This window comes from Pseudomonas sp. Irchel s3f10 (assembly GCF_900187515.1).
Lineage (GTDB): Bacteria > Pseudomonadota > Gammaproteobacteria > Pseudomonadales > Pseudomonadaceae > Aquipseudomonas > Aquipseudomonas tensinigenes.
Genome location: NZ_FYDZ01000013.1, coordinates 115,344 through 171,370 on the forward strand (window position 1 = coordinate 115,344; position 56,027 = coordinate 171,370).

At 60.6% G+C, this 56,027-nt stretch carries 52 protein-coding genes and 1 pseudogene (1 of these 53 only partly in view); 20 read left to right on the forward strand and 33 right to left on the reverse strand.

The features are described 5' to 3' along the window. The first annotated feature begins 102 nt into the window (after nt 1–102). The 5 genes from CKW17_RS23375 to CKW17_RS23395 all read left to right on the forward strand — a co-directional run bounded on the left by CKW17_RS23375 (nt 103) and on the right by CKW17_RS23395 (nt 4,596). Nucleotides 103–405, forward strand: coding sequence for a MazG-like family protein (locus tag CKW17_RS23375; RefSeq protein WP_007914625.1), 303 nt, complete (start codon nt 103–105; stop codon nt 403–405). Further along, nucleotides 405–1,154 carry a methyltransferase gene (locus CKW17_RS23380; RefSeq protein ID WP_095121966.1) on the forward strand — a complete coding sequence of 250 codons (750 nt, stop codon included), beginning with the start codon at nt 405–407 and terminating at the stop codon, nt 1,152–1,154. Before CKW17_RS23375 ends, CKW17_RS23380 begins: the two co-directional genes overlap by 1 nt. A 12-nt stretch (nt 1,155–1,166) precedes the next feature. After that, nucleotides 1,167–1,781: a DUF4136 domain-containing protein gene (locus CKW17_RS23385; protein ID WP_095121968.1), complete on the forward strand. Its 615-nt coding sequence runs from the start codon at nt 1,167–1,169 to the stop codon at nt 1,779–1,781. A gap of 54 nt (nt 1,782–1,835) precedes the next feature. Next, on the forward strand, nt 1,836–2,393 hold the full coding sequence (locus CKW17_RS23390) for a DUF4136 domain-containing protein (protein ID WP_095121970.1): 558 nt from the start codon (nt 1,836–1,838) through the stop codon (nt 2,391–2,393). A 205-nt stretch (nt 2,394–2,598) separates the two neighbouring features. Further along, nucleotides 2,599–4,596 carry a pilus assembly protein TadG-related protein gene (locus tag CKW17_RS23395; RefSeq protein ID WP_095121972.1) on the forward strand — a complete coding sequence of 666 codons (1,998 nt, stop codon included), beginning with the start codon at nt 2,599–2,601 and terminating at the stop codon, nt 4,594–4,596. Here the strand turns inward: CKW17_RS23395 and CKW17_RS23400 are convergent. Further along, nucleotides 4,593–7,346, reverse strand: a complete 2,754-nt coding sequence (locus CKW17_RS23400; protein ID WP_095121974.1) for a PAS domain-containing sensor histidine kinase — start codon at nt 7,344–7,346, stop codon at nt 4,593–4,595. The genes CKW17_RS23395 and CKW17_RS23400 overlap by 4 nt on opposite strands. Beyond that, nucleotides 7,343–7,786, reverse strand: coding sequence for a TadE/TadG family type IV pilus assembly protein (locus tag CKW17_RS23405; RefSeq protein WP_095121976.1), 444 nt, complete (start codon nt 7,784–7,786; stop codon nt 7,343–7,345). Before CKW17_RS23405 ends, CKW17_RS23400 begins: the two co-directional genes overlap by 4 nt. A 75-nt stretch (nt 7,787–7,861) precedes the next feature. Here CKW17_RS23405 and CKW17_RS23410 point away from each other — a divergent pair, with 75 nt between their 5' ends. From CKW17_RS23410 to CKW17_RS23420, 3 genes are all read left to right on the forward strand, one after another. After that, nucleotides 7,862–8,332, forward strand: a complete 471-nt coding sequence (locus tag CKW17_RS23410) for a prepilin peptidase (protein WP_176470112.1) — start codon at nt 7,862–7,864, stop codon at nt 8,330–8,332. Nucleotides 8,333–8,458: 126 nt separating this feature from the next. After that, entirely contained in the window at nt 8,459–9,247 is a 789-nt protein-coding gene (locus tag CKW17_RS23415; protein WP_095121980.1) for a response regulator transcription factor, read from the forward strand. Nucleotides 9,248–10,394: 1,147 nt separating this feature from the next. After that, nucleotides 10,395–10,757 (forward strand): DUF6124 family protein, encoded by a 363-nt coding sequence (locus tag CKW17_RS23420; RefSeq protein ID WP_095121982.1) that lies wholly within the window; start codon nt 10,395–10,397, stop codon nt 10,755–10,757. Nucleotides 10,758–10,875: 118 nt separating this feature from the next. On the opposite strand, the gene CKW17_RS23425 is transcribed toward CKW17_RS23420, so the two are convergent. Genes CKW17_RS23425 through cpaB form a run of 8 tightly spaced genes read right to left on the reverse strand, consistent with a single transcriptional unit; the run spans nt 10,876 to nt 18,324 of the window. Further along, on the reverse strand, nt 10,876–11,148 hold the full coding sequence (locus CKW17_RS23425) for a DUF3613 domain-containing protein (protein ID WP_095121984.1): 273 nt from the start codon (nt 11,146–11,148) through the stop codon (nt 10,876–10,878). Between the two features lie 10 nt (nt 11,149–11,158). After that, on the reverse strand, nt 11,159–11,881 hold the full coding sequence (locus tag CKW17_RS23430) for a tetratricopeptide repeat protein (RefSeq protein WP_095121986.1): 723 nt from the start codon (nt 11,879–11,881) through the stop codon (nt 11,159–11,161). 22 nt (nt 11,882–11,903) lie between these two features. Further along, nucleotides 11,904–12,788 carry a type II secretion system F family protein gene (locus CKW17_RS23435; RefSeq protein WP_095121988.1) on the reverse strand — a complete coding sequence of 295 codons (885 nt, stop codon included), beginning with the start codon at nt 12,786–12,788 and terminating at the stop codon, nt 11,904–11,906. 1 nt (nt 12,789) lies between these two features. Then, complete coding sequence (locus CKW17_RS23440; protein ID WP_095121990.1) at nt 12,790–13,674, reverse strand: type II secretion system F family protein; 885 nt, start codon at nt 13,672–13,674, stop codon at nt 12,790–12,792. An 18-nt stretch (nt 13,675–13,692) separates the two neighbouring features. Next, on the reverse strand, nt 13,693–14,961 hold the full coding sequence (locus tag CKW17_RS23445; RefSeq protein WP_095121992.1) for a CpaF family protein: 1,269 nt from the start codon (nt 14,959–14,961) through the stop codon (nt 13,693–13,695). After that, nucleotides 14,958–16,148, reverse strand: a complete 1,191-nt coding sequence (locus CKW17_RS23450) for a pilus assembly protein (RefSeq protein WP_095121994.1) — start codon at nt 16,146–16,148, stop codon at nt 14,958–14,960. The genes CKW17_RS23445 and CKW17_RS23450 overlap by 4 nt, the downstream gene beginning before the upstream one ends. Next, nucleotides 16,145–17,362 carry a type II and III secretion system protein family protein gene (locus tag CKW17_RS23455; protein WP_095121996.1) on the reverse strand — a complete coding sequence of 406 codons (1,218 nt, stop codon included), beginning with the start codon at nt 17,360–17,362 and terminating at the stop codon, nt 16,145–16,147. The genes CKW17_RS23450 and CKW17_RS23455 overlap by 4 nt, the downstream gene beginning before the upstream one ends. 20 nt (nt 17,363–17,382) lie before the next feature. Continuing rightward, entirely contained in the window at nt 17,383–18,324 is a 942-nt protein-coding gene (gene cpaB / locus CKW17_RS23460) for a Flp pilus assembly protein CpaB (RefSeq protein ID WP_095121998.1), read from the reverse strand. Nucleotides 18,325–18,662: 338 nt separating this feature from the next. On the opposite strand from cpaB, the gene CKW17_RS23465 reads away from it, so the two are divergent. After that, nucleotides 18,663–18,869, forward strand: coding sequence for a Flp family type IVb pilin (locus tag CKW17_RS23465; RefSeq protein WP_095047415.1), 207 nt, complete (start codon nt 18,663–18,665; stop codon nt 18,867–18,869). Between the two features lie 71 nt (nt 18,870–18,940). Further along, nucleotides 18,941–19,348: a response regulator gene (locus CKW17_RS23470; RefSeq protein ID WP_095047381.1), complete on the forward strand. Its 408-nt coding sequence runs from the start codon at nt 18,941–18,943 to the stop codon at nt 19,346–19,348. Nucleotides 19,349–20,026: 678 nt separating this feature from the next. Here the strand turns inward: CKW17_RS23470 and CKW17_RS23475 are convergent. From CKW17_RS23475 to CKW17_RS23490, 4 genes are all read right to left on the reverse strand, one after another. Next, a complete protein-coding gene (locus CKW17_RS23475) occupies nt 20,027–21,697 on the reverse strand; it encodes a ShlB/FhaC/HecB family hemolysin secretion/activation protein (protein WP_095122000.1) in 1,671 nt (556 codons plus the stop codon). 134 nt (nt 21,698–21,831) lie between these two features. Beyond that, nucleotides 21,832–23,433 carry a collagen-like triple helix repeat-containing protein gene (locus CKW17_RS23480; protein WP_095122002.1) on the reverse strand — a complete coding sequence of 534 codons (1,602 nt, stop codon included), beginning with the start codon at nt 23,431–23,433 and terminating at the stop codon, nt 21,832–21,834. A gap of 298 nt (nt 23,434–23,731) precedes the next feature. After that, nucleotides 23,732–24,586, reverse strand: coding sequence for a MaoC/PaaZ C-terminal domain-containing protein (locus CKW17_RS23485; RefSeq protein ID WP_095122003.1), 855 nt, complete (start codon nt 24,584–24,586; stop codon nt 23,732–23,734). Nucleotides 24,587–24,588: 2 nt separating this feature from the next. Further along, nucleotides 24,589–25,941, reverse strand: coding sequence for a 3-oxoacyl-ACP reductase (locus CKW17_RS23490; RefSeq protein WP_095122004.1), 1,353 nt, complete (start codon nt 25,939–25,941; stop codon nt 24,589–24,591). Between the two features lie 284 nt (nt 25,942–26,225). Between CKW17_RS23490 and CKW17_RS23495 the strand changes: the two genes are divergently transcribed. From CKW17_RS23495 to CKW17_RS23505, 3 genes are all read left to right on the forward strand, one after another. After that, nucleotides 26,226–27,503, forward strand: coding sequence for an acetyl-CoA C-acetyltransferase (locus tag CKW17_RS23495; protein ID WP_095122005.1), 1,278 nt, complete (start codon nt 26,226–26,228; stop codon nt 27,501–27,503). 388 nt (nt 27,504–27,891) lie between these two features. Continuing rightward, a complete protein-coding gene (locus tag CKW17_RS23500) occupies nt 27,892–28,788 on the forward strand; it encodes a PA4780 family RIO1-like protein kinase (protein ID WP_007914672.1) in 897 nt (298 codons plus the stop codon). A gap of 504 nt (nt 28,789–29,292) precedes the next feature. After that, complete coding sequence (locus CKW17_RS23505; RefSeq protein WP_095122007.1) at nt 29,293–30,501, forward strand: MFS transporter; 1,209 nt, start codon at nt 29,293–29,295, stop codon at nt 30,499–30,501. On the opposite strand, the gene cueR is transcribed toward CKW17_RS23505, so the two are convergent. The 3 genes from cueR to CKW17_RS23520 all read right to left on the reverse strand — a co-directional run bounded on the left by cueR (nt 30,455) and on the right by CKW17_RS23520 (nt 33,805). Beyond that, nucleotides 30,455–30,868, reverse strand: a complete 414-nt coding sequence (gene cueR, locus CKW17_RS23510; protein WP_095122009.1) for a Cu(I)-responsive transcriptional regulator — start codon at nt 30,866–30,868, stop codon at nt 30,455–30,457. The two genes, CKW17_RS23505 and cueR, sit on opposite strands and share 47 nt — an antisense overlap. Next, complete coding sequence (gene cueA, locus CKW17_RS23515) at nt 30,865–33,258, reverse strand: copper resistance metal-translocating P1-type ATPase CueA (protein WP_095122010.1); 2,394 nt, start codon at nt 33,256–33,258, stop codon at nt 30,865–30,867. The genes cueR and cueA overlap by 4 nt, the downstream gene beginning before the upstream one ends. A 163-nt stretch (nt 33,259–33,421) precedes the next feature. Next, on the reverse strand, nt 33,422–33,805 hold the full coding sequence (locus CKW17_RS23520) for a hypothetical protein (RefSeq protein ID WP_095122014.1): 384 nt from the start codon (nt 33,803–33,805) through the stop codon (nt 33,422–33,424). A gap of 148 nt (nt 33,806–33,953) precedes the next feature. Here CKW17_RS23520 and CKW17_RS23525 point away from each other — a divergent pair, with 148 nt between their 5' ends. Both CKW17_RS23525 and CKW17_RS23530 read left to right on the forward strand, forming a co-directional pair. Beyond that, the gene (locus tag CKW17_RS23525) at nt 33,954–34,151 is read left to right on the forward strand and encodes a cation transporter (RefSeq protein ID WP_025111719.1); all 198 of its coding nucleotides are present in this window, start codon (nt 33,954–33,956) and stop codon (nt 34,149–34,151) included. 179 nt (nt 34,152–34,330) lie between these two features. Beyond that, complete coding sequence (locus tag CKW17_RS23530) at nt 34,331–35,533, forward strand: multidrug effflux MFS transporter (protein WP_095122016.1); 1,203 nt, start codon at nt 34,331–34,333, stop codon at nt 35,531–35,533. Between the two features lie 6 nt (nt 35,534–35,539). Here the strand turns inward: CKW17_RS23530 and CKW17_RS30430 are convergent, their stop codons facing one another. From CKW17_RS30430 to CKW17_RS23540, 3 genes are all read right to left on the reverse strand, one after another. Further along, nucleotides 35,540–35,713 (reverse strand): hypothetical protein, encoded by a 174-nt coding sequence (locus CKW17_RS30430; RefSeq protein ID WP_007914687.1) that lies wholly within the window; start codon nt 35,711–35,713, stop codon nt 35,540–35,542. Nucleotides 35,714–35,866: 153 nt separating this feature from the next. Further along, complete coding sequence (locus CKW17_RS23535) at nt 35,867–36,880, reverse strand: zinc-binding alcohol dehydrogenase family protein (protein ID WP_095122018.1); 1,014 nt, start codon at nt 36,878–36,880, stop codon at nt 35,867–35,869. Nucleotides 36,881–36,912: 32 nt separating this feature from the next. Then, complete coding sequence (locus tag CKW17_RS23540; protein WP_095122020.1) at nt 36,913–37,206, reverse strand: putative quinol monooxygenase; 294 nt, start codon at nt 37,204–37,206, stop codon at nt 36,913–36,915. A gap of 119 nt (nt 37,207–37,325) precedes the next feature. Between CKW17_RS23540 and CKW17_RS23545 the strand changes: the two genes are divergently transcribed. From CKW17_RS23545 to CKW17_RS23555, 3 genes are all read left to right on the forward strand, one after another. After that, nucleotides 37,326–38,255: a LysR family transcriptional regulator gene (locus CKW17_RS23545; protein WP_016987370.1), complete on the forward strand. Its 930-nt coding sequence runs from the start codon at nt 37,326–37,328 to the stop codon at nt 38,253–38,255. Nucleotides 38,256–38,571: 316 nt separating this feature from the next. After that, nucleotides 38,572–39,303 (forward strand): helix-turn-helix transcriptional regulator, encoded by a 732-nt coding sequence (locus CKW17_RS23550; protein WP_095122022.1) that lies wholly within the window; start codon nt 38,572–38,574, stop codon nt 39,301–39,303. Nucleotides 39,304–39,443: 140 nt separating this feature from the next. After that, nucleotides 39,444–40,826 (forward strand): MFS transporter, encoded by a 1,383-nt coding sequence (locus CKW17_RS23555; protein WP_095122024.1) that lies wholly within the window; start codon nt 39,444–39,446, stop codon nt 40,824–40,826. Between the two features lie 118 nt (nt 40,827–40,944). Here the strand turns inward: CKW17_RS23555 and CKW17_RS23560 are convergent, their stop codons facing one another. The 3 genes from CKW17_RS23560 to CKW17_RS23570 form a co-directional block, all read right to left on the reverse strand. Then, a complete protein-coding gene (locus CKW17_RS23560; RefSeq protein WP_042557518.1) occupies nt 40,945–41,898 on the reverse strand; it encodes an adenosine deaminase in 954 nt (317 codons plus the stop codon). A gap of 80 nt (nt 41,899–41,978) precedes the next feature. Then, the gene (locus tag CKW17_RS23565) at nt 41,979–42,944 is read right to left on the reverse strand and encodes a 2-oxoglutarate and iron-dependent oxygenase domain-containing protein (protein WP_095122026.1); all 966 of its coding nucleotides are present in this window, start codon (nt 42,942–42,944) and stop codon (nt 41,979–41,981) included. 147 nt (nt 42,945–43,091) lie between these two features. Next, nucleotides 43,092–44,165, reverse strand: coding sequence for a BMP family ABC transporter substrate-binding protein (locus CKW17_RS23570; RefSeq protein WP_095122028.1), 1,074 nt, complete (start codon nt 44,163–44,165; stop codon nt 43,092–43,094). A 287-nt stretch (nt 44,166–44,452) separates the two neighbouring features. Here CKW17_RS23570 and CKW17_RS23575 point away from each other — a divergent pair, with 287 nt between their 5' ends. Next, nucleotides 44,453–45,544, forward strand: a complete 1,092-nt coding sequence (locus CKW17_RS23575; RefSeq protein WP_095122030.1) for a calcium:proton antiporter — start codon at nt 44,453–44,455, stop codon at nt 45,542–45,544. Between the two features lie 122 nt (nt 45,545–45,666). Here CKW17_RS23575 and CKW17_RS23580 read toward each other — a convergent pair whose 3' ends face one another. The 3 genes and pseudogenes from CKW17_RS23580 to CKW17_RS23590 all read right to left on the reverse strand — a co-directional run. Further along, nucleotides 45,667–47,025 (reverse strand): 8-oxoguanine deaminase, encoded by a 1,359-nt coding sequence (locus tag CKW17_RS23580; protein WP_095122032.1) that lies wholly within the window; start codon nt 47,023–47,025, stop codon nt 45,667–45,669. A gap of 255 nt (nt 47,026–47,280) precedes the next feature. Continuing rightward, on the reverse strand, nt 47,281–47,964 hold the full coding sequence (locus CKW17_RS23585) for an SDR family oxidoreductase (protein WP_095122034.1): 684 nt from the start codon (nt 47,962–47,964) through the stop codon (nt 47,281–47,283). 25 nt (nt 47,965–47,989) lie between these two features. Further along, a pseudogene (locus tag CKW17_RS23590) lies at nt 47,990–48,163 on the reverse strand (MerR family transcriptional regulator); the annotation flags it as partial. A 114-nt stretch (nt 48,164–48,277) separates the two neighbouring features. On the opposite strand from CKW17_RS23590, the gene CKW17_RS23595 reads away from it, so the two are divergent. Then, entirely contained in the window at nt 48,278–48,712 is a 435-nt protein-coding gene (locus CKW17_RS23595; protein WP_095122049.1) for a hypothetical protein, read from the forward strand. Nucleotides 48,713–48,752: 40 nt separating this feature from the next. Here CKW17_RS23595 and CKW17_RS23600 read toward each other — a convergent pair whose 3' ends face one another. The 7 genes from CKW17_RS23600 to CKW17_RS23630 form a co-directional block, all read right to left on the reverse strand. Beyond that, nucleotides 48,753–49,679 (reverse strand): ABC transporter permease, encoded by a 927-nt coding sequence (locus CKW17_RS23600; protein WP_095122036.1) that lies wholly within the window; start codon nt 49,677–49,679, stop codon nt 48,753–48,755. Continuing rightward, nucleotides 49,679–50,785, reverse strand: a complete 1,107-nt coding sequence (locus tag CKW17_RS23605; protein ID WP_095122038.1) for an ABC transporter permease — start codon at nt 50,783–50,785, stop codon at nt 49,679–49,681. The genes CKW17_RS23600 and CKW17_RS23605 overlap by 1 nt, the downstream gene beginning before the upstream one ends. Before the next feature lie 13 nt (nt 50,786–50,798). Beyond that, nucleotides 50,799–52,346, reverse strand: coding sequence for an ABC transporter ATP-binding protein (locus tag CKW17_RS23610; RefSeq protein ID WP_095122040.1), 1,548 nt, complete (start codon nt 52,344–52,346; stop codon nt 50,799–50,801). Nucleotides 52,347–52,989: 643 nt separating this feature from the next. After that, nucleotides 52,990–53,571: a YigZ family protein gene (locus tag CKW17_RS23615; protein WP_095122042.1), complete on the reverse strand. Its 582-nt coding sequence runs from the start codon at nt 53,569–53,571 to the stop codon at nt 52,990–52,992. A 7-nt stretch (nt 53,572–53,578) separates the two neighbouring features. Next, the gene (locus tag CKW17_RS23620) at nt 53,579–54,229 is read right to left on the reverse strand and encodes a TetR/AcrR family transcriptional regulator (protein ID WP_016987357.1); all 651 of its coding nucleotides are present in this window, start codon (nt 54,227–54,229) and stop codon (nt 53,579–53,581) included. Nucleotides 54,230–54,317: 88 nt separating this feature from the next. Further along, the gene (locus tag CKW17_RS23625; protein WP_095122044.1) at nt 54,318–55,706 is read right to left on the reverse strand and encodes a uracil-xanthine permease family protein; all 1,389 of its coding nucleotides are present in this window, start codon (nt 55,704–55,706) and stop codon (nt 54,318–54,320) included. 121 nt (nt 55,707–55,827) lie between these two features. Beyond that, nucleotides 55,828–56,027, reverse strand: partial view of a LysR family transcriptional regulator gene (locus tag CKW17_RS23630; protein WP_064387741.1) — the end only. 721 nt of this gene lie beyond the right edge of the window; 200 of the gene's 921 nt are visible here — the last part of the coding sequence; its start codon lies off the right edge, out of view — the gene reads right to left on this strand; its stop codon occupies nt 55,828–55,830.

Sequence of the window (56,027 nt, forward strand, 5' to 3'; positions counted from 1 at the left end):
GTTGAATGTAATGGCGTCATCGCGAGCAGGCTCACTCCTACAGGGTTTACGCTTGCCTTCAGGGCGTATCCCCCCGAAGCTATACGCCTTCAGGAGAGCCCGATGAACCTTGTTGAACTGACCGAACGCCTGCACGCCATTCGCGACCGCAATGACTGGCGGCAATTTCACAGCCCGAAAAACCTCGCCATGGCCGCCAGCGTCGAAATGTCCGAACTGGTGGAGATTTTCCAGTGGCTGACGGAAGACCAGTCGCGCCAGTTGCCGGCGGACAAACTCGCCCACGCCGGGCAGGAAGTCGGCGATATCGTTCTGTATCTGTTGCTGCTGTGCAGCGAGTTGGGGTTGGACATGAATGAAGTGGTGCGCGCCAAGCTTGCCGACAGCGAACGGCGGTTCAGCTGATGAGCGACCGGCATTTCGATCAGTTGGCGACGCGTTTCGCCGAAAAAATCTACGGCGGCGCCAAAGGTGCAATTCGCCTTGCGGTGTTGCAGGCTGACCTCGCCGAAGCGTTGCCGGATCGTCCGTTGCGGGTTTTGGACATCGGTGGCGGCCTCGGCCACATGTCGCTGTGGCTGGCCGAGCGCGGCCACGACGTGACCTTCACCGAACCGGCCGCACCGATGCTTGAAGGCGCGCGCCAGCGTTTCGCTGAAGCCGGGCAAACCGCGACGTTCATTCAGGCGCCGTGGCAGGAACTGCTCGGCCAACTCACTGAACCGTACGATCTGGTGATCTGCCACGCCGTGCTGGAATGGCTCGCCGAACCCCACGCGATCCTGCCGGTGCTGCATCAGTTGACCAAGTCTGGTGGCTGGTTGTCGTTGGCGTTCTACAACCGCGATGCGCTGATTTACCGCAACTTGCTCAAAGGCCATTTCAAGAAAATGCGCAAGAATGTCATGGCCGGGGAAAAGCAGAGCCTGACCCCGCAGCAGCCGCTCGATCCAAGGGAATTGGCAACGCAACTCGACGGCCTGTGGCAGGTCGAAACCCAGAGTGGGATCCGGGTTTTTCACGACTACATGCCGGTGGAGTTCCAGGCCCGCGCCGAACTTGTGGATCTGCTCGAGATGGAGCTCGCTCACCGTCGTCACCCAAGCTTCGCCGGGCTTGGGCGCTACTTGCACTGGATCTGCCGGCCGATCTGATCGGAGCGCGACATGAAAGCTCAATCCGGGTTACTGCTGATGTGTCTGGGCTTGGCTGCTTGCCAGAGCAGCAACCCCTACGTGGCGCAATCCCGGCCCTTGCCGCCGGCGCCGGCGCAAGCCGCCAATACGTTTGACCGTAGCGCTTACCCGGCGCCGCCGCGTGACTACGGACGCTATCGCAGTTGGGCCTGGCTCGACGGGCAACTGCCGCCGGGCACGGCTTGGGCCGATTCGGCACAAGTGGCCGAAGCGGTGAGCAACGCGCTGGATCAGCGCGGTTTGCGCCCGTTGCACGACAATCGCCCGGCCGACCTGTTGGTCAGCGCCGATCTGCGTCTGGAAACCCGTTTGCGTCAGGTCCAGGACGACTACGGTTATTACGGCGGCGGATACGGCGGCTATGATCGTTATGGTCGCGGTTACGGTATGTACAACACGGTGCCGATCGTGCGCACCTATTCCGAGCAAGTCGTGGTGGTGCAGGTCAACCTGTTCGACGCCGGCAGTGGGCAACCGGTGTGGAGTGCCAGTGCCGAAACCGCGAACAAGGGCAGCGAAATCGATCGCACCGATTCGATCCGCGAGGCTGTGGAAAAGGCCATGTCGGCGTATCCTCCCAGTTAGCTTCCTGCCCATTCGAAGCTTCCGCAGGTTCATGTCTTCACTCGGAGAAAACCCATGTTCCGCCGTCTCGCTTTACTGGCCATGGCCGCGCTGCTCAGCGCTTGCGCCGCCAACCAGGTCAATCACGATTTCGATGCCAGTCGCGATTTTGCCGCCTATCGCAGCTGGAGCTGGAAAGATCCCGCCCTGCAATATCGCCCCGATGATCCGCGGATCAAAAGCGACCTGACCGAGCAACGCATCCGCCAGGCCGTGGCCGATCAGCTCGACCAGCGCGGGTTGCGTCCTGCGGCGGCGGGCGCCAAGGGTGATCTGAACGTGCAGACCTACCTGATCGTCGAGGATCGTCAGCAGCAAGTGACGACCAATTACGGCGGCGGTTGGGGTGGCCCGTGGAACGGCTACTGGGGCGCGCCGATGTACAACGAAACGCGCAACATCACCTACAAGGTCGCGACCATCCAGATCGACCTGCTCGACGGCAAGGACGGCAAACTGGTGTGGCGCGGCAGCGATGAGCAGATGCTGTCCGGCAGGCCGAATCCCGATGATCGCAGCAATGCCATCCGCGAGACGGTCGGGCGGATTCTGGCTAACTATCCACCGCGCTGAATCTGTTCAGAGAAAACGGGAGCCCTTGAGCTCCCATTTTTTTTGCCCTGCGACGACCCCCGGTAGGAGCTGCCGAAGGCTGCGATCTTTTGATTTTGCTTTTTAGAGGCCAAGATCAAAAGATCGCAGCCTTCGGCAGCTCCTACGGGGGATTGCGCGTCTACACTCAGTTGCACCAATGGAGCTAGCGGCAAAGGAGTGCGCCATGTCGCCTCGTTCGCGATTCAACGGCCCGGCCCGCCAGCGCGGGGCGATTGGCTTGATGGCGGCAGCCACCCTCAGTCTGGCGGTGGTGATGCTGCTGTTGGTGGTCGATACCGGCCGCTTGTACATGGAACAACGCAAATTGCAGCGCGTGGTCGACAACGCCGCCCTTGAAGCCGTGAGTCGTGGCGGTAATTGCCTGCCGGGCCTGAGCGCCGCCAGTTACGCCGGGCAAAGCGCCGTGCGCAACGGCTACATTGTGGATGCCAGCAACACCCTCGCCACCACGTGCGGCACCTTGGTGACCGCCGCTACCGGCCTGCGCACATTCGCGGTGGATGCCACGCAAGCGGCAGCGGTCAAAGTCGTTGCCAGTCGCACCGTGACCAGCAGTTTTGCCGGTGGTGTACAGGCCTTGTTCAGCGCTACACCGGTCAGTCTCAATACCACGCTCAATGCCTCGGCGGTGGCCGCCAAACCGCAGCCGACAGTGGCCCAGCTGAATATTCGCAGCACCCTGGCCAGCATCGATACGGCGCAGTCGAACATCCTCAATCCGCTGTTTTCCGGGCTGCTTGGCGGCAACGTCAATCTCACGGCATTGGGCTGGGATGGCCTGCTGAACACCGACATCAACTTGCTCAAATACCTTGATCAACTGGCGATCAATCTCAACGTCGCGGCGGGCAATTACACGCAATTACTCAACACTCAGGCCACGGTGACGCAACTGATTCAGGCGGCGGCGACGGTGGTGCAACTCAACGGCGCGACCGCGCAGGTGATCACTGCGCTGGGCCAATTGCAGGTGGCCGCGATCAACGCGGCGCCGGTCAAACTGGGCGACATCCTGCAATTGCAGACCGGTACGACATCGGCGGGATTGGACGCCAATCTGCAACTGCTGCAGCTGATTCAGGGCGTGGTGCAACTGGCCAACAGCAAGAGTGCGGTGGCGGCAACGTTGCCGATCAGTGTGCTGGGGCTGGCGAATGTCACGGTGCGGGTGAAAGTGATCGAGCCGCCGCAGTTTTCCGCGATTGGCGATCCGGCGCGGGCCAAGCTCAACCCGACCGGGCCGGACCGGATTTATGTGCGTACGGCGCAGGTGCGCACGATGTTGTCGGTGAGTTTGCCGGTGCTGTCCGGGGTGACGGGGCTGACCAATGCCGTGCTGGGGCTGGTGGGTGGATTGACCCCGACCCTCAATGCACTACTGAGTCTGAATCTGGTCAGTACGCTCAATTCGGTCCTGTGCCTGTTGGGCGCCGGTTGTGAGCAACTTGATCCACAATTGCTGCCATCGCCGCAAATCGACATCAGTCTGGATGCCGGCGGCGCCAAGAGTTATGTCACCGATTACAGCTGTCCGACGGGCACCACCGGCACCAAGAGCCTGACCGCGCATACCATCACGTCCATCGCTGACTTGAAACTCGGCAAGATCGATCCGACCAATGCCTTTTCTTCGGCGGCCGAACCCACGGTGGCACCCTTGGCGCTGATCGATCTGGGGATCGTCACCTGTCACAAAATCCTGCTGCTCGGCACCTGTGATCCTGCCACCCATGTTCCTTTCGGCGCGGGAGGCATCGGCATCATGCTCGACACCAGCGTCGCGCAAAACACCCAAAATCTGGTGTTCTCCAGCACCACGCCGTTCGCCACCCCGGCCAACCTTAAACTGCCGCCGAGCATCTTGCCGGCAGCGCCAACCAGCAACATCGTCGGTAGCCTGTCGAGCACCCTCGCGGGGATCAACCTGAACGTCTACAAACCGCAGGGCAGCAATCCGTTGGGAGCCATCGTCACCGGTGTTGCCTCGTTGATCAGCGATGTCACCAACCGATTGTTGCCCGTGGTGACCGGGGCACTTAGTCCGTTGCTCGACCCGCTGCTGAACAACCTGCTCAAAGGCCTGGGTATCAACCTGATGGACGTCGACGTCGGCGCCAATATGACTTGCGGCCAGACCGGCAAGGCCTATCTGGTGATCTAGGCATCCGCGGCAATCGGCAACTCGATGCAGAACCGCGCGCCCTCCACCGAGTTGCGCACGCTCAACTCGCCGCCCATGTTGTCGATGATGCCGTAGCTCACCGACAACCCCAGCCCGGTGCCCACGCCGATCGGTTTGGTGGTGAAAAACGGCTCGAAGATCCGCTCCAGCAAGCGCGGGTCGATGCCGCCACCGTTGTCCTCGACCCACAGCCGTACACTCTGTTCATCGCGTTCAGCGTAGATCGCAATCCACGGTTTGAAGCTCGAGTCCTTCTCGCGTTTGCTCAGCAACGCATCTCGCGCATTGACCATCAGGTTGATCAACACCTGCTCAAGCTGATCGACATAGCCGCGCACTTGCACCTCGAACCCGGTCTCGCTGATGCGCAAGTCCACGCCTTTGCCGCGCATGCCTTCGGCCAGTAGCGACAGCGTGCCTTCGATGGCCGAGGCGGGGTTGAACAGTTGCTGCTCGATCTCCGAACGTCGGCCGAATACACGCATGTGGTCGACTACTTTCGCCGCACGCTGCACCTGCGCATCGATGCGATTGAGCTTGTCGGTCAGGTAGTCGACCTGCACATCGCCGTTGCCCAGACGCTTGAGCACGTTGACGATGGCCATGCGCATCACGTTCAGCGGCTGATTGATTTCATGGGCAAGCCCGGTGGCCATTTCGCCAAGGGTGGCCATTTTCGCGCTTTGCGTGAGTTGCTGCTGCGAACGGCGCACTTCGGTGTTGTCGCGGCCCACCGCTTGCACTTCGATCAATTGGCCGTGTTCATCGAACACGCCACGATCGGACCAGACCCACCAGGCGTGTTCGCGGCCGGGCAGTTGCAGGCTGATTTCTGCGGTGCTTACCGGCTGCTCCGCCGTCAGTGATCCGAGACGCTGGACGAAAGCGGCGCGTTGTTCCGCGGACATCCAACTGCCGAGATCGACCCCCGGCAGTTGCTCCGGTGTGCATTCCAGGTACGTCGCCAGCGGCCGGTTGCCGAAGGTCAGAATCAGGTCCGGGCGGTAGCGACAGATCATCGCCGGCGAATCCTCCACCAGAATCCGGTAGCGCTCTTCACTTTTTTTCACCTGCTCGGCCGCCAGAGTCGCTTCTGTGACGTCCAGCCACAAACCGACCGCTTCGACCGGCAGACCGAGGTCATTGCGCAGCAACTTGGCTTCATCAAGCAGCCAGTGATATTCACCGTGACGATCGCGCAGGCGATAACGCGCGCGCACCGAACCTTCGCGCAACAACTGACGGCTGCGGGCGAAATACCGGTCGCGATCGTCAGGGTGAATCATTTCGATCAGCGCGCCGCTGCTGCAGTCCTCAAGGCTCCAGCCCAACAAGGGCTGCAGGCTGGCACTGAAGAACGCCGGGATCAGCGCGCCTTCGTGGTAGTGCTGGACGTAAATTACTGCGGGCGAACTGGCGATCAGGTTGTCCAGCCGTGCATGCGCGACGGCGGCCCGTTGCTGCTGGTTCTGGATATCGCTGATATCGAGCATGAAACCGGCCAATCGGCGGAACTCGCCATTGCCAATCACTTGGCCCTGCACGCGATACCACGTGGGCGCCTGCTCGTTATTACCACCGCGCAGGCGCACCGATAACGTCAGGGCTTCACCGTGTTGTTGCAAGGCTTGCAGACGGCTGCGCAACTCGTCGCGGTCGGCGGGATGGATTTGCGCCAGCCAGTCTTCCAGCGCTAATCCGCCAGGGTTCACGTTCAGGGCCGCCGCCAGCGCGGGGGCCAGTTGAATGTGGGCGTCGCCTGCCAAAATCTCCCACCAGCCGGTGCCGAGCAGGGTTTGCAGCGCTTCGATGCGCTCCAGTTGCAGGTGATGTTGCTGTTCGCGCAGGCGCCCGAGCAACGGCCCGGCGAGCGCGCCGAGCAGTGTCATCCAGTCGCGCTCGGTCAGGTATGGCGCGGCACTGTCCACGGGATAAAAACCGCAGAGCAGCCAGGCCACCACACCGCGCTCATCGCTATACGGCACCGCGAAACCTTCGGCACTGCCAAACAGGGCCTGCACCCGCGAATGTTCATCGAGGCCATGGTGTGCGCCGACGCGTTGCGGCGCGGCGCCGTTCAGGCTGTCCAGCGGCGTGCCCAGGCGCTGGCCGTCATGCCATAGATCCGGCGCATCGTGCGCTCGATACTGGCGATGGATTTGCCAGCCCTGTTGCTCATCATCGAGCAAGGCCAGCGCCAGACAGGGGATATGCCAGCGCTGGGCGATCATTTGCAATTGTTCGCTGACGATCACCGGCAAACGCACTTGGCTGCAGGCGCGTACCTGTTCACTGACCTGCCCGGCAATCAATTGGCAGGCGTCACGGTGACGCGATTGTTGGCGTTCGAGCAGCAAGTCAGCGATGTCGATCAACTGCATCAGCCAGCCGTCGCCCAACGGCTGTACCCAGCCCCGCAGGTGCACGGTTTGCTCGCCCAGACCGAAGAAGTCGAGATCCAGCAAGAGTCCCTGCCACTCCCTCGGCCGGCCTTCGATGGTCAACGTGCTGTGGGGCAGCAGATAAGTGCTGAGTGGCAAGGGCTGATCTTGAGGTTTGAACTGCGCCAGCAGATGGCGCAGCGGGCCGGCCATTTGCAGCACGCCACCGTCGTCGTTCAGGTACAGGTGCAAGCCTGTTGCGGGTGAGCCGAGTGGGTCGGGCAACTCGTGGGCGGCGGGCGGCGTGCGTTTGAGCAAGCGCCCGAAGAGCTTGTCCCCCGACGTCAAAATTGCAGACTCGATTTGGCGGTCAGGTAGGTGGGCAGATTGGGCACTGTGCCAACGACCGGAAGCACCAGAAACGGCATGACCTGATTCAACTTGCTGACCGGATAATCCACGCGCACCGTCAGCAGGCCTGACGCGCTGTATTGGCTGCTGGTATCAACGCCGACCACCAGGTTGAAGACCGGCGGAATCCAGGACAATTGCTGGGTCAGCGTGGCGTTCGCGGTGTTGAGCACGACCGTTGAATAGTTGGGTGTGTTGGGATCGACCGCGACACTGCGACGTACCGCTTCGGACGTGGCCTGGTTGAACGATTGCATCATCACCAAGGGCAGGCTGTAACTGACCAGGCCGTAGAACACGGCGAAAAAAATGATGAACACCAAGGCGAACTCGATCGCCACCGCACCTTTTTGCGACTTCCGAAAGCCGGTTTTCATGAGTGCGTCTACCCTGACTGTCACTGCGTAGTATCAGCATAGAATCATTCCGCAAAAATGGACGGTTTTTACCCGATGTACAGTTTTGTCCTCCTGATCTGGCTGGGGCTGTGCGCGGCGCAAGACGCTCGCCAGCGGCGCATTGCCAATGGCCTGACCCTCGGTGTGGCGGCGCTGGCGCTGATCTGGCTGCTGTGGACCGGCAGCACCTGGCTGGGCGCTGACGCAGGGCAGGGCGGCTGGGCCTGCCTGATCGCACTGGCGCTGACCCTGCCGGGGTTTTTCATGGGCCGGATGGGCGCCGGTGATGTGAAATTAATGACAGCTCTGGGGCTTGCGACGGACGGTTTGTTCATTCTCGGCGTGTTTATTGGCGCGGGGTTCGCCAGCCTGATCTGGCTGCTGCTGGCGCCAAGAGTCTGGCTCCATATGAGTCAAGGGCTTAGAGAACGTCTGCGATATCTGGCGCCGAACCTGTCAAAAAAGCTGCCATTTGCACCGTTCGTGCTGGTCGGTGCTGTGCTCGTTGTACTTTGGATCCATTAGTCGCCAAGCGCCACTAGTTCTATGTACATAGTCGGAAAGTACGTCTACTTTCAAAGTAACTGGTTATACAGCCAAAGGCTGACAGTACAGGAATGGTCAGCTTTGGCCTGGGACATGGAGTAGCACGTGAACAAGCTTACGTCTGCGGTAAAAGTCCTCGTGGTCGACGATCAGCCGTTGATTGTGGAGGAGTTGTGCGAGTTTCTTGAAAGCAGCGGTTATCGCTGTGTGCCGTGTGAGTCGAGTCAGCAGGCGATCGAGCGGTTCAGTGAGGACGCGGAAATCGGTCTGGTGCTGAGTGATCTGCACATGCCGGACATGGATGGCATTCAGTTGATTCAGGAATTACAGCGGCTGGCGGGCAAGCATCGGGCGTTCGAGGCGATCATGCTGACTGGGCGTGCCGACAAGCAGGATGTGATCAAGGCGTTGCGTGCTGGGATTGCCGATTACTATCAGAAGCCGATTGATCTGGATGAGTTGCTCGAAGGTGTGCGACGTCAGGAGGTGGCGCTGCAGGAGCGGCAGAAAAATCTGCATTTGGGGCATTTGAATCAGAAGTTGCAGTTTTTGTCTGAGTCGATTGATGACCTTTATCAGGATCTGGACAAGGTGCGGCGTAGTCCTTCGACGGTGGTTCGCGATGGGTTGGGCGGTGAGCCTGTTGAGGCTGATGCGCAGGAAATGCCGGAGATTTTCAATCAGTTGTCGCCGCGGCAACTGGATGTGGCGCGGTTGGTCGGTAAGGGGCAGACCAATTATCAGATTGCCTGTGAGTTGGGGATTACCGAGAACACGGTGAAGCTTTATGTTTCGCAGGTGTTGCGGTTGACGCATATGCATAATCGGACGCAGTTGGCTTTGGCTCTTTCGCCGAGTGCTTCGGCTGCGCGGCAGCGGGTTACGGCGCATTGACTTGGCGGCCTTTGGGCCGACCAGGTTCTTGGGGTTTGGTGTGTATATCCGTTTTTTTGGGTGTTGCGGGTGGCGGTTCCGCCCTTACGGCGGGTCACTTTTTCAGACGCCAAAAAGTAACCAAAAGGCTGGGCCCCGGCGTTCGGCCCCTCGCTGGGGCTCGGGGTTCCTTCGTTCCGGGATCGATCCGGGGGCATCGCTTCCGGTTTGCTTCGCTGCACCTCCTTTCGATGTGTTCGACTTCGTCGAACGGCGCTGCGCGCCTACCCCCGGATCAATCCCTCCACTCAGCCTGCCGAAGGGGCCAACAGATCAAAAGCTGCAACCGAGCTAACGCTCATCCTGTTGAGTGGTTAGGAGCGGGTGAGGGGCTTTTGATCTGTTTCAGAGTCTGAATTCGACTCGGTCTTTCACGTCGGCGTAGCTCTCCCAAACGACTCGGTCAGTTCCCTCTCCCTCTGGGAGAGGGCTAGGGTGAGGGGCTTTGATCTGTTTCAGAATCTGAATTCGACTCGATATTTCACGTCGGCGTACCTCTACCAAATACCTCGGTCAGTCCCCTCTCCCTCTGGGAGAGGGTCAGGGTGAGGGGCTTTTGATCTGTTTCAGAATCTGAGTTCGACGCGGTATTTCACGTCGGCGTACCTCTACCAAACACCCCGGTCAGTCCCCTCTCCCTCCGGGAGAGGGCTAGGGTGAGGGGCTTTTGATCTGTTTCAGAATCTGAGTCCGACTCGGTATTTCACGCCGACGTAGCTCTCCCAAACACCACGGTCAGTCCCCTCTCCCTCCGGGAGAGGGTTAGGGTGAGGGTAGGCTTTTGCTGTTTAACTTTGTGTCAAATAACCAGAACCTTCCCACAAGGTTTTCAGGTTGTCCGTCGGACGTGCGCTCTCTAGTCTTTGGCTGTCGCTGAACACTCAGCGATCGGGTGTGAGAACCCGGCAATTTATGGTCATCAAGTCCTTGTGCACGCATAATCGCCGCCAGCTTGTCTGCTGTCTGCAATGTGTCATGGCGGCTGTGTGCGGGCAGACTTCGGTCTGGCCGGGTGTCCATAACCGGTATTCTCACCCCGCATACAGCTGCCACCTTTTGCCCCGTGAGAATGGCAGAGGGTGGTGGCAAAGACTTTGGAGTTGTTTCAATGGACAAACTGATCCCCGACCCACCCCTCGAATCCACCACCCCGTTCGAAGAAGCCATCCGCGCCGACAACCTCGCCAAAAACCGCGAAGCGATCAAACGTGCTCTCGATTTCTACCTCTGCCCCGAACCTGCAAAACCCCGCCAACCGAGCACAATGTTTCTCATCCATCCGAAAATCGATACCGAAAGCCTGCTCGCCCACGCCTGCGAATCCCTGGCTTCGGCCAACACACTGGCCGGTAACTTTGCTGATCAACTCGGCCGGCCCGAGCGTAATACGGCGCTGGCGATTCAGCAGATCATCATGCTGGCTGAGCTGGCGGTAAACCGGGCACTGGATCGGGTCGATCCGCAGACCTGATCCGTCAGGCACGCCGCGTCATCGTTCTTCGCGAGCAGGCTCGTTCACACAGGTGGAGTGCATTTCAAAAGGTGGGAGCGAGCCTGCTCGCGAAAGCGCTCGCAAGGTCAGCACCTCACTAATTCTTGGTCTCGATCTTCCCACCCGCATCCGGATCATAAAAATCCGGAATCTCATATTTGTACTTTTTCAACCAGCGCTGCATCGCCAGATCCCGTTCGGTCGCGGTTGCCGTTTGTGGCTTGGGCGAGGCGGCTTTGTTGCGGCTTTGCAGGACCAGCCAGCCTTCGGTTTCCTGTTGTTGCGCCGAGGCGGGGCCGGCGTCGATGGCGGTGGCGCTGAGGGGCAGGCTGAGCAGGGTCAGGTAGCACAGGCCTTTGAAGGGATGCATGGCTGTCTCCTTATTTGAGCGATGACGGCAACGGCTCAGCGACGGCGGCCACTTGATTGCCGGTGGCGGGTTTGGCCTTGACCGGGGCTTTGAGTTTTTCTGCGCGTTGCTGGGCTTCGGTGAATTGTTGCGGGGTCAGTTTGGCGCGGCTGACGATTTCGGCGGCTTGTGGCCAGTCGTTCTGGTACAGCAGCAGGGTGACCATGTTCAGGGTTGCCAGTTGGTTGTTCTGCTTGAGTTCGATGGCGGTGAGGAACTCGAAGCGCGCGTCGTTGAGGCGTAGCTGGTTGAGGTAGACCACGCCGAGGTCGTTGCGGATTTTCTCGTCGGTGGGGGCCAGGCGGGCGGCGCGTTGCAGGTGGGCCTGGGCCTGGCCGTTGTCGCCACGGGCGGCGTAGAGTTGGCCGAGGCCGTGTTCGGCTTCGGCGGTCAGGCAGCCGCCAAGCAGGCCGCGGTACAGCGGCTCGGCTTCGCTGCGGCCGAGCAAGCGATAGACCTTGGCTTTGCGCAGGCGCACTTCGCTGATGTTGTCCGGCAGGCTTTGCAGGTTGGCCAGGCTGGCGTGCAGTTTGCCGTCGTTGGCCAGGTCGTCCGCGAGGTTCAGGGCCAGTTCCTGCTCCTGGGTCATTTTGCTGCAACTGCTCGGTGACAGCAGCGCGGTCCACGGTGCCTGGCCGTCGGTGGCGCAACCGCCGAGCAGCAACAGACTTGCCATGACTATCAGTACTTTCATCAAACGCTCTCCATGAGCAAGGTCAGTTGGCGAATGCCCGGGCTATCGCGGTGAAACCCGGGCCGGCGAGGACGATCAGCAATGCCGGAAACAGAAACAGCATCATCACCACCGACATCTTCGCGGACATTTTCGAGATGTATTCCTGCAAGCGGGTCAGGCGCCGATCATCCAGCAGTTGCTTGAGCGCCAGCAGCGACTTCATCGCGCCGCCGCCCTGTTGAATCAGTTGCTGGAGGATCACGCAGGTGTCAGTGAATTCGTCGACGGCGAGCATCACCGCGGCTTTGTTCAACTCCTGGCCGAGTTCCAGGCCAGAATCGACACGGGTCAGGATCAGGCGCAGTTCGCTGGTCAGTTCCGGCAGCAGCTTTTGCGCTTCAATGCTGAGTACGCGCAGGGCCTGTTCGACGGCCATGCCGGATTCGAAGAGGATGCGCAGCAGTGGAATGAACGTCGAGACCTCCACCGCAATGGTTTTCTGCCGCCGCGTCGCTGCGTAAGCCAGCAGACGTTTGGGCAGCAGATAGCCGCCGCCGGTGGCGAGCATCGGCACGATCCAGCGGTTGTCAGCCTGGGGGAAAAACACCTCTTGCAGAAAAATCGCCAAACCCAACGTCAGCAGCGGCGTGCCGATCTGGCAGGCCGCAAACAGCGCGCGTTCATTGGCGCGGCGCCAGCCGATGCGGTTGAGCAGGGTCTGGGTTTCGCTGTCGATGCTCACCGAGCGCTGGCCGAACTTGCTGCTGCCCAGCGCGCGCAGCCAGCTGCCGAAGCGGTTTTCACGCACCAGATGCCCTTGCAAGCGCTGATTGACCTGACGCACCCGACGCCGTTCGGTCAGCAAGTGATTGACCACGAGTAGCAGGGCGCCGAGCAGCAACATGAGAGCGGCGAGGTAGACCATGTCAGACGCTCCGTAACATGCGCCACAGCGCCAGTGTTCCGAACACTTGCAACACGGCAGCGCTGATCAGCATTTTCTGCCCGCTCGCGTCGTTCCACATCCCGAGCATGTAGCCGGGGTTGGTCAGCATGAAGTAACTCACCAGCAGCAGCGGCAACGAACCGAGCACCCACGCGGTCATGCGTGTTTCGCCGGTGAGCGCACGCAGTTGCCGCGCGCCTTGGTCGCGTTCGCGGATCAGTTTGATCAGGTTCTCCAGCAGCTCGCTGGCGTTGCCGCCGTAGCGATGATTGACCTTGAGGCCGAGGGCGAACATGCGCAGTTCGTCCTGTTCATACAGTTCGGCGAAATCGCTGACGGCGTCCGGCAAGTTCACGCCTAGTTGCACGTTGCGCTGGACCCGGCCCATGGCTTTTTTCAGCGGATCTTCACTGGCTTCAATGCCGCCCATGACTGCGTCGCTCAGGGTGCGCCCGGACTTCAGGCTGCGCACGGTGTGGTCAAGCAACTGCGGCAGTTGCTCGATCATCCGTTTGACCAGGCGCTGGTAGAGCACGGCGATGTACAGCCGCAGTGCCAGTGGCGGAATGAAGATCATCAGCAGCAGGCCGACCCAGTCGGCGAGAAAAAACCCCAGCGCCATCGCCAGCGCCCACAGACTCAGCCACAGGCCGAAACGCTCGGTCGGGCGGCCCAGTCCGGCACGCAGAAACATCCGCTCCAGTCCGACCCACACAGGTTTGTCCGGCGCCAGTTGCGGCTGTCCGGCGGCGAGACGGTTGAGGACTTTTTCCGTGGCGGTCTTGCGCAGGCCTTGCAGGAACAGACGGATCGACAGCCCCAGCAGCGTCAGGCAGATAACGATGAGAATGATCGGTCCCAGCATGCTCGGTGCTCCTTGCCGTCAGCCCAGATGAGCCTCGTGGCGCAGCTTGTCGCCGGCCGGATTGACGGCTTCGCGCAGGAAGCCGAAACCGCTGCGACGGTCGAGGCGGAACAGGGTGTTGGTGACGTAGACGTCCTCGCGAATGCCGACCACTTCCACGACCTCGCTGACGCAGCGGCGCCCGTCAGGCATGCGCGTCAACTGGATGATCACGTCGAGGGCGGCGCAGATCATCTGGCGCAGGGTGCGTTCGGCGATGGAGCGGCCGGTCAGGCCGACCAGTGTTTCCAGGCGCAGCAGGGCATCCTGGGCGTTGTTGGCGTGTACGGTGCTCATCGAGCCGTCGTGACCGGTGTTCATCGCGGTGAGGACGTCGACCACTTCGACGCCACGAATCTCGCCGAGGATGATTCGGTCAGGGCGCATCCGCAGGGCGTTGCGAATCAGGTCGCTGGCCTTCACTTCACCGTGGCCTTCGGCATTCGGCGGACGGGTCTCCAGGCGCACCACGTGCGGGTGGCCGAGTTGCAATTCGGCGACGTCTTCGATGGTCACCAGACGTTCATGCGGGTTGATCAACTGGCTGAGAATATTCAGCAGCGTGGTTTTGCCGGTGCCGGTGCCGCCGCTGATCAGGATGTTGCAGCGCTTGCCGACCGCATCCTGGAAAAACTCGAAGATCGACAGGTCGATGGTTTGCATCGCCATCAGGTCGGTGCTCTTGAGCATGTCCTTGCGAAATTTACGGATCGACAGGCATGGGCCGTCGAGGGCAATCGGCGGAATGATCGCGTTGACCCGACTGCCATCCGGCAGGCGTGCATCGACCATCGGCGAAGACTCGTCGAGGCGCCGACCGAGCGGCGCGAGGATGCGCTGCATCACGCGTTCGACGTGATGCGCATCGATAAAACGCAGGTCACTCTGGTGCAGCACACCGTCGCGTTCGATGAACACCCGGTGCGGGCCGTTGACCAGAATCTCGGTCACCGACTGATCGCGCAGCAACACTTCCAGCGGGCCGAAACCGGTGAGCTCGTCGACGATCTCTTCGGCCAGCCGCTCCATTTCGTAGCGCGATATCGCCAGGTGCAAACGCGCGATGTATTCGGCGACTTTGTCGGTGACAAATTGCGCGAGTTGCTGGCGTGAACCTTCCAGCAGGTTTTTCCCCGACTCTTCGAGGGCGTCGATGATGTAGCGATGCAGGACCAGTTTCAGGCCTTCGTGATCGCTGTTGCCGACGCCACTGCGGGGCGCCGTACCGAAGAGTTTTTCTGCGCTCATGAGGTGCCTCGCAAGCGGTCGAACCAGGTCACTTTAGGTTTGGCCAGGCCTTCGGAACGTTTCGCCAGACGTTCGCCGAGAGCGCGCAGGCTCTGCGTGAGTTTTTCTCGCGGGGCCAGTTCGAACAGGCTGACGCCCTGGTTTTTCGCGTTCAGACGAACTTCTGGAGTGAGGGCCAGCGTGGCAATCACTTCCAGGTTGAAGGTCTTGCCGAGGGTGTCCGAATCGGGCGCGACGTTGCTCAAATAGCGGTCGATCAGCAGGCGTCCGTGGTCGAGCTTCATGCCTTTTTCCCGCCACAGATTGAGCACGGCAAGGTTGCGTCGGCAGTTGAGCACGTTCTGATCGGTGTACCAGAGCAACTTGTCGCAGTGGCTGACAAAGGTGCGCAAGGCTTCGCTGTCGGTCTGCCCGGTGAGGTTCACGACGATGTGCTGGAAGTGCTGGCGCAAGGCGCTGAGCAACATGTACAGCTCGGCAGCGCTGGTGTTTTCCAGCGGCTCGTCGTTGCTGGCGTAGGCGAGGATCCGCAGGCCGGCTTCGGCACTGGTGAAGGCGCTGTCGATCAGCGTGGCGTCGAGCCTGCGCAAGTGGCGCAAGGCATCGCCGAAGTGGAACGAACTTTCCAGCCCGAGCAGGGCGAGGCTGTCACCGCGCGGCAAACCGAGATCAAGCAGCAAGGTTTGCTGACCGCTCTTTTGCACCACCAACGCCATGTGATTGGCCAGCAGTGCGCCGTCGGAACTGCTCTGCACGCCATACATCACCGTGAGGCCGCCCAATTGCGTATTCGGTGCCACGGGCGGCAGGCGTTTGCTCAAGCGCCGCACCAGCCCGGCGACTTCACTGGAGCGTGAACCGTAAGCGACAAAATCCCGGGCGCCGGCGCGCATCGCGTTGAGCACCAACTGATTGTCCATGCCGTCGCCGAGCGCCACGATCGCCAGCATCGGTTTGGCCTCCAGCGCGCCTTCGATCAACGCGCTCTGGGCGACCACGTGCTCGCGATCAAGGCCGACGAACACCAGATTGGCAAAGGTCACGTCCACCAGCGCCAGCAGTTCATCAAGGCTGCCGCCACCGGCGCTGATCACTTGGCCCAACGGTGCGAGTGCGCCTTGCAGCCACTCCAGATCGGTGCTGTTGCGGGTGATGGCGAGAAAGGTCTGGCTCAGGCTCTGGCTCATTGCGATAACCCGCTGCGCTTGTCGAAGTTGCCGTTTTCAAGGAAGAACATGCGGTAGAAATTCGGATCGTAATTACGCAGTTTTTCGCCCGGTAGCGACGGCAGTTGCGCATCGGCGGCCAGTGGCTGCACCAGATGCGGGGTGACGATCATCAGCAGTTCGCGTTCTTCGCGCTTGATCTGCGAGCCTTTGAAAAAGGCGCCGAGCACCGGGATGTCGCCGAGGCCGGGAAACTTGTTCACCTGCGAGCTGTTGGTGGTGCTGATCAAGCCGCTGATGACGAAGCTTTCGCCATCGCCGAGTGACACGCTGGTGTCGGTGCGGCGGATGGTCAGGGCCGGCACAGTGGTGCCGGCGATCTGCACGGCATTGCTGAAGTCCAGTTCGCTGACTTCCGGGGCGACCTTCAAGGCGATGCGATCGCGGCCGATGATGGTTGGCGTCAGGGTCAGGCGGATACCGAATTCCTTGTATTCGATCGACACGCTGTCACTGCCGGAACTGGGCACTGGAATCGGGATTTCACCGCCGGCCAGAAAGCTTGCGCTCTGTCCGTTCAACGCGACCAGACTCGGCCGCGCGAGGGTATAGGCGAAGCCGCTGGTTTCCAGCGCATTGATGATCGCCATGGTCTTGCCGCCGACCCACGAGAAGTTGAACAGTGAGTTGTCCACCGGCAGGCGTGGCTGCGGCACCCCGTCAATCGGCGGCAGGGTGCCGGGCGAACCGAACAGAAAGTTTCCGCGCGTGCCGATCAGTGAGGCGGTGGCTTCCTTGAGTTTGGTCCGGCTGACTTCGACGAAGCGGATATCGGTCTGCACTTGCGACGGCAGGCTCGGGTCATCCGAGGGCAGGGTGGCGGTCATGGCGGCAGTGGCGGCGCCCTGAACAAAGACCATGCTTTGGCGCGGCTCGCTTGAACACGAGGTCCAGACCATCAGGCTGGTGGCACCGGGCGCAACGCCGGTGAGCAGAAAGGACGAACTGCCGTTGGCGTGCACGTCGGCGATTTTCGGATCGCCAATCGCCAGACGGGTGATCGCCACTGGCGATTGCACATCCTGCTGAAAGCCTTCGCCGATTTCGATCACTGGCGGCATGCGCCCCAGTGCCGAACAGTTGCCGACTGCCGCCAACGCGGCGTCCATCGACAGGCCCATCAGTAGCAGGGCGCGCAGCATGGGTTTGAATGTCGGCCTGGAACGACTCTGCATGCCCTTGGATCCTTGCGCAGTCATGGGTTTTGTTGGGTGATCTGGTTGCCGCGAATGATTTCCACGGCAGGCCTCGGGGCCGCGCCGGAACCGCCGCCGGCAGGCGCTTTCGGTCCAGCGCCCAAGGCCAGTTGGGTGAACTGGAAGAGTTGGCTGTTGGCGCTGCTCAGATGCTCCGGCGCCTGCGTTTCGCCGGCCCAGTATTTGGCCAGGCGTTGTTCTTCACTGCTGCGTACGGCCAGACGCAAGGTGCCGACTTGCGTTGCCAGCATCAGTCGGCTGAGCAGTTGTTCGGGCACTGCCAGCACCACGGTGCGCGCGGCGATGCGGCGTTGATCCTGTTTGAGTTTTTCCTCGGCGCTCAGGGCCGGCGAGGCCGGTTGGCCGTCGTTGGTCAGGCCGTATTGATCGCCGACACCCAGCACGCGCATGGCCGGTAAAACGATCTGCGCCGACTGTTCGAGGTTGCTGGAATCCTGGCGCAGGTAGAGCAAGACATCGACGTAATCCCCGGGGATCAGTTGCCCGGCCGCGCCGATCACTTCGTCGACGGCCACGGTGAGGGCGCGTTCATCGCTGTGAATCATGCGTGCCAGTGAGCCGCCGGCGGTGAAGCTTTCATCATTCAGCCAGGTGCCGGCGCTGAGGTGCCGCCAGGGTGTGCGGCCGATGGCCTGATCGACGTTGCTCAAGCTGCCGGCCGGTGCACTGCGCAGTTTTTCCACCGCGACATCGGCAGCGGTCAGCGCGGTAAAGGGTGGCACGTCGTGCAGCAGTACCACCACCGGTTGGCGGGCCTGGTCTTCGGCGATCGCGACAGTTTTTTCAACGGTGACGGCTGGGGCAACGGGGGCTTCGGCGACGGGTGCCGGTTGACGACTGAGCACCAGTCCCCAGTAACCGACAAAGATCGCTCCAAGCATAAGGATGGCTGCAAGGCCCATGGTGACGCGACTGTTCATGACGGCTCTCCCTTTCCTGCTGCACTACCCACCGCACTTGCTTACGAGAGAAGTTCCCAATCCGGCAGCTATGAACATGCAACTATTTCGCTATTTCCACGCTAGCTGATCCGAGCCAAAACGCCATTAGTGACAGGAAAATAACCCACTAAAGTATGAGTCTTGGCCAATTAACAGCAGCAATCGGCAACTTCGCGATGTGATTAATCCTTTGTGATTAATCCGTTCTTACAGTTGTTGGGTGGGGGTTTGTTGACAATGCTCAAATGGCACGGTGGTTCTTTGCCGTTGTAGTGACATCAGCGCCAGAGGCGCAAAGGAGCAGTCCTATGTTTCGCATGACTTTCGACTATCTAATGTCCAGAGCCCGGGTGTTCATCAAGAATGAAGAAGGGGCTTCGGCGATCGAGTACGCCATTGTGGTGGCGATGGTCGCCGTCGTGGTTGTGGCATTCGTAACCCCTCTTGGCGACAGGGTGCTGGCGATCTTCAATAATATTTTGACGTCTCTTGATGGTACGGCTGTGACACGGCCGACGCCTTGAATCATGGGAACGCTGCACCTGGCTGATATCGCACTACAATGGATTTTCCATTCAGCTTTCAGGTATTGCCTATGAACGCGTCTTCGCCGCACCGCCAACAGTTGCTTCTGGTTGACGATGAAGAGGACGCGTTGCTGGAACTGGCGGAGTTGCTGGAGGGCGAGGGGTTTGTCTGTCATGCGGCGACGTCGGTGAAGCTGGCGTTGCATCATCTGACTCGCCATCCCGATATCGCGCTGGTGATTACTGATTTGCGTATGCCGGAGGAGTCCGGGATGTCGTTGATCAAGCGGTTGCGTGAGCATACTTCTCGGCAGCATTTGCCGGTGATTGTGATGTCTGGGCATGCGGATATGGAAGACGTCAGTGATCTGTTGCGGTTGCAGGTGGTGGATCTGTTTCGCAAGCCGATTTATTACGTCAGGTTGTTGGAGACTCTGGATAATTTGTTTCCCAAGCCTAAGGTTCAGGTTGGCTGAGGTTGAGCTCGGCGGCCTCTGGGCCGACCGTGCTTTGGGTGTTTTGGGTGAATATCCGTTTTTTTGGGTGTTGCGGCTGGCGGTTTCGCCCTTACGGCGAGGCACTTTTTCCAGACGCCGAAAAAGTACCCAAAAAGGCTTGCCGCAACGTTCGGCCCGCTCGCTGGGGCTCGGGGTTCCTTCGCTCCGGGATCGATCCGGGCGCAGCGCCTACGGTTTGCTTCGCTGCACCTCCTCTCGCTGTGTTTGGCTTCGCCAAACGGTCGCTGCGCTCCCACCCCCGGATCAATCCCTCCACTCAGCCTGCCGACGCGGCCGATGAGTCAAGATCAAAAGCTGCAGCCGAGCTAACGCTCATCCTGTTGAGTGGTGAGGAGCGGTAGCGATGCGCGGTGTGCGCTGTTTTGCTTTGGCTTTTCTGTGGGGGCGAGTTTGCTGCGGACGGCGGTCCTACGAAAGCGGCCTGACAGCCGGCCAATTTCTAACTGAATGCACTTAATCCAACTGTAGGAGTGAGCCTGCTCGCGATGGCGGCCTGACAGCCGACCAATCTCTCTCTAGATGCACCAGTTCAAACTGTGGGAGCGAGCCTGCTCGCGAAGGCGGCCTGCAATCCGACCCATTTCTGCCGGTTGTACATTCCACCCGCCGCTGCCGAAGCCTCCTGGGTATTTCAGCTTACAACTGGTAGCTGAAACTGATGCTGTACCTGGGCTTGCGATTGAACGTGTCCAGTGCTTCATCCGACATCGCCTTCGCCGCTTCCAGCGCAATGTTGTAGTACTTGGCATCGCCAAACCGCAGCCCGATTGCCGCCGATGACAGATTGTTGGCCTTTACCGGCAGTTCATTGAACCAGCTGCGCGAGCGATCGAGTACGACATACGGTTGCAGGATGCGCACCCAGTTGTCGTCGCGGTTGAAGCTGTAGTTGACCTCGTACGCCACGCCCCAGCCCTTGTCGCCGGACGCTTGATCGTCGGGATAACCGCGACCGAAATTCTGCCCGCCGAACACCGCACGCTCGCTGTCGGGCAGGGTGTCGTCGCTCCAGTACAGTGCGGTCGAGAGCACGCCTTGCCAGTTGTCGAGGAACTTGTTGCTCTGCACCCCGGACAGGCGTACGCGGAAGAAATCGAGGTCGATGTCGTCGTAGTTGGTATGCGCGCCCAGGCTGTCGAAACCCTGATACACGCCGCCACTGAGAATACGCAGTTGCCGGGCATCGGCTTTGCGCCAGTCGCCTTCGAAAGCCAGAGCGCGTACGTCGGTACGGAACTCGGTGCTGAACGGGAAGTTGATGCCGTTGTAGCGGGTCTTGTCATCGACTGCGTACAGGCGCGAGCCGGCGGTCAGCAATTCGTTGGAGGCGGCAATCAACGGCAGGGTGAACCCGATGGAGTAGCGGTCGTTTTCTCGATGGGTGCTGAGTCGACCACCGCCGTCGATGAGGACTTCGGTACTGGGATCGGCGCGGTAACGTGAAGCAGACAGCGCCAGTTGCGCGCCCTCGTCATTGAGGAACTGGTTGTAGTCGAGGCGGTAGTAATGCTCGTGATCGTCACCCGGTGGAAACAGACCGCTGAGGGTCAGTTGTTCGCCCATTGAGGTTTGCGAATTGCTACTGACGCCGAGCAGGGCCTGGGTGCCGTTGCGGTTGTCTTCGGTGGTGCTCAGCGTGCTGGTGAAGGGTTTGCGACTGGCCTGGGCGACCAGCGTTGTCGCACCGTCGGTAGTGCCGGGCGGTGGCACCTGGGCCTGGATCGTTACGCCGGGGATGCGCGTCATCAGCGTGGTGTAGCGCTCGAACGTCTTGCGGGTCAGCGGCCGTTCTGCCTGGATCTTCGCTGCCAGTTTGTCGAGCAGCGTTCTGACCCGGCCGACATCACCCTCGATCTGGATATCACGAACGTAGCCTTCTACCAGCACCACGCGTGCTACGCCGTCATTGAAATTCTGCTGCGGCAAGAACGCGTAGGACAGCAGGTAACCGTCCTGCTGATAGCGTCGAGTGATGTTGCGCGTGGCTTCGATCAGTTCGGCGAGCGTGGCTTGGCGGCCGATCAGGGGTTTGTAGATTTCGGCGAGCTCGTTGAGCGGGTAGAGGGTTCCGCCTTCGATTTGCACGGTTTGCAAATTGATCTTGGTCTCCATCAACAGCGGTTGCGCCGCGGCGGCACCGGCGTCCGGCACTTGCACGGGCGTGGCGCTCGGGCGATAGGCGTCGGCGGGCAGGTTCGGCACCGGCAGGTTGCGGATGGTTTCGTTGCTGTTGAGAAAGCTGGGCAGGGTGTCGGCGAGGGCGGCGGAACTGAGACTGAGGAACAGCAGGGATGCCATTACGCGCATAGGACACTCCATGGTCAGATCACAGCACTGGGCTGAATTCTCCTAAGAAAAAAGGCGGAAGACTCGTGGGAATCTTCCGCCCTCAACCAAGCGTAGGCGCTGTAGGTGAGGCCGTCGAATCGGCCAGGTGCAATTTAGCGTTGGCTGCCTCCCAGAGTATTGGTCAGACCACCGAGTACACCGCCCAGACCGCCACCGGTTGTACCTCCGCTGGTACCTCCGTTGACCAGTCCACCGACGGCGGCAACGGTGCCGCCGACGTTGGTGACCAGACCACCGACCGCTGTGGTGACCGGGTTGTTGGTCGCGGCAATGGTGGTGCCGATACTGCTGACCGCACCGCCAACCTGGCCGGTGAGACCGGCGACGGGGGCTCCGATACCGGTCGCTGCGCCGACTTGTTGAGTCACGTTGGTCACAGCGCTGGTGACCGGATTCAGACCCGTGCCCAAGGTGGCGCCAACCGTGGCCAGAGGTGAAGTTGTCGCGGTGATCGGGGTGCCCGATCCACCGAGTACGGTGTTGAGCGAAGCGACGGTATTGCCGAGGCCGGTAGCGGTAACGCCGCCGGCGCTGACGACGCCATTGGTATTGCCGGCATTCAGCCCTGCGCCCACATTGACCACGGCACCGCCGACGGTTTGCAGCAGGCCAGTACCACCGAGGCCGCCGCCCAGACCACCACCCACTCCACCAGTACCCGAGCCGGTGCCGTTGGACACCAGACCACCAGCCTTGCCGACCGCGGTGCCGGTATCGCTCAACGCGCCGCCGAGGGTGTTGGTCAAGGCATTGCCGTTACCCGCATCGGTGACCTTGCCGCCCAGGGTGTTCACCGCGCCACCGACTTGCGAGATCGCGCCTTTGAGTGGATCGCCGAGCCCGGTGGCAGTGCCGAGTTTGTCCGTGGTGCTTTCGACCATCGCGATCACGGGTACCAGACTGCCGCCGACTTTGTTCGTCAGTTGGCTGGTCGGGCCGTTGGTCAGCGTGGTGTCGAGGGTATTGCCGAGCATGGTGACTTTCTCGCCGACACCATCAAGCAGCGGCGCGACTTTGGTCACAACACCGCCCACCACCGGAACGCTGCCAGTCGCAGTGGACAGCTTGGCGCTGAGGTCGGACACGCCGTCGCCGACATCAGTCACCACGCCGCCGACCGAAGCGACGGTGGTGGTCAGGCCATTCGGGTCGGTGGCCAGTTTGCCAACGCCATTGGTGACACCGTCACCCAAGGTGCTGACGACATTGCCGGCGGTTCTGGCCGCACTTTGTACAACGCCACCGACAACAGGAACGCTGCTCAGCGAGTCACCGATCTGGCCAACGCCATCGCCGACGCCAGCGACGGTATTACCGACATCCTGCACCAGCGTGGTGGTCACCAATGGGGTGGTGGTTGGATTGGTCGGGTTGGTGGGATCGGTCGGATCTGTCGGGTTGGTTGGATTGGTCGGATCGGTGCCACCTGTTCCGCCAGTACCACCCGTTCCGCCCGTGCCACCGGTTCCGGCAGTATCGCCGGTGCCCCCGGTTCCGCCGGTGCCGGCAGTATCACCGGTGCCACCCGTACCGCCAGTATCCGAGGTGCCGCCAGTGCCAGCGGTGCCGTCCGCCGCGGAACTGCCGGAACTGCTTTTATGACCGCCACCACCGCTGCTGCACCCGGTGAGGCCAAGGGAGAGAATCAATGCCAGAGCGATTGCCGATTTGCACCACACGCCTTGAGTTTTCATGATCGTATTCCTTGCACCTGTCACAACGTTCGTTGACTTCGATGGCTCGCCGATCTGTCGTCGGTGATGCCTTCGACCGTTGTGCTCAATCTCAGTCCAGGGGCGGGTTTCAGACCATTCTCAAGTTGGTATTAACGCCTTTATATAGAGGGCGAAGTTCAGCGCCTAAGGACTAATACCCACGATATAGCCGCACAAAAAAAGGCCTTGATAATCAAGGCCCGGGGTTTTTCGGCGGAAGGGGATAGGCTGAGGAAAACTTAAGTTATATACACACAATTAACGGTGTCCCGCGTGCTCAAGCAATGGGTTGCCACTGCCCGACCATGTGTTCCAGCTCTTGTGCACCGATCAGGCGCAACTCACCACTGGACCCCGCCGCACTCGCCAGCAAGGTCACCTCACTGGGCAGGCGCACCGGTTTGCGAAAGTGCACGGCGATCTCGAGGTTGGCCTTGGGCAAATGATCGCCCAGCGCCGCGAGCGTTCGCGCCTTGTTCCACAAACCATGAGCGATCGCTGTTGGAAAACCGAACAACTTGGCGCTGGCTGCACTCAGGTGAATCGGGTTGTAGTCTCCTGAGACTTTGGCGTATTGCCGGCCGATATCGGCCGGCGCTTTCCAGCGCGCCACCTCCACCAGCGATTGCGAGGGTTCCCAGGTTTGTTCGACAGCTTCGCCCTCAAGCTTCACGCCGCGACAGAGCATCTGGCTTTCGGCTTCCCACAACGGCCCGAGCTGGTCATCCAGCGTGGTCAGCAGATCGAACGTCGCACCTTTGGGATGCGCTTGCAGGTTCGTCACGCGCACGCTCACCTGCGCCCGACCGATCCCGCCCATCGGGCGCAACACGCGAATGCGGTTGCTCAGATGAATCAACCCCAACAGCGGGAACGGAAAGTCCTTGGCCGTGAGTAATTGCATCTGCAAGGCAAACGCGAGGATATGCGGATACGTCGGTGGCAGCAGACCGTCATCGATGAATCCGCAGACCTTGCGATAGGCCGCCAGGCGTTTGCCATCGACATCGACCCAACAGCGCAAACCGCTGTCGGGCAATTGCGTGCCGGTGATTTTCCGTCGCGCCGCCGCCCGTGCATACAGCCCGGGCAAACTCGGCTCGCGATCCAGTGTGTGCCATTCGATGCTCATGCCTAAGCCCCCAGAACACTTTGTCCACAGACCCGCAGCGCCTGCCCGGTAAACGCGCCGCTGCCCGGTTGTGCCAGCCACGCGACCGCTTCGGCGACGTCCTGCGGCAAGCCGCCCTGACCCAGCGAACTCATGCGCCGCCCGGCCTCACGCAGGCCGAACGGAATGTGCGCGGTCATCTGCGTCTCGATAAAACCGGGGGCGACGGCATTGATGCTGATGCCACGTTCCAGCAGCGTCGGCGCCCAGGCTTGCGCCAGACCGATCAGCCCGGCCTTGCTCGCGGCGTAATTGGTTTGCCCACGGTTGCCGGCAATGCCGCTGATCGAAGCCAGCAGAACGACCCGCGCATCATCCTGCAGCGTGCCGCTGTCGAGCAGCGCTTTGGTCAGCACTTGCGGGGCATTGAGGTTGACCGCCAGCACGGCATCCCAGAATTCCGGGGTCATGTTGGCCAGAGTTTTGTCACGGGTGATGCCGGCGTTGTGCACCAGAATATCGAGGCCGTCAGGCAGTTGTTCGACCAGTTGCGCGGCGGCGTCGGTAGCACAGATATCCAGGGTGATCGCGCGGCCACCGAGGCGGGCGGCGAGGGCTTCGAGATCGGTCTTGGCCGGCGGGACATCGAGCAGGATCACGTCGGCGCCATCGCGCGCCAGGGTTTCAGCGATGGACGCACCGATGCCGCGCGCAGCCCCGGTGACCAACGCCTTGCGCCCGGCCAGCGGGCGCGTCCAGTCAGTCACTGGCGTCGCACAAGCGGTCAGGCGAATCACCTGTCCGGACACAAACGCACTTTTCGGCGAGAGGAAAAACCGCAGCGGGCCTTCCAGTTGATCTTCCGCGCCTTCGCCGACATAGATCAATTGCAGCGTGCCGCCGCTGCGCAGTTCCTTGGCCAGCGAACGGGAGAACCCTTCCAGCGCGCGCTGTGCGCTGGCGGCAAACGGATCACTTAGGGTTTCCGGCGCGCGACCGAGAATTACCAGATGGGCGCTGTGGTCGAGGTTTTTCATCAGCGGCTGGAAGAATTCGCGCAGTTGCTTGAGCTGGTCGGTGTGCAGCAATTCGCTGGCGTCGAACACCACGGCTTTGAGTTTCGGGCCGTGGCCGGGAATCCATTCGGTGGCGGTTTCCGGTTGTTCGCCGTAACGGTAGATGCCGTCGGTCAAACGGTTGGCGAAGGCACTGATGCGCTCGGCCAGCGCTCCGCCGCCGATCAGCAGCGCACCTTCCACCGGCCGCAGGCGCCCGGCCTGCCAGCGTTCCAGTCGCACCGGCGACGGCAGGCCCAGCGCCCCGACCAGACGATGGCCGATGGACGAGTTGGCGAAGTCGATATAGCGGTCAGACATGGAACGCTCTCCAGAAGTTGGGGTTCAAAGTGTGGACTGCCGACGGCAATCAATCGTTCGATTCACGCAATAAGGCCTACGCTAGAACAGCAGAGTAGTTTGCCCCCGGCATTTGTGTTGCCGAACGCACATTCATAAACACAGCTGACCCCCTGTAGGAGTGAGCCTGCTCGCGATAGCGGTGTATCAGTCAAGAAATGTTTATCTGACCCACCGCTATCGCGAGCAGGCTCACTCCTACAAGGGATTGGCGTGAATTCAGACCTTTGGACAAGGAGTTATTCATGAGTCAGCTGCGCCGCGTCGCGATCATTGGCGGTAACCGTATCCCTTTCGCCCGTTCCAACGGCCCGTACGCCACCGCCAGCAATCAGGCGATGCTGACCGCCGCCCTTGAAGGCTTGATCGAACGCTATAACCTGCACGGCCAGCGCCTCGGCGAGGTGGTGGCGGGCGCGGTGCTGAAATTGTCACGAGATATGAGTCTGACCCGTGAATGCGTGCTCGGCTCACGTCTGTCACCCGCTACGCCGGCCTACGATATTCAGCAAGCCTGCGGCACCGGGCTGGAAGCGGCGATGCTGGTCGCAAACAAGATCGCCCTCGGCCAGATCGACTGCGGCATTGCTGGTGGCGTCGACACCACCTCGGACGCACCGATCAGTGTCAGTGAAGGCCTGCGCAAAATTCTCCTGCAAGCCAACCGCGCCAAGACCACCGGCGACAAACTGAAAACCTTTCTGCAACTGCGGCCCAGACATCTGATTCCGGATTTCCCACGCATCGGCGAACCACGCACTGGGCTGTCGATGGGCGAGCACTGTGAGTTGATGGCGCAGACCTGGCAGATCCCGCGTGAAGAGCAGGATCAACTGACCCTCGAAAGCCATCACAAACTCGCCGCGTCCTACAGCGAAGGCTGGCACAACGACCTGATGACGCCGTTCCTTGGTCTGACCCGCGACAACAACCTGCGTCCGGACCTGACCCTGGAAAAACTCGCGACGCTGAAACCGGCGTTCGAGAAAAGCGCGAAAGGTACGCTGACGGCGGGCAACTCCACGCCGCTGACTGATGGCGCGTCTGTGGTGCTGCTCGGCAGCGAAGAATGGGCCAAGGAACGTGGCTTGCCGATCCTCGCTTACCTGCGCGACGGCGAGGCGGCGGCAGTGGATTTCGTCAACGGCGCCGAAGGGCTGCTGATGGCGCCGGTGTACGCTGTGCCGCGTTTGCTGGCGCGCAACGGGCTGACCTTGCAGGATTTCGATTACTACGAAATTCATGAGGCATTCGCCGCGCAAGTGCTGTGTACGTTGAAAGCCTGGGAAGACCCCGAGTACTGCAAAACCCGCTTGGGCCTCGACGCGCCGCTAGGCTCGATCGATCGCAGCCGACTCAATGTGAAGGGCAGTTCTCTGGCGGCCGGGCATCCGTTTGCCGCGACTGGCGGGCGTATCGTCGCCAATTTGGCCAAGCTACTCGATGCGGCAGGCAAGGGCCGGGGCCTGATCTCGATTTGCGCCGCGGGCGGGCAGGGCGTTACCGCCATCATCGAACGCTAACGCGAGAAGAGCCCCTCACCCTAACCCTCTCCCGGAGGGAGAGGGGACTGATTGGGGTCAGATGGTTAGCCCAATCCATAATCGACGCGGTATTTCAGGTCGATGTATAACGCCAGACACCTCGGTCGGCCCCCTCTCCCTCGGGGAGAGGGCTGGGGTGAGGGTAAGAGGGCTGAATGGCAAATGTCAGATTCTGTCGCAAATGCCCTCAACGGCCGATACCAACAATCGAGGCCGGCTCGGCTATGATTCGCCGTGGTCGATTTTTTCGGCACAGTGTGTGCATTCACAGGTTCACAGGTCGGCAACCCCTCCCCGTAATGCGAGGATTGCCGTATAACGAGTGACATTCGCGTGTTTGGTAATAAAGGACCCACAATAAAAGCTGATGAAGACTCCAAAACGCATTGAACCCCTGATCGAGGACGGTCTGGTCGACGAAGTGCTGCGCCCACTGATGAGTGGTAAAGAAGCAGCTGTTTATGTGGTGCGCTGCGGCAATCAGTTACGTTGCGCAAAGGTCTACAAGGAGGCGAACAAACGCAGTTTCCGCCAGGCGGCCGAGTATCAGGAAGGCCGCAAGGTGCGCAACAGCCGACAGGCTCGCGCGATGGCGAAAGGCTCCAAGTTCGGTCGCAAAGAGACCGAAGATGCCTGGCAGAATGCCGAAGTGGCGGCGCTGTTCCGTCTGGCCGGTGCCGGGGTGCGGGTGCCCAAGCCGTATGACTTCCTCGACGGCGTGCTGTTGATGGAGCTGGTGGCCGACGAATTCGGCGATGCCGCGCCGCGTCTGAACGACGTGGTGCTGGAGCCGGATCAGGCGCGCGAGTATCACGCGTTCCTGATTTCGCAGATCGTGCTGATGTTGTGTACCGGTCTGGTGCACGGTGACCTTTCGGAGTTCAACGTGCTGCTGACGCCGACCGGCCCGGTCATCATCGACCTGCCGCAAGCCGTCGACGCTGCCGGTAACAACCACGCGTTCAGCATGCTGGAGCGGGATGTCGGTAACATGGCTTCGTACTTCGGCCGCTTTGCGCCGGAGTTGAAATTGACCAAGTACGCCAAGGAAATGTGGGCACTGTACGAAGCCGGCACCTTGCACCCGAACAGTGTGCTGACCGGTGAGTTCGATGATCCGGAAGACCTGGCCGATGTTGGCGGGGTGTTGCGCGAGATCGAAGCGGCGCGCCTCGACGAGGAGCGCAAGCAGGCCATCCGTGCGGCGGACGACGAGCCGAAAGGCAAGTCCGACGAGCCACCGCCACCACCGTGGATGCAGTGATTGCTTGACGAAAACCCGGCTTCGGCCGGGTTTTTTGTTTGAATCAGAAGTCTTGGAAGCCCAGAAGCCCCTCACCCCAGCCCTCTCCCGGAGGGAGAGGGGGCCGACCGAGGTGTCTTGCGTCATACATCGACCTGAAACACCGGGTTGATTATGGATTGGACGAGGTCAGCGTTTGGACCTGTCTGGTTTCGGTAAAGAAATTTCAGGTCGGCGTATCTCCACAGCATCCCCCAATCAGCCCCTCTCTCTCCGGGAGAGGGGGCCGACCGAGGTGTCTTGCGTCATACATCGACCTGAAATACCGAGTCGATTATGGATTGGACGAGGTCAGCGTTTGGACCTGTCTGGATTCGGTAAAGAAATTTCAGGTCGGCGTATCTCTACAGCATCCCCCAATCAGTCCCCTCTCCCCCCGGGAGAGGGTTAGGGTGAGGGCCACTTTCGGATCAACGCAATTTCGCGTCTACTGTCCACCGCTCCAACCACACTCAAGGACTGAATGTGACCACCCCGCGCAACACCCACCTGATCGTCACTGCACGCCTGATCTCCGACTTCGGCGCCTTCCTCAACATGGTTGCGCTGGCCACCTACGTCTATCTGCTGAGCAACAGCGCCATGAGCGTCGGGATCTTTCTCGCCAGCCGCGTGGGCGGAGGAATTTTTGCCAGCCTGATCGGTACCGCGTTTTACCGCCGTTGCAGCGGCCGCGCACCGCTGATCGCGTTCGACCTGCTGCGCGCCAGCGTGCTGGGCTTGTTGTTGATCGTGCCCGTCAACCAGCAGGCCTTGCTGTTGCCGGTGATCGCCTTCGGTCTGGGCCTGGGCAATTCGATGTTCGCCATCGGCCTCAACAGCCAGTTGCCGCGTTTGATCCACGCCGATCAGTTGCTCAAGGCCAACGCGTGGATCACCTCGGCCTCATCCGCCGCGATGGTTGGCGGCAGCCTGGTTTCGGGTCTGCTGGTCGCGGGGTTTGGGTTTGAAACGGTGTTCGCCCTGAATGCGCTGACTTACCTGCTGGCAGCATTATTGATTGTGCCGCTGCGGTTCGAATCGGCGACCGTCAACGACGAACCTGATCGCGGCGAATGGACCGCGCTCAGGCAAGGCCTGCGTTCTGCGCCGGTGATTGCCGCGATGCTCGCGGTGTCGATGGCCGACACCTTGGGCAGCGCCGCGCACAACGTCGGCTTTCCGATTATTTCCAGACTGCTGACACCTGAGTCGGCGAGCACCACGCTGGGCCTGATGCTCGCGGTGTGGGCCAGCGGCAAACTGCTCGGCGCGCGAATCGCCAGCCGTCTCAAAGGCTCGGACAACATCCACCTCGAACGGCGGTTTTTCTTCGGCGTGGCGCTGATGTCCTGTGGCTTTATCCTGATGTTCCAGCAACACAGCCTCTACGGACTGTTGCTGTTTTCCTTACCGGCGGGTTTGGGTGATGGCTTCTCCGAAGTCGGGCTGATGTCGCGTCTGCAACGTGAGCCCGAGCGCTTGCGCCTGCCGATTTTCAGCGTGCTGACCTTGCTGCAGATGACCGGGTTCGGCATCGGCATGCTCATCGCCGCGCCGTTCTACGGGTGGTGGACGCCGGGTGCCGTGGTCATGCTGTTCCACGGCATTCCCCTCGGCACATTGCTCACGATAAAGCTGTTGGCGCTCAAGCGCGGGCGGGTTGCGCGCAGCAGCCCGACGCCAGCTCCTTGAGAATCGGGCAGTCGGGGCGGTGGTCGCCGTTGCAGTGCTCGACGAGGTCTTGCAGGGTGTCGCGCAACTCGCCGAGTTCGCGGATCTTCTGATTCAACTCGTCGATGTGCTGGCGGGCCAAGGCCTTCACATCGGCGCTGGCCCGTTGGCGATCCTGCCAGAGGGTCAGCAGTTTGCCGACTTCCTCCAGGGAAAAACCCAGGTCCCGCGAACGCTTGATGAATGCCAGCGTGTGTAGGTCATCGTCGCCATAGACCCGATAACCGCTGTCGGTGCGATGCGCCGCTTTGAGCAGGCCGATCGACTCGTAATAGCGGATCATTTTCGCGCTCAGCCCACTGTGTTTGGCTGCTTGACCGATGTTCATCGGTGCTCCTCCAAGTCCTTGGGTTTCCAGGTTTTCAACAGTAGCGCATTGCTCACCACGCTGACGCTCGACAGCGCCATGGCTGCACCGGCTAGTACCGGATTAAGGAAGCCGAACGCCGCCAGCGGAATGCCGATCAAGTTGTAGACGAAGGCCCAGAACAGGTTCTGGCGGATCTTCGCGTAGGTCTTGCGGCTGATTTCCAGCGCCGCCGGTACTAGCCGTGGATCGCCGCGCATCAGGGTGATGCCCGCCGCGTGCATGGCCACGTCGGTGCCGCCGCCCATGGCGATGCCGATGTCGGCTGCGGCGAGGGCCGGGGCGTCGTTGATGCCGTCGCCGACCATGGCGACCACGCCGGTTTTTTTCAGCTCGCTGATGGTGGCGGCTTTGTCCGCTGGCAGCACTTCGGCGTGGACATTGCGGATGCCCAGCGCTTCGGCGACCACACGAGCGCTGCCGCGGTTGTCGCCGGTCAGCAGGTGGCTGTGGATATCCCGGGCGGCAAGTTGTTGCACCGCTTCTAGTGCGCCGGGTTTCAGGGTGTCACCGAAGGCGAACAAACCGAGCACTTGCGGTTCAGGGCTTTGCTCGATCAACCACGACAGCGTGCGGCCCTCGGCCTCCCATGCCTGGGCAGATTCGCTCAGGTTGCCGGCGCTCAAACCACTTTCCTCAAGCATCCGCCGATTGCCCAGCGCCAGACGTCGTCCATCGAGATTGCCGGCAATGCCGCGACCGGTCAGCGATTGACTGTCGCTGACATCCGGCACATTCAGACGACGTTCGGCCGCCGCATCCAGCACTGCTTTGGCGAGGGGATGTTCACTGCCGCGTTGCAGTGCGCCGGCCAGTTTCAGCAGCGCGTCTTCATTGCCATCCACTGCACTGAAATGGGCGATACGCGGCGTGCCAGAGGTCAGTGTGCCGGTCTTGTCGAACACCACGCTGCTGACTTCATGGGCGCGTTCCAGGGCTTCGGCGTCCTTGATCAGAATGCCGTGGCGCGCCGCTACACCGGTGCCAGCCATGATCGCCGTCGGCGTGGCAAGACCCAGTGCACACGGGCAAGCGATGACCAGAACGGCTACGGCATTGATCAGTGCAGTCTCCAGTGGTGCGCCGTAGAGCCACCAGCCGATCAGTGTCGCCAACGCGATCAGCAACACGGTTGGCACGAAGATCTGGCTGACCTTATCCACCAGTTTCTGGATCGGCGCCTTGGCGGCCTGAGCGTCCTCGACCAGACGAATGATCCGCGCCAGCACGGTTTCCGCACCGAGCGCCTGGGTGCGCACCAGCAAACGGCCTTCACCGTTGATCGCGCCGCCCGTGACCTTATCCCCCGGTTGTTTCGGCACCGGCAGGCTTTCGCCGCTGATCAGTGCTTCGTCGGCATGACTCTGGCCTTCGATGACTTCGCCATCGACCGGAAAACGTTCGCCGGGTTTGACCAACACCAGATCGTTCAGGCGCAACGCGCTGATGGCGACATCCTGCTCGCGGCCGTCGATCACTTGAATCGCCCGCTCCGGGCGTAACGCCTCGAGGGCGCGGATGGCGCTGGCGGTCTGACGTTTGGCGCGGCTTTCCAGATATTTGCCGAGCAGCACCAAAGCGATGACCACCGCCGATGCTTCGAAATACAGATGCGGCATACGCCCGGCGGCGGTGGCCCATTCGTAAAGACTCAGGCCATAACCGGCGCTGGTGCCGAGGGCGACCAGCAAGTCCATATTGCCGGCGCCGGCGCGCACCGCTTTCCACGCGGCGACATAGAAACGTGCACCAAAGATGAATTGCACCGGCGTGGCGAGGGCGAATTGCGCCCAGGCCGGGAGCATCCAGTGGATGCCGAACGGTTGCAGCAACATCGGCGCCACCAGCGGCAGGGCGAGGGCGATCGCGCAGATCAGCGCCCAGCGTTCATGTTTCAGGCGCTGTTGTTGGTTATCGTTTTGTGGGTGTTCGGCTTGCCAGACGCTGGCCGAGTAGCCGGCCTTGTTCACGGCGTCGAGCAGGGTTTGTGAGTTGACCTGACCGAGCAATTCCAGATGCGCGCGTTCGTTGGCGAGATTGACGCTGACGCTTTTCACCCCGGCGACTTTATTCAGGGCACGCTCGACGCGACCGACGCACGAGGCGCACGTCATTCCTTCGATATTCAATTCGATAATCTGCTGCGGCACGCTGTAACCAGCGCGCTCAACCGCCGCCATCAAGGCCGGCAGGCTGTCACCCGGCGCCTGCACGCGGGCCTGCTCGGTGGCGAGGTTGACGCTGACGGCACTGGCACCGCTGACTTTGCTCAATGCCCGCTCGACACGGCCGGCGCAACTGGCGCAGGTCATGCCGGCAATCGGCAGGTCGAAAGTGATGGAATCGGACATCGGTCGTACTCCCTGTAGTAGATGCCTACAAGGATCAACCTTGCCATGCGGGCAAGGTCAAGCGCCAATCTCAAAAGCAAAAGATCGCAGCCTTCGGCAGCTCCTACATTGGAATGCAGTCCCTGTAGGAGCTGCCGAAGGCTGCGATCTTTTGGCTAGCGACTCAGTATTCGAGAGCCGCAGGCTTCAAGTAGACGCCTTCGGAATTCATCGCCAAGCGATACTTCAGCACATCACCGGCATGCAATTTGATCTCCTTCGAACCCGGCGCGAGCATCCCCGGGTTGCAACCGGCGACTTGTCCCGGCAGCAACTTCAAGCGCAGCGAAACAGTGCCCGGCGGCAAGTTGAAAGAAATGCTCTGCTCTTGCAGCAGCCGCGCCGAGAGCTGATCCTGGATGTACACGCCGATCTCGCAGGAAGTCGACACTTCCAGACGCTCGCGGGAAATGATCAGCACCGCATAGTCCTCGCCGGCAGCTTGTACTTGAGGAACGGCGGCAAAAAGGCTGAGCAAGCCAAACAGGCTGAAAGCTGACCAGCGCATGGCTGAATCTCCTGAATTTAAGTCATTGATGCACGCAGCTTGGCCGAGCGCGACGCCGATTGCCAGCCCGGCAGTTTATTGAAGAACTTGACCTTGCCATCGTGGCAAGCTCGAAACTGCCGGCAACCTCACTCAAAGGAGTCATTCCATGCAAGTGTTCAACGTTCAAGGCATGTCCTGCGGTCACTGCGTCAAAGCCATCACCAACGCTGTGCAGGCCAAGGATCCGGCGGCCAGTGTGCGGGTTGATCTGGCTGCGAAAGAGGTCGGCGTGGAAAGCGCGCTGAGCGCCGAGCAGGTGATCGAGGTCATCAGCGAAGAAGGCTACGCAGTGAAACTCGCCTAGAAGCAAAAGATCGCAGCCTGCGGCAGCTCCTACAAGGGGACGCATTCCAAAGTAGGAGCTGCCGCAGGCTGCGATCTTTTGATCCTGGCTTTTTTAATTGTTAGCGAGCTATCGGAATGTTCAAGGCGTTCGGGCGCGGCTAGACTGTCGGGCTGCCGACTTGCCAACCTGGATGCCTGATGAACTTCCGTACCATTCTGATTCTCGGTGCCTTGACCGCCTTCGGGCCCTTGGCGATCGACTTCTATTTACCTGCATTTCCCTCGATGGCGCTGGCGTTCGGCACCGACGAGAAACACGTGCAGATGACGCTGGCGGCGTATTTCGCCGGGTTGTCCATCGGCCAACTCGCTTACGGCCCGGTGGCGGATCGTTTTGGCCGACGCATTCCATTGCTGGTCGGCCTCACGCTGTTCACGTTGGCATCACTGGCCTGCGCTTATGCGCCAAACCTGGAATGGCTGATCGGCGCACGTTTCGTCCAGGCACTGGGCGGCTGCGCGGGGATGGTGATTTCCCGGGCCGTGGTCAGCGACAAGTGCGACGCGGTGGGCTCGGCGAAAGTCTTCTCGCAATTGATGCTGGTGATGGGCTTGGCGCCAATTCTGGCGCCGATGCTCGGCGGTCTGCTGGTCAACACCACAGGCTGGCAGTCGATCTTCCTCGTGCTGACCGGGTTCAGCGCGCTGGCCGGTTTGGCCGTGGCGCTGGGGCTGCCGGAAAGTATGCCGGCGCACATGCCGCGCCAGCCGTTGTCCGGCGCCCTGCGCCAGTACGGGCGCTTGCTCAAGGACCAGGTTTACCTCGGTCACGCCCTGACCGGTGGCATCGCCATCGCCGGGATGTTCGCCTACATCGCCGGTTCGCCGTTTATCTTCATCAAGTTGTATGGCGTCCCGGCCGAGCATTTCGGCTGGTTGTTCGGCACCAACGCGGCGGGGTTCATTCTGGTGGCGCAGGTCAACGCGCGGATGTTGGCCAAGCGCGGCCCGGCGTTCCTGCTGTCGCGGGCGGTGTGGGTTTACTTCGGCGCGGGGCTGGCGTTGCTCGCGGTCAGCGCAATGCACACCGAATCCTTGTGGCCGCTGCTGATTCCACTGTTCATCTGCGTGTCGAGCCTGGGCTGCATCAGCCCGAACGCCGCCGCCTGCGCGATGAACGGTCAGGGCGCACGCGCCGGCAGTGCTTCGGCACTGCTCGGCTGCATGCAATTCAGCGTCGCCGCCGGGGCTTCGGCGCTGGTAGGGGTGTTGCACGACGGCACCGCCGTGCCGATGGCAATAGTCATCAGCGTGTGCGGTTTGCTGGTGGTGTGCGTGGCGCTAATCACCCGCCGTCTGCAGAACGCCCGGGCACTGGCGCAAGCTCAGGCCGAGGCATAAATGGCCTCAGCCGGCGGCGCGCTGCTGGCTGCGGTCGGGAATCTGATGGGGTGCGCAAAGGCGCGCTTCGAGGGTGCGGGTGAAGGCCAATGCTTCGGCTTCACTGCGGAATGTCACGGCGTGTTGGTCCAGACGAACCTGCCATTGAGACTTTGCCACTTCTTTTATCAGGATCTTCATTGCTGACCTCCCTTGCGTAAAAGATGTATCGCAGAGGCTTCGATTGTAGACCTGAATACGATCGCAATTGTGACAACGGTCAAGCATCGGACTGACGGCAAAAAACCTCCGGCAGCCCCTGTAGGAGCTGCCGAAGGCTGCGATCTTTTGATCTTAGAAACCTTCTAAAACAATTTTCCCCTTGGCTTTGCCACTTTCCAGCAACTCATGGGCGCGGCGCAGGTTCGCCGCATTGATCGTGCCGAAATGCTCGCCCACTGTGGTCTTCAAGGTCCCGGCATCAATCAGCTCAGCCACGCGATTGAGCAGTTTGTGCTGCTCGATCATGTCCGGCGTTTCGAACAGCGAGCGGGTGTACATGAACTCCCAGTGCAGCGACAGGCTCTTGCGCTTGAGTTTGCTGATGTCCAGCGACTTCGGATCGTCGATCAGTGCCAGTTTGCCTTGCGGTGCCAAGGCTTCGACCAATTGATCGAGGTGCTGATCGGTCTGGGTCAGGCTGGCAACATGAGACACGCTGTCGATCCCGGCACGCTTGAGTTCTTCGCTCAGCGGCTGGCTGTGATCGATGACCAGGTCGGCGCCCAGTTCTTTGACCCAGTCGCGGGTCTGCTCGCGGGACGCAGTGCCGATCACCTTCAGACCGGTCAGTTGCCTGGCCAATTGCGTCAGGATCGAGCCAACCCCGCCGGCGGCACCGACGATCAACAGGCGCTGGTCTTCATGGGTTTTGCCTTCACGGATCTGCAGACGTTCGAAGAGCAATTCCCACGCGGTTATCGCAGTCAGCGGCAGGGCGGCGGCTTCGGCGAAACCGAGGGATTTCGGCATATGGCCGACGATACGCTCATCGACCACGTGCAGTTCACTGTTGCCGCCGGCACGGGCAATGGAGCCGGCGTAGAAAACCTTGTCGCCAGCCTTGAACAGCGTCACTTCGCTACCGACAGCCTTGACCACGCCGGCAACGTCCCAGCCCAGCACTTTCGCCGCGCCGTTTTCCGGCGCCACGTTCTGCCGCACTTTGGTGTCGACCGGGTTGACCGAGATGGCTTTGACTTCCACCAGCAGGTCGCGCGGGCCGGCGACCGGTTCTGGCAGTTCGATGTCTTGCAGGGATTTGGCGTCGCTGATCGGCAGGGAAGCGTAATAGGCGATGGCTTTCATGAATGGCTCCGTACAGTTAATAGAAGAAGGGGTCAGGCAATCGCGCCGAGGCGCTTGAGCTGAAAGTGTTCGATGGCGTGGCCAGCCGTTGCCTGGAAATGCTGGAAGTGCGCGCTGGCGTTGTGCGCCTCAAGAATCGCTTCGCTGGCCCAGTGTTCAATCACATAAAAAACCTGCGGGTCGGCGAGGTCGCGGTGCAAGTCGTACTGGCTGCAACCGTCCTCGGCGCGGCTCGGTTCAACCAGTGCGCGCAGGCCTTGTTCGAGAAGATCCTGCTGGCCGGGTTTGGCAATCAGGGTGGCGATAGCGGTGAATGGCTGGGACATGCTCGGCTCCAGAGAAGCGGGATGAATGCGATGGAGAGATGATTGGCTATTTCTCTGCGAGATAAAACCGGCTAAAAGAGCAGTCTCTTTCAATATTTTTTTGATAATCGAGGCTGAGCATGCTGCGTTTTGACGACTTGCAGTTGTTTGTCCGGGCGGCGGATCTGGGCAGTCTGTCGGCGGCTGCGCGGGTGATGGACATGTCTGCGGCCGTGGCGAGTGCGGCGTTGAAACGGATCGAGCAGCAATTGGGCGCGCGCTTGCTGGCGCGATCGACCCGCAGCTTGCGCCTGACAGCCGAGGGCGAAGGCTTTCTCGAATACGCGCGGGCAGCGCTGAGCCATCTCGATGAAGGCCGGCGCTTGCTGGCCAGCGGGCAGGATCAGGTCAGCGGTATTTTGCAGTTGTCGGCGCCTTCGGACTTCGGCCGTAACCTGTTGCTGCCGTGGCTCGACGAGTTCCAGCGCGAGCACCCGAAGCTGACCGTACGTCTGTTGCTCGGCGATCGCATCGCCGACCTGTTCCGCCAGCCCGTGGACATCGCCTTGCGCTACGGCGAGCCGGAAGACTCGAGCCTTGTCGCCTTGCCCATCGCCCCGCACAACCGTCGTGTGCTGTGCGCATCGCCTGCGTACCTGGCGCGACACGGCGAACCGCGTCAGCTCGAACAACTGGCGCAGCACAATTGCCTGTTGTACATGCTCGGCAGTCGGGTTCACGACCATTGGAGTTTTCACGACGGCAAACGCGAGGTCAGTCTGACCGTCAGTGGTGACCGTTTCAGTGATGACGCCGACGTTGTGCGTCTATGGGCGTTGGCTGGAGCGGGAATAGCCTACAAATCCTGGCTCGACGTGGGCGCCGATGTGCTCGCCGGCCGCCTCAAAGTGCTGCTGCCGGAGCTGCTGTGCGAACGCGCTCCGCTGAATCTGTTGTGCGCCCATCGCGCACAATTGAGTAAGCCGGTGAACCTGTTAAGGGAAATGCTCGCCAGCCGATGCGCTTATTTGAGTAGCCAATTTCCCGTTTTCTCGAAAGTTGATCATTAGTCGCAGCTAAATAGAGAAATTTCTGTCAGGAACAATCACCACCCGTGCAGGCTGCGGCACGGGACGCGGCCTGCATCCCGCTTATACTAGCGCCCGCCTCATGCAAGTACCTTAACCCGGCCCGAACGCCTTCGCACTGTGCTGCTCCTGTCTGGTTCAGGATTGTTCAGCGAAGATGGTTTCTGCGCCGGAAGATGTTATGTCAATGGCCTGCCTTGCCCCGGCTCAGAGCGATTTTCGCGTCTTGGCCGCCGACCCATTACTGGTCAAGATGTCTGCGAGCAGTAGACGATACGATTCCACAGGGAGTGAATACATGGAACATGCACCTTGCATCAGCCAGATCGCCACGTTGCTGGCCGACCCCAAGCGCAGCGCGATGATGTGGGCGCTGATGGATGGCTCGGCCCGGCAGACCGAGGAGCTTGCGTTACTGGCAGGTCTGTCGCCGTCGTCGGCCAGTGCGCATCTGGCACGGCTGGCCTCTGGTGGTCTGTTGAAGGTCGAAGTCCGTGGGCGCAAACGGTTTTTCCGCCTCTCGGCACCGGAGGTGGGCGCGGCGATAGAGGCGCTGGCCAGCGCCACCATCGCCAGTGCCCCGCGCGAAGTCGCCGAGGTTTTCAAACGCAGCACCCCTATGGCCAAGCCTCAGGCGGCACCGTCTTCGCTGTTGCGCGCACGCTTTTGCGACGATCATCTGGGGGGCACGCTGGCGGCCGACCTGTATCAGCGATTGCTCGACGCCGGCTGGATCGAACAGCTTGAACAGCGCGTGGTGGTGACCCTCAAGGGTGCAAAACAACTGGCAGGGCGGGGAGTGTTCATTCAGGCGCTGGCCCATCGCAATGTTCAGGTCGCCTGTGCCTGCCCGGACTGGAGCGAACGTCGTCCGCACATGGGCGGTACCCTCGGCGCCGCGTTGCTGCAGTTGTTCATGCAATCCGGCTGGCTGACCCTGCCCAATGACTCAAGAGCGCTGCAACTGACGGCGACCGGGCAGCGTGAACTGCATCGATTTGCCAAGGAAACCGAGCTGGAGATGGCCTAGCAGAGCCGCTTGATCATTACCTGCCACGGCGGCATGCCGGCTGGCGTCGTCTACGGCTGCGAACAGGTCGCATCCAGCACGAACGCCCAGGCGTGATCGCGCACACTCGATCCGGGGACATTTCGGATGGGGGACGCGGTATGGATAATCAAGGCTACAGTGCGGCAGAACGCTTGGAACGACTGCCGATCAGCGGTTATCACCGGATCATTTTTATCATCATCGCTCTGGCGTTTTTCTTCGACTCCATGGATCTGGCGATGATGACGTTCCTGCTCGGCTCGATCAAAGCCGAGTTCGGCTTGAGCAGTGCGCACTCTGGACTGCTCGCCAGTTCGAGCTTTTTCGGCATGGTGCTGGGGGCTTCGCTGTCCGGCATGCTCGCCGATCGCTTCGGGCGCAAACCGGTGTTTCAGTGGAGCATCGTGCTGTGGGGCGTGGCCAGCTATCTGTGCTCGACGGCGCAAACGGTCGAGATGCTGACGCTGTTCCGCATCCTGTTGGGGATTGGCATGGGCATGGAGTTTCCCATCGCCCAGTCGATGTTGTCCGAGCTGATTCCAGCGCAACGCCGCGGGCGCTATATCGCGTTGATGGATGGCTTCTGGCCGCTGGGGTTCGTTGCGGCCGGCGTACTGTCTTACTTCCTGTTGCCGCTGATTGGCTGGCGCGACATCTTTCTGGTGTTGGCGGTGCCGGCGGTGTTTGTGCTAGCGATTCGCTTTTTCATTCCCGAGTCACCGCGCTGGCTGGAACAGGCTGGAAAGCTTGAAGCGGCAGACAAGGTCTTGAACGGCATAGAGGCGCGGGTACGTTCGTCACTCGGTGGTGCCGCGTTGCCGGAACCGCTGCGCTTGCCGCGCACCGTGACGCCGCCGGGCGATTTCTTTGCGGCGCTCAAACAGATCTGGTCGCCGCAGTATCGCCAGCGCACGACGATGATCTGGAGCCTGTGGTTCTTCGCGCTGCTCGGCTTTTATGGGCTGACGTCGTGGTTGAGTGCATTGCTGCAACAGTCGGGTTTCGCCGTGACGCAGTCGGTGTATTACACCGTGCTGATATCCCTGGGCGGGATTCCCGGGTTCTTGATGGCGGCGTGGCTGGTCGAGCGCTGGGGGCGTAAACCGGTGTGCATCGTCACCTTGCTCGGTGGTGGGGTGATGGCGTTTCTCTACGGCCAGAGCGCAGTGTTCGGCGGTAACGTTACGCTGCTGATCGGCACCGGACTGTTGATGCAGTTTTTCCTGTTCGGCATGTGGGCGGTGCTCTACACCTACACGCCGGAGCTGTATCCGACGTCGGCGCGGGCGACAGGCTCTGGGTTTGCCTCGGCAATTGGCCGCGTGGGTTCGCTGCTCGGGCCGTTGGTGACCGGGCTGGTGTTCCCGATTACCGGGCAGGGCGGGGTGTTCGCGCTGGGCGCTGCGTGTTTCGCGATAGCGGCGGGGGTGGTGTGGCTGTTCGGGATGGAGACGCGGGGGAAAACCCTGGAAGAGCTGACTGAAACCCAATCCATCGGCTAACACCGATCCAATGTAGGAGTGAGCCTGCTCGCGATAGCGGAGTGTCAGACATAGATTTTTTAGCTGACACTCCGCTATCGCGAGCAGGCTCACTCCTACAAGGGTTTTGCGGTGTTGCTTAGGGTTTTACCAGTCGCGCATCCAGGCTGTTTTGCGCCAGGCGCTTGGCCTGATCCTGGGTCATGCCCAAGTGCTCGTACAGCGCATGGAAGTTCTCGGTCACATAACCACCAAAGTACGCCGGGTCATCGGAGTTCACCGTGACCTTCACGCCACGCTCGAGCATGTCGAGAATGTTGTGCTGCGACATGTGATCGAACACGCAAAGCTTGGTGTTCGACAACGGGCACACGGTCAGCGGGATCTGTTCGTCGATGATCCGCTGCATCAAACGCTCGTCTTCGATAGCGCGTACGCCATGGTCGATGCGCTGGATTTTCAGCAGGTCGATGGCTTCCCAGATGTACTCCGGCGGGCCTTCTTCGCCGGCGTGGGCAACGGTCAGGAAGCCTTCGTGGCGGGCACGGTCGAATACGCGCTGGAACTTGCTCGGCGGGTGACCCATCTCGGAGCTGTCGAGACCGACCGCGACAAACGCGTCACGGAACGGCAGCGCTTGATCGAGGGTTTTCTCGGCTTCTTCTTCGCTCAAGTGGCGCAGGAAGCTGAGGATCAAACCGCTGGTGATGCCCAGTTGCTGCTCGCCATCCTTCAATGCCGCGGCGATGCCGTTGAGCACCACTTCGAACGGGATGCCGCGGTCGGTGTGGGTCTGCGGGTCGAAGAACGGTTCGGTGTGAATCACGTTCTGTGCTTTGCAGCGCAGCAGGTAAGCCCAGGTCAGGTCGTAGAAATCCTGCGAGGTGCGCAACACGTCCGCGCCCTGGTAATACAGGTCGAGGAATTCCTGCAGGTTGTTGAAGGCGTATGCCTTGCGCAGGGTTTCCACGTCGTTCCACGGCAGGGCGATCTTGTTGCGTTCGGCCAGGGCGAACAGCAGCTCAGGCTCCAGCGAGCCTTCCAGATGCAGGTGCAGTTCAGCCTTGGGCAAGGCGTTGAGCCAGTCGTACATATTCTTTTCTCATCAGGTGCAATGGCGGCATTCTACAGATGCTCGCCGAAACAATTGGCAAAACCTGACCAAGCGATCCATCACACGGCTTCCTGCTCACGGCGATAAGCGTAGGTATCGGCGAAGCGCGACAGCAGGAATTCGGCGCAGGTGGTGGTCGGATATTTCGCTGGATGCTGTGCGTCCTGACAGCCGGGCAGGCATTCGATGCGCGTGTCCGGGTGTGGCTCGGCAAAGAACGGCATCGAGTAGCGATCCACGCCGAGCGGGCTGATCACCCGGTGCGGGGTCGAGCGATAACGGTCGTTGCTCCAGCGCGCCATCATGTCGCCGAGGTTGACCACGAAAGTGCCGTCGATCGGTGGCGCGTCGATCCATTCGCCTTTGACGTTCTTCACTTGCAGACCGCCGGCGCTGTCCTGATAGAGCAGGGTGATGCAGCCGTAATCGGTATGCGCGCCGGCGCCTTGTTGCTCGGCCGAACTGGCAGTGTGGCGCGGTGGGTAATGGATCATGCGCAGCACGCTGACCGGGTCGACGAAGCGGCTGTCGAAGAAGTCGCGTTCGATGTCGAGGGCGATAGTCATCGCACGCAGCAGGGTTTGCGCGAGGGCCTGCATGTCGAGGTAATGCTGCTCCATCAACTCAGCCCATCCGGTTTGCGCCGGATGACGGTTCGGCCCGCGCAGCGGTTTTTCTGCGAGCACGTCAGGATGATTGGCTGGGAGGTGCAGGCCCATGTCGAAGGTTTCTTTGAGGTCGCTGGGTTTGCTCGGGTCGAGTTGCTCGGTGGCGATGGCGCCGTAGCCGCGATGGTGGCGGGTCTGGGTGATGTCGATCTTGAGTTTTTCTGCGGCGGGCAGGGCAAAAAAACGCTGAGTCTGATCGAGCACCGCGTCGATGCGTTGCGCCGAAATCGGGTGGCCCTTGATGTAGAAGAAACCCCATTCGCGGCAGGCGTGGTCGATTTGCTCGGCCACGGCGGGCCAGGCGTTTTCGTCGGCGGAATAGAGCGGGCTGATGTCGATGATCGGAAGCTGATCCATACACAATCCTTGAAAGTACGGGAGATCGTTCCCACGCTCCGCGTGGGAACGCCTCAATGGACGCTCTGCGTCCGCTTTTGGCAGGGACGCGGAGCGTCCCGGGCGGCATTCCCACGCAGAGCGTGGGAACGATCGGGGTCAGGGGGATTACTTCGGCATCTCAGCCTTCATGCCTTCAACGTAATAGTTCATCGACGCCAGTTCCGCCGTGGTCGCACTCACACCCGCCGGGATTTTCTCGACCCCGGCCTGATCCTTGATCGGCCCGGTGAACGGTTGCAGCGTGCCACTCTTGATGTCGGCAATGATCTGCTCGGCCTCGGCTTTCACTGGCGCCGGCACCAGATCGCTGATCGGCAACTCAACCGTACCTTCCTTCAGTCCACCCCAGTAATCCTGGGATTTCCAGGTGTGATCGATCACGCTTTGCGTCGCTTGAATATAGTGCGGCGCCCAGTCGTTGACGATCGAGGTCAGCACGGCTTTCGGCCCGAAGTGCGCCATGTCCGAGGCGTAACCCACCGCGTATACGCCGCGACGTTCGGCGGCTTGAATCGGCGCCGGGCTATCGGTGTGCTGGAACACCACGTCGACGCCTTGATCGATCAGCGCGTTGGCGGCATCGGCTTCCTTGCCCGGATCGAACCACGAGTTGACCCACACCACTTTAATCTCGGTGCCCGGGTTGTACTTGTTCAAGGCCAGTTGAATCGAGTTGATATCGCGGATCACCTCGGGGATCGGGAACGAAGCGACGTAACCGATCTTTTTGGTCTTGGTCATCTTCGCTGCGAGGAAACCGCCGACGTAGCGACCCTCGTAAGTGCGCGCCAGATAGGTGCCGAGGTTCTTGTCTTGCTTGTAGCCGGTGGCGTGTTCGAAGGTCACCTTGGGAAACTGCTTGGCGACTTTGACAGTGGGATTCATGTAGCCGAAAGAGGTGGTGAAGATCAGGTCGTACTTGTCCTTGGCCATGTTGCGGATCACTCGCTCGGCGTCGGCACCTTCGGCGACGTTCTCGACGTAGTTGGTGGTGATCTGATTGCCGAACTTCTCCGCGAGTGCCTTGCGCCCCTGCTCATGCTGATACGTCCAGCCATGGTCACCGATCGGGCCGATGTAAACGAAACCGACCTTCAGCGGATCGGCAGCGCTGGCGCTCAGACTGATCCCCAGACAGAGGGCGGCGCACAGCAGTTTGTGCAGCGGACGTATTTGCATGAATTGGAGCTCCATTTTGTTGTGTGTGGTCAGGGCCAATGCAAATTGCTGACCAACAGGACAACAAACAATCCGAAACCGCGTAACGGCCATCGCGAGCAGGCTCACTCCTACAGGGGAATGCGGTCAACTGTAGGAGTGAGCCTGCTCGCGATAGCGCCCTCAAGGCCAATAAAAGTGCAACTGCCAAAAGCCCTGCCATCGCTTGGTGCGCTAAGGTGTAACGAAACGTTAGCGCCGCCCCGCAGTCAGTAGCTCATTCGCACTCTTCGGTAAAAGGCCCGTCCATGCTCACCCTCCTCAAGCAAGAAAGCTTTCTGCTCCTGGCCGTCATCGCCGCGTGCGTCGCCTATCCGTTGGAACACTGGATGCTGCACAGCGGCCAGATCGTCGCGCTGACTGCCGGCCTGGTGCTGATCGCTTTCATCGTCGCCGCCTCGATGCGTGTCGCCCATCACGCCGAATTGCTCGCCGAAAAGGTCGGTGACCCTTACGGCACGATGATCCTCACGCTCGCGGCCGTGCTGGTCGAAGTGGTGATTCTGGCAATCATGATGAGCAACGAAGCGTCGCCCACACTGGTGCGCGACACGATTTATTCCGCCGTGATGCTCGACATCAACGGCATCCTCGGCCTCGCCGCGCTAATGGGCGGGATCAAGCACGGCGAACAGTCGTACAACGACGATTCCGCGCGCAGCTACAGCGTGATGATCCTCACCGCCATGGGCGTGTCGATGGTGGTACCGGAGTTTATTCCCGAGGCGAACTGGAAGATTTATTCGGCGTTCACCATCGGTGCGATGGTGGTGCTTTACGCGTTGTTTCTGCGCATGCAAGTCGGCCCGCACAGTTACTTTTTCAGCTACAGCTACCCGGACAAACGCCGCAAGAAAGAACCGCAGGACGCGCAGGCGAAAGCACCGGGCATCGGCCTGTCGATCGGCATTCTGGTGTTTGGCATTGTGGTGATCGGCGCATTGGCCGAAGTGATGTCGAAGACCCTCGATCTGGGCCTGGAAGGCACGGGCGCACCGCCGGTGATCACGGCGATTCTGGTCGCGGCGATTTCCGCGGCGCCGGAGATTTTGACCGCGTTGCGTGCAGCGTTGGCCAACCGCATGCAGTCGGTGGTGAACATTGCGATGGGCGCGTCACTGTCGACGGTGATTCTGACCGTGCCAGTGATGGAGGCGATGGCGTTGTACACCGGCCAACCGTTTCAAATGGCGATGACGCCGGTGCAGACGGTGATGATCTTCATCACGCTGATCGTCAGCGCGATCAACCTGAATGATGGCGAGACCAATGCCATCGAAGGCATGACCCACTTCGTGCTGTTTGCGACGTTCATCATGTTGTCCCTGCTCGGTCTCTAAGCCGACCACAAAACAAGTGTAGGAGTGAGCCTGCTCGCGATCGCGGTGTGTCAGAAACAGATTTCTCAACTGACACACCGCGATCGCGAGCAGGCTCACTCCTACAGGAATTGGTGATCGGATCAGGTGCCGGCGATCAACTGGCGAGCCGCCTGGCTGTGATCGGCGATCAGGCCTTTCAGATCCAGCCCTTCAACCTGGCCATCCACCACACGCCACTTGCCGCCAATCATCACCCGATCCGCACGATCCGCGCCGCACAACAGCAGCGCCGAAATCGGATCGTGGCTGCCGGAGAAACGCAGCTCATCGAGCTTGAACAACGCCAGATCCGCCTGCTTGCCCACGGCAATCTCACCAATATCGGTACGGCCCAGCAAGCTCGCCGACCCCTTGGTCGCCCAGCCCAGAACGCGCTCCGGCGTAATCTTCTCGGCGCCATAACGCAGACGCTGGATGTACAACGCCTGACGCGCTTCGAGAATCATGTTCGAGGCATCGTTGGACGCCGAACCATCCACGCCCAGACCAAACAGCGCACCGGCGTCAGTCAGATCGATACTCGGGCAGATGCCGGAAGCCAAGCGCATGTTCGAGCTCGGGCAATGGCAAATACCGGTGCCCGCCTGGCCGAGGCGAGCGATCTCGTCCGGGTTGAAGTGGATGCCGTGGGCCAGCCAGGTGCGCGGGCCGAGCCAGCCGACGCTGTCGAGATAATCGACGGTGCGCAGGCCGAAACGCTGCAGGCAGAAATCTTCTTCATCGAGGGTTTCGGCCAGATGCGTGTGCAGACGCACGTCGAGCTTGTTCGCCAATTCGGCGCTGGCCGACATGATTTCCGGGGTTACCGAGAACGGCGAGCACGGTGCCAGGGCGATCTGGATCTGCGCGCCGTCGCCACGTTCGTGGTACTCGTGAATCAGGCGCTGACTGTCGTCGAGAATCACTTGGCCTTCCTGCACGGTCTGCTGCGGCGGCAGGCCGCCGTCCTTCTCGCCGAGGCTCATCGAACCGCGAGTGAGCATGGCGCGCATGCCCAGTTCACGGACGGTTTCGACTTGCACGTCGATGGCGTTTTCCAGACCGTCCGGGAACAGGTAGTGGTGGTCGGCAGCGGTGGTGCAGCCCGACAGCAATAGTTCAGCCAAAGCCACTTTGGTGGCGAGCGCAAGTTTCTCGGGTGTCAGACGTGCCCACACCGGGTACAGGGTTTTCAACCAAGGGAACAACGGCTGATTGACCACCGGCGCCCAAGCGCGAGTCAGGGTTTGATAGAAATGATGGTGAGTGTTGATCAGGCCCGGCAGGATCACATGCTCGCGGGCATCGAACACTGCATTGCACGGCGCCGACGGCTGTTGGCCGGCAGCCAGTACTTCGACGATGACACCGTCTTGCACAACAAGACCGCCACGGGCATCGAGCTCGTTGGAAGTGAAAATGGCGAGGGGGTTTTTTAACCAGGTACGGGTCGCGGGCATGTTGCCGGCTCCTCTGAAAATGGGGTTCAGGGTTGCCAGCTCAGTGATGCCCTGTCTGCTGATCCAGGGTCGCCGCGGGGGACGAGGTGCGCAGTTTCAAACAAATTGTTGCAGCGGGCAAGCCCAACCCGACCATTCACCACGGTCCCTTGTAGGAGTGAGCCTGCTCGCGATAGCGGTGTATCAGGCAACACTTTTGCTGAATGACACACCGCTATCGCGAGCAGGCTCACTCCTACAATGGGTTTCGTGGGGTTACCAAGGAATCGTTTCACCCTTGTAGTTGATGAAGTGATGCCCGCCCTTGCCGGTATACGCATTCACCTGATCAACCAACCCACGGGTGCTGGTTTCCACATCCAGATCCGCGCCTTCGCCACCCATATCCGTCTTCACCCAACCCGGATGCAGCGACAGCACTGTCATCTTCTGCTCACCCAGTTGCGTGACAAAACTGTTGGTCATCGAATTCAGCGCAGCCTTGCTCGCCTTGTACAACGCCAGTTCCGGCGCGTCTGGCATGGTCACGCTGCCGAGCACTGAGCTCATGAACGCCAGCACGCCGCTGCCGTCACGGATCTGCCCGACAAAACGCTGGGCCAGAATGATCGGTGCCACCGCGTTGGTGAAGAACAACTGACCGACTTCGGCCAATGTAGCGCCGCCCGGGGTCTGATCGGCCGGGCCTTTGACCCCGGCGTTGACGAACAGCAAATCAAATGTTTCGCCCTTGAGTTGCTGACTCAAAGCGATCACCGCTTGCTGATCGTCCATGTCGAGCTTCTCGATCCGCACCTTGCCTAATGCTTGGAGCGCATCGGCATTGGCAGGGTTGCGCACGGTGGCGGTGACTTGCCAGCCGTCGGCCAGCAGGGTTTTCACCAGACCGAGGCCCAGGCCCCGGGAGGCGCCGATGATCAGTGCGTTTTTTGCAGACATGAGGGGCTTCCTTGATGAATGAGGATCATGGATTCAATGGACAGGCCTGACCGAGGCGAAGTTGCAGCTCCTGCCGCAGTACGTCGAGTTCGCCCATGCGGTTTTCAATCAATTGCAGTTTATCGCGCAGCAACTGCGCCACGGCGTTGTCCGGATCGGGGGCGTTCCACAACGCCGCGACACTGTCGCCGATCTCGCCGAATGGCCTGGGCTAATTCACCGATGCGCATGGCGTGTCTCAAAAGGGCTATTGACCCTGGAGCATACTCCAGGCTTTACCGTGGATGCTCCCTGAATTTCTGGAGCATGGATGATGTGGACTTCAACGCAATATCGCAACGTGGTGCGCGGCAGCGCCTGGTATGACCTGATCGTCACGGCGGCGTTTGCCACACCGTGGAGTTTTGCGCTGGTGCATGGGCTGTTGAGTGCGCTGGATTTACCCGGAGAATTGCCGGTGTTTCAGCCTGTGCACATGTTGATGTCGAATCTGTTGGGGTCGGTGGTGTGTGTTTGGGCGGTGCTGCGGATTCGTGATCCGCAGGCGCTTTATGGAAGGTATGACGCAGTGGCCAGATTTTTGTTTGCGGCTTGGCAGGGGTATGCCTTGGCCCATGGCGCAAGTTCGATCCTGCTGATTTTCCTGGTTTTCGAACTGGCGTGGGGCATTGCTCAGGTGTTGCCTGTTGAAAAGCCATCGCGAGCAGGCTCACTCCTACAAGGGAATTGTGAACCCGATCCAATGTAGGAGTGAGCCTGCTCGCGATAGGGCCAACAAGGTCAACGCATTAATGCCCCGCCTGCCAAGGCTGCCCAAGCGAAACCGGCGCATACAACCGCGTCCGCAACGCATCCCGCGACAACAACACCAACACCACAATCGTCGCGACATACGGCAACATCGCCAGCAAACTCGACGGAATCGCCAGCCCCAACCCCTGCGCCACCAAGTGCAGGATACTGGCGAGGCCAAACAGATACGCCCCAAGCAACAACCGCCACACTCGCCAACTGGCAAACACCACCAGCGCCAACGCAATCCAGCCACGCCCGGCAGTCATGTTTTCCGCCCACATCGGTGTGTACGCCAGCGACAGATAAGCCCCGGCCAACCCGGCCATCGCCCCGCCAAACAGCACTGCCAACGTGCGCACGGTCAACACCGGCAGCCCCATCGCACTGGCCGCATCCGGATTCTCACCCACGGCTTGAATGATCAGCCCGACACGACTTTTGATGATTACCCACGCCACCAGCGTAAACAGCGCGAACGACAGATACACCAGCAGATCCTGGGCAAACAGCATCCGCCCGATCAGCGGAATCTCACTCAGATAAGGAATCGCCAACGGCTCAAAACCGGCCAGCGGTTTACCCACCCAGGCCGCGCCGACAAACGTCGACAGCCCGACACCAAAAATCGTCAGCGCCAACCCGGTCGCCACCTGATTGGCGTTGAACACCAGTGCCACCAAGGCAAACAGCGACGACAGCAACATCCCGGCCAGCATCGCCAACAACACGCCAAGCCACAAGTTGCCGCTGTTCAGCGCAACGATAAAACCGATCACCGCGCCAAACAGCATCATCCCTTCCTGCCCAAGATTGAGCACGCCGCTCTTCTCGCAGATCAGCTCCCCCAGTGCCACCAGCAACAGCGGCGTGCCGCAACGCACCATGGCGTAGAAAATATTGCTCAACAGATCGATATCCATCACAGCGCTCCGGCGGTTACGGCAGTAGTCGAGGTGCGCTTCACCCAGCGCAGGTTCAGGCGTGGCCGATAGAGGATCAGCACGTCACTGGCGAGCAGGAAAAACAGCATCATTCCCTGAAACAACTGGGTGATCGCTTGCGGCAGGTTCATCGTCATTTGCGCGCTCTCGCCGCCGATGTACAGCAGCGCCATCAGCAAACTCGAAAACAGAATTCCGATTGGATTGAGTCGCCCGAGAAACGCCACGGTAATCGCCGCATAGCCATACCCCGGCGACACCTGCGGCACCAATTGGCCGATCGGCCCGGTCACTTCGCAGACACCCGCCAGCCCGGCCAAGCCGCCGCTGATCAACAGCGCCAGCCAGATCAAACGTTTCTCGCGAAAGCCGACAAACCCCGCCGCACGCTTGTCCAGGCCAAGCACTTTGATCTGGAAACCGATAAAGCTTTTCTGCAACAACACCCACACCGCGACCAGTGCGAGCAGGGCGAAATACACCCCGGCGTGCACGCGGCCATCCTCCATCAACAGCGGCAAACGGCTGGCGTCACCGAACATCGCCGACTCGGGAAAGTTGAATCCGGCCGGATCCTTCAGCGGCCCGTGCACGCAGAACAGCAGCAGGTTCAGCGCGATGTAATTGAGCATGATGCTGGTGAGAATTTCGTTGGCGTTGAAGCGTGTGCGCAACCACGCGGTCAGCCCCGCCCAAGCGGCGCCGGCGAGGGTGCCAGTGAGCAGAATAAATACCAGCGCCCAACGACTTTGCATGCCGATGATGTTCACCGCCAAGGCACTACCTGCGAGGGCGCCGAGGAGTAATTGACCTTCGGCGCCGATGTTCCAGATTCGCGCCTGATACGCCACTGCCAGGCCCAGCGCGCAAAGCAGAATCGGTAGCGCTTTGACCAGTAATTCAGAGACGCCATACAAGTCGCTGACCGGCGCGATCAGCAGCGTGTGCAAGGTTTGCAACGGGTCGTGGCCAAGAGCGATAAACAGCAGCGAGCCGCAGCCAAGCGTCAGCGCCGCTGCCAGTAACGGCGAGCACCACAGCATCAGGCGCGATTGCTGGCCACGGGGTTCGAGGGAAAGCAGCATGAGTAAAACTCCGTTAAACCGTGGCGGCAGAAGGTGGGTTGTCGAACTGGCCGGCCATCCAGCCGCCGACGTCGCTGAGTTGGGTATCGGTGGTGTTGTGCAGCGCCGACAAACGTCCACCGCACAACGCGCCGAGGCGGTCGCTGATCTGGAACAGTTCGTCGAGGTCTTCGGAGATCACCAGAATCGCCGCGCCGGCATCGCGCAACGCGATCAGCGCGCGGTGAATGGTCGCGGCAGCACCGACGTCGACGCCCCAGGTCGGGTGCGCGGCGATCAGCAGTTTCGGTTGCTGGAGAATTTCCCGGCCAAGGATGAATTTCTGCAGATTGCCGCCGGACAAACTGCGCGCGGCGGTTTGCGTGTCCGGGGTTTTCACGCCGAAGCGCTGAATGATCTGTCGGGCGAGGGCTTCGACTTTGCCGCGTTCGATCAAACCGTGGCTGACCAAGCCTTGTTGGAACGCGGTAAGCAGAGCGTTATCGGCCAGACTCAATTCCGGCACCGCGCCATGACCGAGACGCTCGGCAGGCACGAATGCCAGACCCAGTTTGCGTCGTGCATCGGGACGTAAGTCGGCGACGTGTTGCTCAGCGAAGCGAATGGTTGCCGCTTCGACCCGAGGCAATGTTTGTTCACCACTGAGCAGGGCGAGCAATTCATCCTGACCGTTGCCCGCGACCCCGGCGATGCCAACGATTTCACCGCTGCGTACTTGCAGATTAATGTCCGCCAAAGAGCAACCAAACGGGTCCGGGTTATGCCAACTCAATCCGCTCACCCGCAAAAATGCCGCGCCGCCGCTGACCTTCGGATAGTCGCCAATCAACGCCGCCGCTTCCCCCACCATCATCTGCGCCAATTGCTGATCCGAACATTCGGCAGGCACGCAATGTCCGGCGACACGCCCGCCGCGCAGAACCGTCGCGCTATGACACAACGCACGCACTTCACCAAGCTTGTGGCTGATAAACAGAATGCTGCAGCCTTCGGCAGCGAGGCGGCGCAGGGTGATGAACAATTCCTCGGCCTCTTGCGGCGTCAGCACCGAAGTCGGTTCGTCGAGAATCAACAGGCGAATGTCCTGCATCAGGCAGCGAATGATTTCCACGCGCTGGCGCTCACCGATCGACAGGCTGTGGACAACTCTTTCGGGTTCCAGCGCCATGCCGTAACGGCGCGACACTTCACGAATTTTTGGTTCCAGTTGTTTGGGCGTTCCGGCCGCCGCGCCCATTGCCAGGGCAATGTTCTGCGCCACACTGAGGGTTTCGAACAGCGAGAAATGCTGGAACACCATGCCGATGCCCAACTGCCGCGCCTGGGCCGGATTACGGATGTTGATCCGTTGTCCTTGCCAGAGCATCTCCCCGGCATCGGCTTGGGTGACGCCGTAGATAATCTTCATCAAGGTACTTTTGCCCGCACCGTTTTCACCGAGCAGGGCGTGAATTTCACCGGGCGCGATGCTCAGGTCGATGGCATCGTTGGCCAGACAACCGGGATAACGTTTGCTGATCTGGCGCAGTTGCAGGCGCGGGGTTGCAGGAGCAATGGACATGACAGGCTCGACTTGCTTGGAGTTGTGCCTGTGGATAAAGCAATTTCCTGGCCATTGAGTCAGGAACGCGAGCGGGCCGCATGTGCGAGTACCTGAGGCAGAGCATTGCCTTCAAAATGGGCTGGTCTCACGGCACCAATTCAGAGCAAAGCCGTTGATCGGGCTCCAGTTTTGCCCGCTGACAACTGATCAAAAAACGAGCAAACCCCTGTGGGCTAGGCGGGACCTGCGACTGCGCCAGCCATGAACGGGTTATCCACAGGTTGTTCCACAGTTATTGTGCGCAAGCCGCAAACCCGGGCATAAGCACTGCGGTGCTTTCTTCTAATGGTGATAAACCACGCTAACTGTCTGTTTCTGTTTGAAATTTTCGTTTCGTCGGTTGAATTGAACGAAAAGTGAGCAAACCGCGCAAAGCCACGTGACAGAAGGGTTACAGCGGAATGTACTCAGGTTATCCACAGTCGGGTGCACAGCAGATGTGGGCAACTCCGGGGAATAACGGAAAAGGGTGATGCCCTAAAAGATCGCAGCCTTCGGCAGCTCCTACACGAAAACGCTGATACCGGTATCACCAACGAAATTCATGACAAACCCGGATCCCTGTAGGAGCTGCGGAACGCTGCGATCTTTTGATCCTGCTTCACCGCTGCAACAAAATCCGCCCACGACTCAAATCCGCTAGCTGGGTTTGCAAGACATCGATCTGCGCCTCACCCACCGCTAACTTCAACTCGACCCCGTTCGCCGTGAAGTTTTCCTCCACTACCAATCCACCCAGATCGGCAACGCGCAACTTCACCAACGCCAACTCGGCAAACCCGCAAGCGCAACTCAACGGCACCCGGCTGATCAACTCGACCTTGGCCGCCGTTTGCAGGCACTTGTTCGCGCCACCGCCATATGCCCGGGCCAAACCGCCAGTGCCGAGTTGAATCCCGCCGTACCAACGGATTACCAACACCGCGACCTGATCGCAATCCTGCGCTTCAATCGCCGCCAGAATCGGCCGACCCGCCGTGCCGCCCGGCTCGCCGTCGTCATTGCTGCGATATTGATCGCCGAGCTTCCACGCCCAGCAATTGTGCGAGGCATTCAAGTCGCTGTATTTCTCGAAGAACGCCTGCGCCTCGGCAGGGCTGCCGATCGGCGTGGCGAAGGTGATAAAGCGGCTTTTGCGAATCTCTTCGCGGTATTCGCAAAAACCGCTGAGGGTGAAAGGCATAAACGTCTTATAGAGGAGGAGTGAGGCCGCAGCCTTTGAGAATGATGCGGATCAGGTTGTTGCCGGCGTCTTCCATGTCTTGCTTGGTCAGCTTGCTGCGACCGCTGACGCGACAGATCTGCGTGGCGAAGTCGGCGTAATGCTGAGTGCTGCCCCACAACAGGAAGATCAAATGCACCGGATCGACCGGGTCCATTTTGCCCGCATCGATCCACGCCTGAAACACCGCCGCACGGCCAGTGAACCAGGCGCGGTAATCCTGATTGAAATATTCCGTCAGGCATTCGCCGCCGCTGATCACTTCCATCGCAAAGATTCGCGAGGCCTGCGGCTGACGACGGGAGAATTCCATCTTGGCGCGGATATAGCGGGTCAGCGCTTCGGCCGGATCGTCTTCGGCCGTGAGTGTGTTGAAGGTGCTGTCCCACAACTCGATGATGTTGCTCAGCACCGCCACGTACAAGCCAAGCTTGTTGGTGAAGTAGTAATGCAGGTTCGCCTTGGGCAGCCCGGCATTCTGCGCGATGGTGTTCATGCTGGTGCCTTTGTACCCGTGACGGGCGAACTCGTCTTCGGCGGCTTTGAGGATGGTCTCTTCGTTCTTCTGACGAATGCGGCTGGCGGGTTTGCCGCCATGGGCTGGGACTTCAAAGGTCATAGGCACTTCCGGGTTTGTCTGTGGGTGCAACCAGTTGCGTTGATAGCGCACCCACAGGCATCCGACAAGTCTTTGCGCGATAAAACCGTTACGCCTGTTCGATCTTGTTCAGCGGTGGGTGTGCTTCAGCGGCCTCGGTTTTCGACTCCGGCAGCAGCAGGCACAGGATGATTGCGGTCAGGCCGCCGCTGGTGATCGCTGAATCAAACAGGTTCTGCACCAGTTTCGGCAGCAGGTGCAGCAGGTTCGGTTGTGCGGCGATACCCAGGCCGACGCCGAACGACGTGGCGATGATCAACATGCTGCGTCGATCCAGCGGCGACTGCGCGAGGATGCGCACGCCGGCAGCGGCCACCGCGCCGAACATCACCAGGGTCGCGCCGCCGAGCACCGGTTTCGGAATCTGTTGCAGAACTGCACCGATCATCGGGAACAGGCCGAGACAAAACAGAATCGCGCCGATGTACAGCCCGACGTAGCGGCTGGCGACGCCGGTCAACTGGATCACGCCGTTGTTCTGCGCGAACGTGGTGTTGGGGAAAGCGCTGAAGGTCGCGGCGATCATGCAGCTGACGCCATCGCCGAGTACGCCACCGCGCAAGCGGCTTATATAAGAAGGGCCGCTGATCGGTTGGCGAGCGAGCATGCAATTGGCGGTGAGGTCGCCGACGGTTTCGATGGTGCTGATCAGATAAATCAGCGCGACCGGTAGGAAAGCCGTCCAGTCGAAGCTGAAGCCAAACTTGAACGGCGTAGGAAAACTCACCAGTGGCAAGTCAGGCACCGGCTGCGGCAGCAGTTTCCCACTGAGCCACGCGGCCAGGCTGCCGAGCAGCAAACCGATGATGATTGCCGACAAGCGCACCCATGGCGTGTTCGAGCGGTTGAGCAGAATGATCGTCAGCAACACAAACACGCCCAGCGCCAGATTGCCCGGCGCACCGAAATCCGGCGCATTGAAGCCACCGCCCAGATCGGTGATGCCGACCTTGATCAGGCTGATGCCGATCAGGGTAATGACGATCCCGGTCACCAGCGGCGTAACGACTCGACGCAATTGACCGATGAAGCGGCTGAGGACGATCTGCACGATTGCGCCGAAAAAGCACACGCCGAAGATCATCGCCAGAATGTCTTCCGGGCTGCCGCCACGTTGCTTGACCAGAAAACCGGCTGACAGCACCGCACCGAGAAAGGCGAAACTGGTGCCCTGTAAACAGATCATTCCCGCCCCGATGCCGAACGGCCGCCGCGCCTGAATAAAGGTGCCGACGCCCGAGACCATCAACGCCATGCTGATCAGGTACGGCAAATGCGCGGTCAGCCCGAGGGCCGAGCCGATCACCAGCGGCGGGGTGATGATGCCGACGAAACTGGCGAGTACGTGTTGCAGCGCCGCGAGAGTTGCGGCGAGTGGTTGGGGGCGGTCGTTGAGGCCGTAGATCAGGTCGCTGGATTGTTCGGAATCTGGCTGCATGGCTGAAGGCTTCTTGTTGAAGGATCGAGGTTGATCCTGCTTTGCAAAAAGCTGTCCACTTGCTCAGGTTATTTGTTGAATCTGTTGCTAAGGCCCAACGCCGGCGGGCCTCGGAGGATTTTCAACGCGTCGCCGCCAGACTCTCCAGAAAGCTCTCCAGCACCAAATGAGGGCGCCGGCCCTTGCGCGTGACCGATGCGAGGCTCAAGTCATAAAAACGCGTTTGCGATTTCAGCGCACGCAAGCGACCTTGCTGCACCCAGAGGCTGGCGTAATGATCCGGCAGATAGCCGATGTAGCGTCCGGTCAGAATCAGGAATG

Excerpts from the sequence above, each read along its gene's own strand:
- CKW17_RS23375 (WP_007914625.1), top strand. The coding sequence starts at position 103 with ATGAACCTTGTTGAACTGACCGAACGCCTGCACGCCATTCGCGACCGC.
- CKW17_RS23380 (WP_095121966.1), top strand. The coding sequence starts at position 405 with ATGAGCGACCGGCATTTCGATCAGTTGGCGACGCGTTTCGCCGAAAAA.
- CKW17_RS23385 (WP_095121968.1), top strand. The coding sequence starts at position 1,167 with ATGAAAGCTCAATCCGGGTTACTGCTGATGTGTCTGGGCTTGGCTGCT.
- CKW17_RS23390 (WP_095121970.1), top strand. The coding sequence starts at position 1,836 with ATGTTCCGCCGTCTCGCTTTACTGGCCATGGCCGCGCTGCTCAGCGCT.
- CKW17_RS23395 (WP_095121972.1), top strand. The coding sequence starts at position 2,599 with ATGTCGCCTCGTTCGCGATTCAACGGCCCGGCCCGCCAGCGCGGGGCG.
- CKW17_RS23405 (WP_095121976.1), bottom strand. The coding sequence starts at position 7,786 with ATGAAAACCGGCTTTCGGAAGTCGCAAAAAGGTGCGGTGGCGATCGAG.
- CKW17_RS23410 (WP_176470112.1), top strand. The coding sequence starts at position 7,862 with ATGTACAGTTTTGTCCTCCTGATCTGGCTGGGGCTGTGCGCGGCGCAA.
- CKW17_RS23420 (WP_095121982.1), top strand. The coding sequence starts at position 10,395 with ATGGACAAACTGATCCCCGACCCACCCCTCGAATCCACCACCCCGTTC.
- CKW17_RS23425 (WP_095121984.1), bottom strand. The coding sequence starts at position 11,148 with ATGCATCCCTTCAAAGGCCTGTGCTACCTGACCCTGCTCAGCCTGCCC.
- CKW17_RS23430 (WP_095121986.1), bottom strand. The coding sequence starts at position 11,881 with ATGAAAGTACTGATAGTCATGGCAAGTCTGTTGCTGCTCGGCGGTTGC.
- CKW17_RS23435 (WP_095121988.1), bottom strand. The coding sequence starts at position 12,788 with ATGGTCTACCTCGCCGCTCTCATGTTGCTGCTCGGCGCCCTGCTACTC.
- CKW17_RS23440 (WP_095121990.1), bottom strand. The coding sequence starts at position 13,674 with ATGCTGGGACCGATCATTCTCATCGTTATCTGCCTGACGCTGCTGGGG.
- CKW17_RS23445 (WP_095121992.1), bottom strand. The coding sequence starts at position 14,961 with ATGAGCGCAGAAAAACTCTTCGGTACGGCGCCCCGCAGTGGCGTCGGC.
- CKW17_RS23450 (WP_095121994.1), bottom strand. The coding sequence starts at position 16,148 with ATGAGCCAGAGCCTGAGCCAGACCTTTCTCGCCATCACCCGCAACAGC.
- CKW17_RS23455 (WP_095121996.1), bottom strand. The coding sequence starts at position 17,362 with ATGCAGAGTCGTTCCAGGCCGACATTCAAACCCATGCTGCGCGCCCTG.
- cpaB (WP_095121998.1), bottom strand. The coding sequence starts at position 18,324 with ATGAACAGTCGCGTCACCATGGGCCTTGCAGCCATCCTTATGCTTGGA.
- CKW17_RS23465 (WP_095047415.1), top strand. The coding sequence starts at position 18,663 with ATGACTTTCGACTATCTAATGTCCAGAGCCCGGGTGTTCATCAAGAAT.
- CKW17_RS23470 (WP_095047381.1), top strand. The coding sequence starts at position 18,941 with ATGAACGCGTCTTCGCCGCACCGCCAACAGTTGCTTCTGGTTGACGAT.
- CKW17_RS23475 (WP_095122000.1), bottom strand. The coding sequence starts at position 21,697 with ATGCGCGTAATGGCATCCCTGCTGTTCCTCAGTCTCAGTTCCGCCGCC.
- CKW17_RS23480 (WP_095122002.1), bottom strand. The coding sequence starts at position 23,433 with ATGAAAACTCAAGGCGTGTGGTGCAAATCGGCAATCGCTCTGGCATTG.
- CKW17_RS23485 (WP_095122003.1), bottom strand. The coding sequence starts at position 24,586 with ATGAGCATCGAATGGCACACACTGGATCGCGAGCCGAGTTTGCCCGGG.
- CKW17_RS23490 (WP_095122004.1), bottom strand. The coding sequence starts at position 25,941 with ATGTCTGACCGCTATATCGACTTCGCCAACTCGTCCATCGGCCATCGT.
- CKW17_RS23495 (WP_095122005.1), top strand. The coding sequence starts at position 26,226 with ATGAGTCAGCTGCGCCGCGTCGCGATCATTGGCGGTAACCGTATCCCT.
- CKW17_RS23500 (WP_007914672.1), top strand. The coding sequence starts at position 27,892 with ATGAAGACTCCAAAACGCATTGAACCCCTGATCGAGGACGGTCTGGTC.
- cueR (WP_095122009.1), bottom strand. The coding sequence starts at position 30,868 with ATGAACATCGGTCAAGCAGCCAAACACAGTGGGCTGAGCGCGAAAATG.
- cueA (WP_095122010.1), bottom strand. The coding sequence starts at position 33,258 with ATGTCCGATTCCATCACTTTCGACCTGCCGATTGCCGGCATGACCTGC.
- CKW17_RS23520 (WP_095122014.1), bottom strand. The coding sequence starts at position 33,805 with ATGCGCTGGTCAGCTTTCAGCCTGTTTGGCTTGCTCAGCCTTTTTGCC.
- CKW17_RS23525 (WP_025111719.1), top strand. The coding sequence starts at position 33,954 with ATGCAAGTGTTCAACGTTCAAGGCATGTCCTGCGGTCACTGCGTCAAA.
- CKW17_RS23530 (WP_095122016.1), top strand. The coding sequence starts at position 34,331 with ATGAACTTCCGTACCATTCTGATTCTCGGTGCCTTGACCGCCTTCGGG.
- CKW17_RS30430 (WP_007914687.1), bottom strand. The coding sequence starts at position 35,713 with ATGAAGATCCTGATAAAAGAAGTGGCAAAGTCTCAATGGCAGGTTCGT.
- CKW17_RS23535 (WP_095122018.1), bottom strand. The coding sequence starts at position 36,880 with ATGAAAGCCATCGCCTATTACGCTTCCCTGCCGATCAGCGACGCCAAA.
- CKW17_RS23540 (WP_095122020.1), bottom strand. The coding sequence starts at position 37,206 with ATGTCCCAGCCATTCACCGCTATCGCCACCCTGATTGCCAAACCCGGC.
- CKW17_RS23545 (WP_016987370.1), top strand. The coding sequence starts at position 37,326 with ATGCTGCGTTTTGACGACTTGCAGTTGTTTGTCCGGGCGGCGGATCTG.
- CKW17_RS23550 (WP_095122022.1), top strand. The coding sequence starts at position 38,572 with ATGGAACATGCACCTTGCATCAGCCAGATCGCCACGTTGCTGGCCGAC.
- CKW17_RS23555 (WP_095122024.1), top strand. The coding sequence starts at position 39,444 with ATGGATAATCAAGGCTACAGTGCGGCAGAACGCTTGGAACGACTGCCG.
- CKW17_RS23560 (WP_042557518.1), bottom strand. The coding sequence starts at position 41,898 with ATGTACGACTGGCTCAACGCCTTGCCCAAGGCTGAACTGCACCTGCAT.
- CKW17_RS23565 (WP_095122026.1), bottom strand. The coding sequence starts at position 42,944 with ATGGATCAGCTTCCGATCATCGACATCAGCCCGCTCTATTCCGCCGAC.
- CKW17_RS23570 (WP_095122028.1), bottom strand. The coding sequence starts at position 44,165 with ATGCAAATACGTCCGCTGCACAAACTGCTGTGCGCCGCCCTCTGTCTG.
- CKW17_RS23575 (WP_095122030.1), top strand. The coding sequence starts at position 44,453 with ATGCTCACCCTCCTCAAGCAAGAAAGCTTTCTGCTCCTGGCCGTCATC.
- CKW17_RS23580 (WP_095122032.1), bottom strand. The coding sequence starts at position 47,025 with ATGCCCGCGACCCGTACCTGGTTAAAAAACCCCCTCGCCATTTTCACT.
- CKW17_RS23585 (WP_095122034.1), bottom strand. The coding sequence starts at position 47,964 with ATGTCTGCAAAAAACGCACTGATCATCGGCGCCTCCCGGGGCCTGGGC.
- CKW17_RS23595 (WP_095122049.1), top strand. The coding sequence starts at position 48,278 with ATGTGGACTTCAACGCAATATCGCAACGTGGTGCGCGGCAGCGCCTGG.
- CKW17_RS23600 (WP_095122036.1), bottom strand. The coding sequence starts at position 49,679 with ATGGATATCGATCTGTTGAGCAATATTTTCTACGCCATGGTGCGTTGC.
- CKW17_RS23605 (WP_095122038.1), bottom strand. The coding sequence starts at position 50,785 with ATGCTGCTTTCCCTCGAACCCCGTGGCCAGCAATCGCGCCTGATGCTG.
- CKW17_RS23610 (WP_095122040.1), bottom strand. The coding sequence starts at position 52,346 with ATGTCCATTGCTCCTGCAACCCCGCGCCTGCAACTGCGCCAGATCAGC.
- CKW17_RS23615 (WP_095122042.1), bottom strand. The coding sequence starts at position 53,571 with ATGCCTTTCACCCTCAGCGGTTTTTGCGAATACCGCGAAGAGATTCGC.
- CKW17_RS23620 (WP_016987357.1), bottom strand. The coding sequence starts at position 54,229 with ATGACCTTTGAAGTCCCAGCCCATGGCGGCAAACCCGCCAGCCGCATT.
- CKW17_RS23625 (WP_095122044.1), bottom strand. The coding sequence starts at position 55,706 with ATGCAGCCAGATTCCGAACAATCCAGCGACCTGATCTACGGCCTCAAC.